This is a genomic window from Proteocatella sp. QWL-06, from assembly GCF_058684135.1.
The window spans coordinates 2,591,065-2,648,735 of the sequence record NZ_CM178755.1 but is presented as its reverse complement, the minus strand read 5'-3'; the positions used below and the strand labels follow the sequence as shown (position 1 = coordinate 2,648,735).

Sequence of the window (57,671 nt, the reverse complement as noted above, 5' to 3'; positions counted from 1 at the left end):
TGTCTCTCTCATGAGGCTCAACGTTAAGCATAAGGATATAGTTGAGGTCGTGATTTTCCTTAAGCTTTTCCAGAAGTGAAACTGCACCCCTCATACCAGCAGAAAGATTCTCTTCATCAGGCAGTCCGAGAAGAAGAAGATTCCCCTTGAAATCCTCCTCCTTTGTGTACTGTTCAAGTAGAGACAGGTGAATCGCAGCCCCACCCTTCATATCGGCAACGCCTCTTCCAAACAGCCACTTTCCGCTATCCAGGTCTTTTTTTACATGCTTATCCAGGTCTATGTTTCCCTCTTTGTATTTTTCAGTGATATCGAAAGGCCTGTATGCCAGCTCCTGATTTGTACTGTAGTCATCCGTATCCACAGTGTCAGTATGATGAATCAGGATTATCGTATCTCTTCCGCTTCCCTTGAAGAGTCCCCATGGAACCTTTCTGTCCAGGTGGTCTCCCTCTATTTCGTGAAATCCACAGTTTTCCGGGTTATTCTTGAAATAATCCACCTTTTCAAACCATCTGGTGAAAAACTCCACATTATTGTTTTCCATAGAGCTTCCAGTGTGAGTTCTTGTACCCACATAATCCCTCAGATTCTCTTCTATAAGTTTTTTAAGATCCATTTCTTCCTCCTTGTTTGATGCGTCTGTCAAATTCAAATTATATCTGACTCCATTATATGCTTTTGATGTTTTTGTTGTGTTTGAACGAAGATGAATAAAAACAATTTTCTGAATTTAATTTGTTTAATTTTGAAGAGTTAAACACATTTTAAAACAGAGGCTTTGAAAATACCTTCCATATCAAACAGAAGGTATTTTCGATTCAGTTATTCAATTTTATTTCAATTCACGCTTTCTTCATATTCAGAATTACCATCACTGTCTTCATAGAATATCCTGAAATTCGGATCCACCTTGCCTATTCCCATGTATCTGGCCTTGTAGTCCTTAAGCAGCTCTATGAATTTCGGAGAAAGTATAACAAGCGCCACGACATTGGCAAATATAGGAAGCGCTGTAGAGGCATCCGAGAACAGCCATACTGCAGTTCCAGGGAACTGATAGTACACCGCGATCAATACAAGCGCAAGGCTTGGGATCGGATACAGCCATTTGTAAAGGCTAAGTATGATATCCTTCCTCTTGTTATCTCCTATGAGATATCTTACTACAACCTCCATCTGAGCATATATCCCTGATGATGTGGTTATCCCGAACAGGAATACCCCTACCGCCATTATTATCCTGGCCGGCTTGCCCATGCCTACTTCAAAGGCTGAGAGCGTAAGCGTTGCTCCGTCAAGACCCGAAGTCCACTGTCCGGTAACTATTATTACAAGCGCAGTCATCGTACATACAATGATTGTATCTACAAAAACCTCGAAAACTCCAAGTATCCCCTGCTTAACTGGATGATCCACCTTCGCCGAAGCATGTATCATCGGAGCAGATCCCCAGCCGGCCTCGTTGCTGAATACAGATCTCGCCATACCCATCTTTATAGCCTGGGAGAATGCCGCTCCTGCAAATCCGCCTGCTGCAGCCGTTCCGGTAAATGCGTTCCCAAATATCAGCGCAAATGCATGAGGAAGCTGATCAGCGTGTTTAAGTATAATGAAGAGTCCTCCGCCCAAATAGAAAAGGATCATGAATGGAACAAGCTTTGCAGCTGTCTTTCCAAGAGAAGGGACTCCACCGGCAATAAGAAGGTAAAGCAATATGGTATATACAACACCTACTGTTATAAGGCTTATGTCAAACGTATTTCCTATAGCCTCAGAAACTGTGTATATCTGGATATTTATGAAAAAACCTACCATGAATCCGAAGGCGAAGATTGCGCTCAGGATCTTGAATATTTTCTTCATCCCTTTCTGCTTGCCAATACCTTTCTGCATGTAGTAGTTAGGCCCACCATATGCAGAGCCGTCTTTGTTTCTCGATCTGTAATGCACTGCCAGAGTTATCTCAGCCATCTTAATAATCTGTCCCAGAAGCCCGGCAACCCACATCCAGAATATCGCACCCGGACCTCCAACTGCTATTGCCGTAGCGACTCCGCCTATATTTCCGACACCGATGGTAGTCCCAAGCGCTATGCTCATCGCTTCCAGAGGCGAGATTACGCCATCGCTTCCGTCATCCGTATTTTTTTCAAACAATTTTTTCCAGGCATTCTTCAGCGAATATCCCAGATATCTGAACTGAAAAAATCCCGATCTTACCGTAAACAGAACCCCTGCAGTCAGTACAACTGCTACAAGAGGCACACCCCAAAGATAATCCCATACAAGTATTTCAAGAAATTCTATAAACATTGGATTTCCTCCTCACAGGCACAATTTCTAAAATCTAAGAGACAGACAGCTCAGTCCTCCGTCAAGTTTTTTGTATTCTGATGTATCTACTTCTATCACCTTGTATCCCAGTTCCTCTACCGATTTCTTAACCTTTGGATAACCCATCGGCACAAGCACATGGTCATTCATCCAGATGCAGTTTGCCGCATATCCTTCATCCTCCGGGATTATTACCTTGTTGAAATCTTTAAAGTATGGGCTTTCTATGAATTCTCCTGCTATTAGAAGATTGTTGTTTTCAAGATAAGCCAGGCCAGTCTTAAGATGAAGCATCTCATTAAGCGGCACTGCCGTTCCATCAAGATCATATTTTCTAAGGAAATCGATGAACTGTCTTGCTCCCTCTTCATTAGTTCTTGCAGAGATACCCACATAGAAATGATCTCCCACCATCATAACATCTCCACCGTCAACTGTTCCAGGGAATTTTATTTCCTCTATGTTGTCATAGAACTTCTTTACCGCTTCATGGATCGAAACCTGCTCCCCGTTTCTTGAAGGCGCCCCCGGATTGCAGATGATTGCACAGTTTCTTGTAAGCACTGCAGTGTCTTCAACAAAGCATGAATCCGGATACTCCTCGAGTGATTCCACATATGTTACATTTACCCCAGTCTTCTTAAGTGCCTCCACGTAGGCATCATGCTGCCTGAGCGCATTTTCATGATCCACTGGCCCATAAGTTCCTGGCCCGATTCCATTCACCATTGATTTTCCCGGTCTTCTTACTATTACATTCTTAAACATGACAGTTCCTCCTGTTTTTATATGATTTGTATTATTTACTTTGTTATTTTATATAGTCCTGATATTCCTGATATCTCTCTACAGTCTTGTTACCGGCAGGGTAAGGCATGTAGGTCCGCCCGTTCCCTTGAACGAGATGTCGTGGCCTTCGTACTCATATACCTTTGCTCCGGCTTTTTCGAGCTTTTCTCTTGTTTTAGGATTTCCGGCAGGCATAACGCATACTCTTGGTGCAAGCGCCAGCACGTTGGATCCAAGGTTCGCATACTCTACGTCGTCCACCTCTATAAGCTCTATTCCTCTTTCAGTAAGCAGGTCCCTGAATGACACAGGCATGAGCTTTGAATATACTACAGCCAGATCATGGTCCACCATGCTTATCACAGACATGAGATGCAGACATTCATCCGGTCCATCCCCGTGAGGAAGCTCCACCACTATGAATTCATCCACTACGTCCTTTGTCAGCTCTCTGAACTGCCTGATTCCTTCATAGTTGGTCCTGTAACCTCTGCCGACAGCCACAGTCTTTTCATCCAGCCAGACCACATCTCCGCCTTCCATGGTTCCTTCGCCGCTTATCTCTCCCAGGATAGGAACCCCTATGCCCTCAAGAAACTTCCTTGTGGCTCCTGTCTCTCCTCTTCTCAGTTCTTTGCCCACGGTAAACATTATCGCGCCCTTGGATGTGATCTTGCATGTATCATGTGCATATGTAGAATCAAGCCCGGTGTTATCATCCTTTGGAAGGTAATGGACATTCTCCACATGCTCCTGGATTATTTCTTCGAATCTGCTGTACTCCTTGAGGCTCTTTTCATAATCAGGACAGGAAACATAATTAAACGGCTTCCATTTCTGATCCAGATTCTCCTGGCTTATAAACGCTTCCTCCGGATGCTTGATTATAATAGTGTCTATCTTTCCCACCATCGACTGACAACCATATCTCATTTCTTTTCCTCCTTGTAATTTTATATAAGTTGATATAAACTATATTTGTATATTGTATACAATATACGTCGTTTTCACTATATTAGCACGATTATTCTGAATATTCAATACCTTTTTTTAAAAAAATTAATGCTTTTTTTATTTCTGTATTTAGTATACAATATTGTTAATATAATAATAATTTAAGGGACGGTGAACAGGATGAACTATATGAGCCTGAAGGATCATGTATATGAATATATTTCAGAAAGTATAAAGGATGGCAGTCTGAGGCCTGGAGACAAGATAAACGAGCAGCACCTTTCAGATAAGCTTAATGTAAGCAGGACCCCTGTAAGAGAGGCCCTTATACAGCTTGCGGCAGAGGGACTTCTGGATGCAGAGCCGCGACGAGGCTTCAGGGTAAAGCCCCTTATCCTCGAAGAGGCAAAGGACCTGTATCAGCTCATAGGACATCTGGATGCCATGGCAGCCACACTGGCTCTTGCTGATATAACCAAAACAGATCTGGATCAGATGAGAAAGCTTCAGTCCGAGATGAAGGATGCCATCGAAGCTCAGGATTTTGAAAGATACTACAGGCTCCAGATAGAGTTTCACAATGTATATCTTAGAAAATGCAGCAACAAACAGCTCATCATAATGCTGGAGCAGCTGAAGCTGAGGTTCATAAAAAGAGGCTACTCTGACAGTGACAGCGACAGGCTGAACGAGATATTCAACGAGACAAATGCCCAGCATACTAAAATAATAGAGCTTTTCGAATACAGGGACGCCAGAGCGCTGGAAACTTTCCTCAAGGAAACGCACTGGAGCATGGATTATGCAGTTTTAGACGTGCTTTAAAAAGAATACGGACACAAAAAAGCACCCGACAGGCCGGATCAGTATAACTGAAATGGTCAATCAGGTGCTTTTTATATTGAATTTGAAAACATGATAAACTGTACTTAACAAACCCTACACACACAAAGATGAATGTGTAGTATTTGTTAATAGAACGGAGGGATAATATGTTTGATTACAATTACCTGAAAAATATCTTTGTTGATAATCAAGGAAAAACAAAAATGGGGCTGTCGGAGAATAACGTTTTTTGGCTCATAAGCTCTAATAATTAAAAATCCCAGATTATTCAACATCTACAAGAATGTAGAGAATCGAATAATCTGGGATTTTTTTGTTCAATTTTAATATTTATTGTATGGCAAAAAAAGCCATGTGATATTTGCTCATGACTTATAAAAATCCGATAGGATTAAGCTATTTTTGCTTCATATGTCTTAATTATTTCTTTTGAGAAGCGATAATACTTATTTAAATTTCTGCCTATAGCATACAAAAAGAACTCTTTATGTACTTTTTCAGATGTCCGGTGATTAAATCTTCTAAAATTATCATTTTCTTTGATGTCTCCAAAATGACCTTCGGTCTGAATGGAACGTATCTGACGATACAAGATACCTTTTTCACTTTGTACATTATTATTGGACTCTGTCTTTAAGGTTTCCCAAAGCAGATTTATCTTCATAACTTTGTTTTTGTGGATATCTTTTTCTTCGTTGTATTTATACAAACAGTGTGGCTTAAACTCGCATCCGCTACAATCTTTGCAAGCGTAGACTTCGAAATTACTTCTGTAACCATTATGGTTTCTGTATTCAGAGCGTTCATATTGAAGTTTCCGTCCATCTTTACATATGAAATGAACACCGTTTTCTGTAATTATTTTTTCCATATTATAAAACTTGCCGGGATCGTTCTTGTACGCCCTGGTTTTCATCTTTTCATGCATTTGAAGTTTTATGTATGAATCTATGTTATTGTTTTTAAGGTAAACTAAGTTAGCTTCACTGGAATAACCACTATCGGCTGTTACTTCCTGCGGAAATTTTTTAAGATACTTTTTATGTTTTTCAAGTACAGGAATAAGTGTATTATAGTCCGTTCTGTCATTGCTGATGTAAGTATGGATAATAAAATAGTTTTCAACTGCAATTTGAACGTTGTATGCTGGTTTCAACTGTCCATTTTGCATATGATCATCTTTCATACGCATAAAGGTTGCTTCTATATCTGTTTTTGAATAACTATTTCTATCAGTTCCCATAAGCTTGAAATGTTCTTTATATTTCAATAGTCTTGTTGAAGCTTCTTCAATTGCCTCATAGAGTTTTTGCAGCTCGCTTTTTTTATTTCTCTTTCCATGAACAAAGAGAATTTTTTCTGCGTCAGCAATGCGACTTAAGTTTGCTTGAAGCTCAATTAATTTCAATGGACATATATTCCCAATTTCAATGATTGAGTTGTTTGAAATCTTTTCCAGATTTAATGATTTTCGCTTTCTATTTCTAGCAATAATATCCTTAACTTTATCAATTCCTTCCACAACAAACATGGTTTCTAAAGGTAAGTTATAGGCTTTGTGATAATTTTGAGATTCCAGAAACTGATTATATCTTAGGTACAGCCTATCAACCGTATCCAGAAGACCTGCTAAATGATAATTTACAGTTCCTCTCCATACAAATGTATATCTATTTGCATTTGCTTCAATTTTAGTGCCGTCTATAAATAGGGTTTTTAAAGTAACGAGTCCCTTCTTTTCTAATATTCGTATGAACTGGTAATGAAGATCTTCGAGTATTTCCTTTGTTAATTTTTCATTTAAGAAAGCATAGAAAGTATCTCTTTGAGGCTTTTCGCCTTTTGTCAGCCAAATAAAGGCTATATCTCTTTCGCAAAGTTCTACAATGCGGTCAACAGCTCTAATTCCTCTCATATTTGCGTAAAGCAATACTGCAAATAACATAATAGGGTTATAGCCTTTTCTTCCCTTGTTTGAGTATCTAGCCAGCAAGCTAGAAAAATCGAAATCCTCCAATATATTTATTAGGGTATAGACTGGATCGTCAGCAGATAAACCTAAATTGTAAAAATTAAAATTAATAACCTGTTGTCCTTTTTCAAAAAATTGGTTATAATATTGTTTCATGAGTAGTTATATTTTATAATATAACGGAAAGAGATGGCAATATTATTTTGTCATCTTTTTTTTTTGCATTAAAAAAAGCGAACTAGTCGCTTTTTTCTTTGGGGGTTATTTCCCGACAGCCCCATTTTTGTTTCTTCTATTAGAGTCCAAGTATCTCTCTTGCCTCTGCAGGTGTTGCCACCTTGTTTCCTGCAATCCTTACTATGTCAGCCGCTCTTGTAACAAGCTGAGCGTTTGACTCAGCAAGCTGTCCTGCTGCAAAGTACACATTGTCTTCCATTCCTACTCTCAGGTGTCCGCCCATGGCTACAGTAGCAAGCATTATCGGCACGTGTCCGTTTCCGATTCCAAGCGCTCCCCATGTAGAGCCTTCAGGGATAAGTCCCTTGAGGTAAACAAGGTTCTCGATTGTAGCTGTAGATCCGCCTGCAGCTCCAAGCACAAGCTGGTAGTGGCACGGCGCCTTAAGGAAGCCTTTTTTAAGATAGTAAAGCGAGTTGTAGATCATTCCTGCATCAAATATCTCTATCTCAGGCTTTACTCCTGATTCCTGCATCGTGGTTCCAAGCTCTTCCAGGAATTTTGGATGGTTTATGAAAAGCCCGCTGTGCATCCAGTTCATTGAGCCGCAGTCGTATGATGCCATTTCCGGTTTCAGCTCCTTCAGGTGAGCCTGTCTTGTCTCATCTGTCGCATTAAGGTCTCCTGAAGTAGTGCAGTTGATTATTATGTCGCAGTCCTCGTAAGCACGGATAAGGTTTACTGTCTCTCTGAATTTTGCAGTATCCATCGTTCCGTTTCCTTCATCGTCTCTCATGTGAAGGTGGCATATTGCCGCTCCTGCCTTCCAGCATGCGTATACATCCTCAGCGATTTCCTTTGGAGTCATCGGTATGTTAGGATTGTTTTCCTTTTTTGGCCATGCACCTGTTGGCGCAACTGTTATTATGGTTTTTTTAATTGACATTTTCAAGCACCTCTCCTGATTTGATTTCTTCCGTATGGAAGTCTTTGTTGTATTTATGCTCATCAACTATCGATATAAGCGCTATGTTGACAAGTATAAGCACTATGTTAACTATATATCCGCCTCTGAGACTTCCTGTGAGCGCAAGTGATGCTCCGCTCAGCGCAAAGTTCATTGCAGTTATAAGCCCCTGGATAGGGAATATTACGCTGTTCACCTTCTCAAATCCATGACGTCCGAATATCGCTGCCGGAAGCGACGTCGTAAAGTTTGCAGAACCTCCGATTGCCATTCCTATCATGAATATCGAAACGTATACAAGCGGCATGAACTCAGTAACGTTGCACGCGAGCGCTACTGCATACCATACCCCGAATATCAGCATGGATTTTTTTGTTCCCCATTTCTGATCGATTGCTCCAAATCCCCACGATCCCACTACTCCGATGCAGGCAAGTATGGTCATAATGCTTACTGCCTGAGCCTGAGTGAATCCAAAGCTCATATTCCTTACGACAAGCTGAGTCATTATTCCTACAGTAACCAGCTGATAAATACCTGTCGTTCCTGCGGCCAGCCACAGTTCCTTTGTCTTAAGCAGCTTTGCTGTAGTCCAGCCTCCATCTGCGTCTGAATCCCCTGTAAAATATTCTTCTTCATACTGTCTTTTGTTTACATCGTCCGGATACTGACCTTTTTCTCTAGGGTCATTTCTTATGAATACAGCTCCGATTCCGCCAAGTATCATTACTCCAATGGCCGGTATCATTACTCCCTGCGCAAGTCCCCATGCTCCTACAGTAGTACTTATAAGCGGTACATAGAACGCAGACGCAAGGTTGTGGCCCATAGTCGTATAACCCATTACGATGCCCTTTTTCTTAGGGAACCATTTTGCAACAAGCGTACCTCCGGCTATGTATCCGCCTGACATGGATGAACCTGTAACAAGGCAAAGACATACAGTATATAATACAAGGCTGTTCGAAAGTCCCACTCCTATGTATGAAAGTCCTGCTATTATCATGCATATCGCCGATGTGTATCTTGATCCTATCTTCTGGTTGATCTTTCCGAATATGATAAAAAATATGAATCCTACAAGCCCTGCAACAGTTCCCATGCTGAGCACGGTTGAATACTCTACCCCTGACTTTGCTGCAAACGCAGGCGCTACAATGTTGCTTCCGTCATTGACCATTCCAACATAAAACCAGAACATCGCCGCACAGTATATTATCACTCCCCAGCTCGACTTGCTGAATTTAACGAGAGACTGCGAATTATCCTTTTTTGGCATAAAATTAGCTCCTTTTCCTTTTAATTTTAAAGTTGGCACTTGCCCTGCGAATATTTTCACAGGGCAAATGCTGTATAAAAAACTGATTTCAATTATAATCTTTTGCTTATATCTTACAGTCCGCCGTAAGTGTAAGTCCTGTCCGGCACGTCATTAAGCTCGTCTTCATCTATCTCAGCAACGCATCTTACCATAGATCCGTCTCCCATGAACCATCTGATCGGGAAGCAGTTGAATCTGAATCTCTTTCCAGAAACCTTGTCAAGATCTCCACCAAGGTTCTCAACTCCTACTATTCCGTGTCCAAGCATCTGCTTGTGGCATGGCTCCCATGTTCCCCAGCATCCTATTTCTTCAAGGTCGCCAAACTTTGCGTCATAAGCTTCCTGGCCGTGGATTCTGATGTACTCGTCCTTGTCAAACTCAGCATATGCCTCTTCGCCAAACTTCTCCTTGTATTCCTCTGTTATAGGTCTTCCTGATGCTCCAAGAAGGTTAAGTCTTGTTGCTCCGTTGTTGCCCATTGCAGTGTGAAGAGGGTGGTCAAGCGCCTGCATGTCCATAGCCACGCATTTTACCTTGTGCTTTACAAACCACTTTCCAGCATCCACGCCTGTTCCGCATGAATAGTGGTAGTAATCCTTAGAGTCATCGAACTTGCGGTGCATTCCTGTGTTAAGGCATACAACCATTCCCTCAAGCTCTTCAGGCTTTATGTTTGCTCTTTTGCAAGCATCATCAAGGTGCTCACCAGTTATAAGTCCCCATTTTTCAACGTTTATCTCAAGACAAACTGCATCACCTGTGTAAGCATCTACAGGCATTTCATGAGTGTAACGAGCACGTCTTCCGTCAAATTCATACTCCATTACGTGACGCGGTGCATCGCAGTGTGTTCCTGTATGCTGAACGCAGTCTATTCTCTGAGTAAGTACTCCACCTTTTGCAAGTGAATGCATTGAATCGATAACCGGCTTTACGAAATATGGCCATCTTGGTATGTCAGCGCTGAACGGATGTGTTAAATCAACAAATACTTTCTTTCCCATTTTAATATCCTCCTGATAATTTAAATTTTAATTTTTACAGTTTACATTTGATTTTCTAATAAAGCATGTCTATCAGATACTCTGTAAGCTCCTGCTTCGATTTCTTTATGCTCTCCGATGTCCACTCCTGAAAACCGCTTCCAGTCTTGAATCCAAGCTTTCCAGCGTCTCTGAGCTCCCTGAGCAGCGGTGAAGGCTCCTTTGATGACTCGAGGTCCTTCAGTATATAGTCATGGATGTTGAATGTAAGGTCTGTTCCTACCATGTCAGCATTTTCCATAGGTCCAAGCTGAGGCAGTCTCAGTCCAAAGCTGTATTTCACAGCCTCATCCACAGTAGCGGCATCCGCTATGCCGTTTTCAACGATGGATATAGCCTCTCTCCATAGAGCATGCTGCATCCTGTTCGCGATAAAGCCTGGAACGTCCTTCTTGCAGAGTACCGGCTTTTTACCAGCCTTTCTGAGGACATCCATGGTAAGTTCAACCACCTCATCGCTCGTATAATCCGACTTTATGACCTCTACAAGAGGAATAAGATGTCCCGGATTCCAGAAGTGTGCTCCGACAACCCTTTCTCTGTTAACACATTTTGCGGCAATTTCTGTAGGACTCATTACAGATGTGTTGGTTGCCAGGATAGCATCTTTTCTGCAGTAATTCTCTATTTCGGCGAACAGATCCTGCTTGGTTTCCATTACCTCAGGTGCGCATTCAATTATAAAGTCAGCGTTCTCTGTAGCCTTTTTTAAATCCGTCTCAAATGTTATCCTCGAAAGAACCTCTTCTTTTTGTACTCCAGTTATTACATCACGGCTTACCATGATGTCCAGATGTGCTATTATAGGGTCATATCTGTCATCTTTAAGAGTTCTTGTCCTCAGCGTAACATTAAGATCCGGAGACATCGCAAATACCATCGCAAGGGCATTTCCCATCATCCCTGCTCCGATTACAGTTACATTTTTTATTATCATATTTCCTCCATCAAGGCCTTAGTTTGCCCAGTATCCGCCGTCAGTCGCAAGATTTGCTCCAGTTATGAAGTTGCTCGCATCAGAGGCAAGGAATATGCAGGCTCCCGCAAAATCACTTGGCTCTCCAAGTCTTCCGATTGGCAGACGAGTAAGGAACTTTGTCTTTGCAGTATCATCATGGAACATCCACTCAGTAAGCTCACTTCTGAAAACTGTAGGGTTTATAGTGTTTACATTGATTCCATATTGTCCCCACTCACATGCAAGCGACTGAGCCATAAGGTCGATTCCAGCCTTTGCTGTGCAGTATCCAGTATAACCCTTCATTCCAGCCTTGCTCCTTGCAGAAGAAACCAGAATTACTTTTCCGCCTTCGCCCTGCTTTACCATCTGCTCTCCAGCATATTTTGCAAAAAGCCATGTGCCCTTTACATTGGCATCCATGATTTTTTCCCACTCCTCAACAGACTGCTCAAGGATAGGCTTTGGCGCATTGAATCCGGCAGCAGTAACAAGTACATCCACTCTTCCAAATTTCTCCACAGTAGCTTCAACTACCTTCTTTACGTCTTCCTCATTCACAGGATCTCCAACTGAGTAAGCACAGTCGATTCCTTGAGCCGTCATTTCCTCATAAAGAGCCTTGAGCTTGCTCTCTCCTCTTCCTGTAAGCATAACCTTTGCTCCCGCAAATCCGTATCCGCCTGCAACCGCGCTTCCAAGCGCTCCTGCAGCTCCGGTAACTATAGCTACCTTTCCGCTTATGTCAAACATGTTCTGTACAAATTCTCTCTCTATTCTCATCTTATTTCTCCTGTTCATATATCGGTAGTGTAAAGTTTTACACCCCTATTTTATTTAATATTGCTGTATATTCAAAGGTTTTCACTGTTTTTTAAATAAAAAAACAATGACCCCCCATTTTCTGATATAATTTGAGTTACCACACAACAAATAAAACAGAAAGGCAAGGGTGCCATTGTTATGTCTCAAATTATAACTCATTTACTACATGTAATTCAATACCAAAATCAACAAATTCGATTTTTAGTACTATTTATTTCAAAATATATTCCATTAGGTCAGTGGGCGCATGACGATACCCACTCACCAAAATATCAAAAATTCAAGACAGACCAACTTCCAATAATCCAGCCATTCATCAAACAGGACTGGCAGTTTCTTCTGTCATACTACGAATCGAAATATCAGAAGAAGATAAAACCAGTTCAGCGCAGGAACGGAAGAACCATACCAGAAGAAATATCATGTCCAGTATGCAATGCTCCGCATCACTATATTTACGATAACAACGGAGACAACGGCCAGTACCAGTGCAAGATATGCAGCCAGACATTTTCCACCGGAAAAAGAGTTACCAAACCATTAAAACTCAAATGCCCTCATTGCAGTCACAGCCTTGTCCCTAAAAGAGACAGGACCTTTTTTAGCATACATAAATGCACCAATCAAAAGTGCAAGTACTATCTCAACAACCTGAAAAAAGTAGATCCGGAAAACCTAGATAAAAAAGAAAAATACAAATACAAACTCCATTACATCTACCGGGAATTCACCGTAGATTTCTTTGAGATGGATTTAAAATCCCTTCCAAAGAACTCATCCTCACTGAAGTTTAGAAAACAAAACGCACATATCATGTCCCTGTGCCTTACATTTCATGTTAATCTTGGACTCTCATTACGAAAAACAGCCCAGGCCCTTGAAGATCTTTACGGAATAAGGATCTCCCACACAATGGTATCCAACTACTGCAGAACAGCTGCGCTTTTAATCAAGCCATTCATAGATAGCTACCCTTACGAAAAATCAGAAACATTTATCGCCGATGAAACCTACATAAAAGTACGAGGCATCAAAGGATACATCTGGTTTATCATGGATGCCGCTTCAAAATCAGTGATAGGCTACCAGGTATCAGCAAGCAGAAGCGTAGGCCCATGCATACTGGCCATGAGAAAAGCCTTCAGAGGAATCCACAAAGTAACAGACAACTTCAAGTTCATAGCAGACGGGTACAGTGCCTATCCACTCGCCGCACAGCAGTTTTCCCTTCAGGAAAACCCCCTGGAATTTGACATCACACAGGTCATTGGGCTTGCAAACGATGATGCAGTATCAAAAGAATACAGACCATACAAGCAAGTAGTAGAGAGATTAAACAGAACCTTCAAAGAAACATACAGATGCACCTGCGGCTACGACAATTTTGAAGGAGCAAATTACTCCGTGTCACTGTGGGTAGCCTACTACAACTTTCTGAGAAGACACTCCAGATTTAACAATCAGGTATTAAATACACACGAAATGCTTGATAAAGCAGAAAACATGCCCGGAAAATGGCAGCTGCTAATCTACCTTGGGCAACAAAGCATACTGAAAATGCAGGAAGAAGCCAAAGAGAATCAAGCCAGTTGACCATCAAAATCAATACATTGATTTTGGCTTGCCCTTGAAATTGAGAAAAATGATGCTAAACTAAAAATCCAATCCCACACAAAAGAGAAACAGCATTATTTTTTGAAAATTCAAGGGTGGTTAAGATCCTTTTGTTGTGCAAAAAAAACCGAATTCAGGTGCTTCGCACATCATTATATTTTAAAGATCGGATACAAAATCTGGCAATCCTTTTAAATCGCTTTTTCATAACGAACTTTACACTACCCATATATCTGAAAATTTACCCCCCGGTCAAATTTCCCCTGCCTGATTCTGCCTATTTCGGATAGTTTATTATAACCAGCATGCTCGCTGCCTTGTTGCTCTCATTTATAAGGTGTCTTCCCTCATTTGGCGGGAATGACATCGAGTCTCCTGCCTGAAGCACATATTTAGCGCCTTCCTTGTCAGTCACGGTCATCTCACCTTCAAGCATGTAGTATACCTTCTCAAGAGGATTGTCCTCATATGCATACTCAGCTCCTCCTCCTGGAAGGAATGTAGAAATACCTACCCAGAAATTCTCAGCTCCAGTCTCTTCCTTTCCATGGATCCTCATTGCCGTCATCTTGAAATGATTCGGCGCATCATAAGGCTTCAGATCTGCCAAAGTTCTCTTAATCATCTTTTCTCCTTTCAAAAATACATCATACTATGTAGATTCTTTAAATTTATGCACAACGTTTTCTTTGTTAAAAATAGTATAAACTCCGCCCAAAAATACCGCAATACGAACAATTTTGTAAGCCAGTAACCTATTGGTAAGCACTAACCTTTTTGTAACTTCGCTGTAATTGCAGTATTTACGATGTTTCAATCATCTTCAATGCCCTAAAGTTATCAAATTAACAATCTGAAAAATTTTAAAAATTTTTTATCCAGAAAAAATATAGACCCTCCGCACAGGTTTCCGGCAGCCACAATCAATTTGAATCCGGGCCCAAAATATGGTATAATAAAAACACTATAATAGAAGAAACAGGAGGCGCTTATTTGAACCAGGAAGATTTCAATAATCCAGTCAATCCATATCATTACATAACGCACTGCATCGGCGGAAAATGGAAAATGACCATACTCCATCACATACATACATACGGCAGCATCAGATTCAACCATACGCTGAGGACCCTTCCCATATCAGAAAAGGTGTTCAGCCATCAGCTGAGAGAGCTGGCAGAAGACGGCCTCGTTGAGCGCATACAGTACAACACGATACCTCTCAAGGTAGAATATGTGCTGACGCCTCTTGGAAAAGAAGTAATCCCGGCACTCGACATCCTGTATATATGGAGCATAAAACAGATGGACAAAAAAAGTATCCCCATAGACCCGGACGCATTCATCGTGCACATGGACGACATATACGTATCCGAGCTTGAGGATATCATGAAAAAGAATAAAGTCGATTTCAGCCTTCGTCCCGATAAAGACGAGGAGTAATAGAAGACAACCCCAATCCAGATTTAAATTCCGGAAAGGGGTTGTTTTTTCCTCCCTGAATCATATGAATCTGCATATTGACACTCCTGTCTAATCGTGTTAGACTGTTTTCAGTCTAATAACATTCGACAGGAGGTTTTTATATGGAAAAATACAAGCTTGGTGAGATGGAGCAGAAATTCGCAGACCTCATATGGGAAAATGAACCCATAAGCTCCCGTGCGCTCACAGAGCTGTGCGAAAAAGCATTCTCATGGAAGCGGACTACAACATATACCATGCTCAAGCGTCTCTGTGAAAGAGAAATATTTCAAAATGACAGCGGCGCGGTAACCTCGCTTATGTCCAAAAGTGAATTCGGAGCCGCTCAGGGCGAGCAGTTTCTGACTGAAACATTTGACGGATCGCTCCCACGGTTTCTGGCAGCCTTTACCCGAAGAAAAAAACTCAGTGAAAAAGAAATAAAAGAAATCCAGAAGCTGATCGATGATCACAGGGAGGTGCACCAATGATGGAAAAGATGTTTCTTCAGGTCCTGAACATGAGCTTTACAGCAAGCCTGGTAATAGTTTTTGTTCTGGCAGCGAGACTGTTTTTGAAAAAAGTCCCCCGGGCATTTACCTGCGCCCTGTGGTCAGTTGTCCTGTTCAGGCTCATCTGCCCGTTTTCATTCGAGAGCATGTACAGCCTTCTGCCTGTGAGGACAAATCCCATATCACCCGATATTGCATATATGCAGGCTCCACAGATAGATACCGGGGTTGCATACATCAACAATTCCGTAAATTCCCTGCTCCCCGCATCTGCCCCATATGCCAGCGTAAATCCTCTTCAGATCTGGATTTATACAGGAAGCCTGCTCTGGATTACCGGCATTGCGATACTGATTGCATACAGCCTCTTCTCACTGGCACGTCTTCAGAAGCGCCTGAGAGATTCGACGCTCCATGAGGAAAATATATTTGTTTCAGACAAAATAGATACCGCCTTCGTCATCGGCGTCTTCCATCCGAAAATATATCTGCCATGCAACCTTGAAGATGAAGAGCTCAGATACATACTCCTCCACGAACAGACTCACATAAGGCGATTTGACCATATAACAAGACTGCTAAGCTTCACAGCTCTGTGCCTGCACTGGTTCAATCCGCTTGTATGGGCCGCATTCTCTTTCAGCAGCAGAGATATCGAGATGTCCTGTGACGAATCAGTCATCCGCCAGCTCGGCAGCGGCATAAAAAAAGACTATTCCGCCTCGCTGCTGTCAATCTCGACAGGAAAAAGACCTTCAGCAGCCTCACCGCTTGCCTTTGGTGAAGGGGACACCAGAGAAAGAATCAGGAATGTGCTGAATTACAAAAAACCCGCATTCTGGGTAATCGGTGTTTCGCTTACAGTAATTCTGATCATCGGAGCCGGACTGCTTGCAGATCCAAAAAGTGAGCCTGTCATGCTTGCGCCTGATGACAGCATATCCAGCATAAATATCCAGCAGATTGACGGGGGAATAAGCTCCCAAGCCATTAATATATCTGATAAGGCTGATATAGAGCTCATTGTCCATGCCCTTAAAAACACCCGCAAAACCCTTCGTGATTCAGTAAACGACTATCCAGATGTAGAAAGCTTTTTGCAGCTAGACATGGTCGGTTCGACTTCGCAAAGGTTCTATTTATACAATGACGGCAAAAACAGCTACATCGAACAGCCTTACATCGGGATTTACAGAATAGATGACAGGAACAGCAGTGCCATTTCAGATCTCTATGCCTCAAAAACAGAAGCTCTGCCGCAATATGATGCTGCAGGCTTGTGGAACGCAAAGACAGAATATGTCGGAAACAGTTCCGCTGTCGGCAGACTTGTGTACCTGCTTCCTGTGCCGGATGGTCTTAAATATGACCATATCAAACTGCAGACGTCTATCCGGCCATATGGAATCAGCATATACTATCGCCTTACAGAAGGATCAATTGACAAATATGACACCCCGGATTCTACGGCTTCAGGCCTTTTCAGGAAAAACGCCCTGCTACTTCTGTCACTCGTTGACAATGCAGGGAAAATCAGCGCCGTGATTACAGACGGAGAACGTGAGCTTGAGTTCATAAGCGACCGCGAATGGGCCGACTCCATAGCTGGCAGGGATATCCGCGAATATGCCGCAAGTACTCAAACGCTCCAGCAGCTGATTGAACTCGACAGAGAGCTTATTGACCGCGGATATATGGATGATCATAAGAAGTAATCTGATAAAAAATCAAACAACCCCAATCCAGATTCAATTCCGGAAAGGGGTTGTTTTTGCATGTGAATATCACATTATATATTTTATTTTTCTGCTTTCAGCTTGCTCTCTCTCCACCTTGTCGCATAGGTCTCCAGCACGTTCAGGAGATTTTCGCCAATCTTTGAATATAATTCATCACGCAGATTCGCAAGAGATATCCTTATAGACCACTCCGGCGCATTGAATCCGCTGCCGTCGAGCAGGACTATCGAAGACTGCTCCGCCAGCTGTATCAGGATGTCCACCGGCTTGTAGTTCTGCTGAAGATACGCTGCAAACTCGTCATTGTAGTTCCTGTTGGCCCATTCGAGAAGGTCAAACTGGGTATAGTAAGCTGCATCATATGGATCTTCCTTTATCTCAATACCCAGACCGTCAAACAGAAGCTTCTTGCGTCTTCGGCATATATCATTCGTCAGCTTCTTGTATCTGTCGTCCTTGTCCACTATCGCAAACAGCGAGAAGAACGCCATCTGTACCTGCTGAGGGGTAGAGAGCCCCGCCGTATGGTTGAGCGCAACCTGGCGGCTGTCCGCAACTATACGGTCTATGAAAAGAATGCTGTCCGGATCAGTCGAAAGCCCTGCGTATCGCTTCCTCGCCCTCTGCTTCCTGTCCTCATCCTGCTCCCTGATCAGCTTGTCGAATACATTGTCCTCATAGAGCGCTATCGTCCCGAGGCGCCATCCAGTAACCCCGAAATACTTTGAATATGAGTAGACACCTATCGTGTTGTATGGCAGATCTGCCATTATCGAAGTAAAATCATCCACAAAGGTGCTGTATACATCATCCGAGATTATCATGAGATCCGGATTGAAATTCTCAACCACATGCTTGAGCTGCCTCACGCTCTCAGGCCTCATCGCAACCGAAGGCGGATTGTTTGGGTTTACCACAAACAGAGCCTTTATGGACTTATCCTTAAGCTTGTCTATCTCGCTCTGCGGATACTGCCAGGTATGCCTTCCCTCCTCGTCCACCTCGTCTGCGCATATATTTATTACCTCGAAGTTGTACCTCGGAAGATGCGGGATCTCTAGATATGGAGTGAATATAGGTGACATAAGAGCTATCTTGTCACCCTTTGACAATATGTTGTTTGCTATGAGGGAATCGAATATGTAGCACATCCCCGCAGTAGCGCCTTCCACCGCAAACGTATTGAACCTGCCTTCAAGAGGCTCATTATAGCACAGCTCCTGAATCAGGTAGTCATTTACGACGAGCTCCACATGACGGAGAATCCTGTCCGGGAAAGGGTAGTTGTCCCCGATTATCCCGTCAACGAGCTCATATATCCAGTCATCCGCATTGAAGCACTTGACCGTCACCCCGTAATTAATCATCTTCCAGAGCAGCTCTATCCCTGGCGCATCAGGATGGTTTTTCACATAATCCCTGAAGCGCACCGCGATGCCTTCCTTCCTTGGCATCCCCGCCAGATCCCCTTCATCCCAGACTCTTCTGCTTTCAGAAACCGCAAACTGCCCGAAGGTGAAAAATGCTTCCCTTGGCGTCGCCGCTATCCAGTTTGGATTTCCTCTGCCCGCATCCAGCAGTGAATGCGCGCTTCCTCTTCTTGAATCCTCCGCAAGATTTATTAACTTGTCCTTGAGTTCAAAAGGGCTTATCCTGCCATATACCCTCTCGATTTCCTCTCGCTGCAAACTTGTGTTATACATATGTCTGTCCTCCAGATTAATTATTTTTTATATTTGATGATTCTTGTATTTCCCCAATATCATTTATAACCGACTGTACTTGCTGAATAAGCTCTTCTTTATTCGGAATATAGTAAACATATTTAGATGCGAAAATTTGATTTTCAAGTCCACCGAGAGCGTACTCAGCTACTACTTCCGACGTGTCCGCACAAAGAATTATACCTATAGGTTTATCGTCACCTTCATCATTTACCTCATTAGCATAATAATTCACATACATATTCATTTGTCCAATATTTTCAGGTTTAAGACTCCCCATCTTTAAATCTATTAAAACATATGCTTTCAGTATTTTATTATAGAACACCATGTCTACATAATAATGTGTATTTCCCAAAGTAATTCTCTGCTGCGAGCCTACGAACATAAAACCTCGCCCCAGCTCAAGAAGAAACTTTTCTATTTTTACAATTAGGGCCTTTTCCAAATCTTTCTCAAGCATTGGTTTGTTTTCTGGAATACCTAAGAACTCAAATACATAGGGATCTTTTAATATATCATTCGGTTTAGCATAAATAGCACCTTGCTTTGCAAGAGATAGTACCTTTTCCTTATTAACATCTCCATTAGAGAGTAAAAGTCTCTCAAATAAAGATGTATTAATCTGTCTTTTCAATTCACGTACAGACCAGTTAGCGTTAATCGATTCTTTTTGATAAAACATTCTTGCATTCCGATCCGATACATTTAAAAGCTCGCAATAATGAGACCAACTCAATTTAACAGACAGTGTCTGTTGATTCTCATATTCGAGATAAAACCTCCTCATGTATTGAAGATTTGAAACCGAGAAACCTTTTCCAAGCTCTCTTGTGAGCTCTTTAGATAATGACTTTAACAACTGCCTTCCATATTCAGCCTTCTCTGAGCCTGCTTGTTCACTTTCTACAATTATTCTTCCTATATTCCAATAAGCTAACAACAACTCATTATTAACAGTTCGCGCAACTTTTTCTCTAGCTTCCGTTAAAATCTCTTTTATTTCTTGTATCACAATTTTGTTTTGAAGTCCCGACATATTAGTTCACTTCCTTTCCATATCAAGAACTTTTGTATTCTAATTCCTGTAGCTTTCCAGTATCTCCCCATAGTAAAGCACATGGAAATCATTGTTATTGCCGTACATATGGCTTCTTATCTCAGGATCAAGCGCAAAGGGCTCCATGGCCTGCTGATACACTACCCTGCACTCATAATGGAGCTCGCAGTCCCCTATGACCGGTGTCGACAAAGACCTCGAATCTGCCAGGCTGAGGCCGCACTCCTCAAACTTGTTTACATCCCTTCCAGACCGGCTTCCGCAGAAGGCAAGCGCCTTTCGAAGATCCTTTTCAAGAGGCATGCTCACTGTGAATTCCCTCGATTTTTCTATAAGACTGTATGTATGCCTCGAATACCTCACCGCTACCATGAATATGGGTTTGTTCCAGATGTAGCTTATGGCTCCCCACCCTATCGTCATCGTGTTTGTCTCATCCCCGCTCTTTACTGTCAGGAATGCTCCCTTTTTAAGCTGCTCAAGTGCCTGCTGCGAATATTCGCTGAAATCTGTTTTTGCTGTATGACTGCTCATAGTTCCTCCTCAAATCAATATATTCTCTTGTCAGGTATGACGCCTCTTACTCCGCCCCTCGGATTTATCAGGTCTCCCTTGTACCTTGGGATGAGGTGTATGTGAAGATGCATCACCGTCTGCCCAGCATCTTCTCCACAGTTTATCCCCACATTGTAGGCATCAGGCTGGTACTTTTCGTCAAGATATTCCTTGCACCTGTCAACAAGCTCCCAGAGCTCCTGCTTTTCCTGCTGGCCGGCCTCAAAATAATCCCTGATGTGCTTCTTTGGTATTATTAGCATGTGTCCCTGACTGACAGGAAAGATGTCAAATACGGCATAGGCCGCTTCGCTCTCAATTATGATCTTCTCTTTCTCCATTTTGCAGAATATGCAGCTCAAATTATCACCAGACCTTTCTAATTACAATTCCTTCTTTGAAGCCAGCACATGCAAATTCAAATAAGTAATATCAGTATGTATTTTTATCTTAAAAATACTATATCATTATGGTATTCTATAAATTCCTTTCCCGGCAAAAATTTTTCCGGAAGATTAATCTTTTCGTCAGAATAAGACATAAACCAAGCTTTAGTTTCAGTATCCATTTTCATAGATTCGGCTTTATGAGATAATACTATATTATAATTCTTATCTAAAGTTATAAGACCTCTATCAAAAGCTTTATCATGCAATGCATTTAGGCAAAGCCCGTTTTTCGGGTTTGTTCTTTCAGTCTTAACATCGCTCACCTTCCATGGCTTTATATGACTAGCAATCAATAATTCAGGCATCATTATCCCTGTAATGCAGCATCGGTTAGAATATGCGCTTAGTACAGATGCTCTAAAGAATTCTTGTCCAATCCTAGTCTTCACTATATTATCTATGTATAGTCCTTCCGGATATTCTAAAACTGCTTCAGATTCGATAAATTTACTTAATTCTGTACTCCTCATATCAGATTTTATTGTTTCTGCTTGAAAAGCCAATTCCTCCCAATTGTTCCAGAACTCATCCCATATCTCTTTATCTAGCTTGCTCCCATTAGCCATGGCCTTTATGTTTCTCTTTTGTAACTCTGGATCATTATGAGCCAGATTGAACATCTTAAGAATTACAGAACCTACTGTACGCCCTAATAGATTAGCAAGTCCTATTATTTCTGTATTGTTATTGGATATCTTATTAAAAGGTGTGATACAGTATAATTCAAGTGCCAAAATCGTCTCTGATCTATTCCATTTGACTCCATTTCTTGAAAGCACATATACCTCCTTATTGAAATAATTAATACACTTCTACAATGATTAAATTCATTATATCAAATTAATGGTAATTATTGTCCATTTAAATAGGGATTATTAAATTTAAAAATTTTCCTATATTATAGATATTTGATCTTTACAGATATGATTCAAAATGTTAAAATATATAAGATAGACTAAACGTATATAATTCGTTACAGTCCATATCCAATTTTATAGAATAATTTATATTCATCAATCATTTATAATCAAGAAAGGAGGCATCTAAATGATAAAAAAGACAGTTTGTGAGCTATTTGCCGGTGTCGGCGGGTTCCGTGTTGGTCTTGAAAAATCATCCCTTGATTGGACAACCGTTTGGGCTAATCAATGGGAGCCCGGGAAAAAAAATCAATTTGCATTCGATTGCTACTGCTCTCACTTTGGAAATACACCAAACCATGTCAATGAGGATATCTCCAAAATATCAAAAGAAACCATACCTAATCACAATCTATTAGTCGGTGGTTTTCCATGTCAAGATTACTCAGTCGCAAGGACAGGAGCATCTGGTATAAATGGAAAAAAGGGCGTCTTATGGTGGGATATAAGAGATATAATAGAAGCAAAAGAGCCTAGATTTGTTCTATTAGAAAACGTGGATAGATTAATAAAATCTCCTACCACACAAAGAGGTCGAGATTTCGGAATCATGCTGTCTTGTTTCAACAAACTAGACTACAGTGTCGAATGGAGAATAATAAATGCAGCCGAATACGGTTTCGCGCAGAGAAGAAGAAGAATATTCATATTCGCCTATAAGAACAGTACTTCCTACTCTGATAATATCGTCAGTTTTACTCCAGAAAATATTATAAACCATTCCGGTTTCTTTGCAAAAACCTTCCCTGTGGAAACGATAGAAAAAATCCACGACACATCTATTCCTTATGAGGACTTGGCCGACATGACAGACAATTTTTCATTTAAGTTCGGTAATTCAGGATTTATGAGTAAAGGAAATATATACACCTGCGATACGACTCCTATATATGTACCCCCTACCCCTTTAAGCGCCATAATTGTTCCTGACGCTGATGAGAAATATTACATCGGAGAGGACCTTAGTAAGTGGGAATATCTTAAAGGATCTAAGAAAATCGAAAGAACTAGCAAGACTGGCCATAATTATATATTCTCGGAAGGACCGATTTCTTTCCCTGACCCTATTGACAAGCCTGCAAGAACCATGTTGACCAGCGAGGCTTCATCAAATAGAAGCACACATGTAATAGAAGACCCATATACAAAACGCTATAGGCATATTACGCCTACAGAAGCTGAGAAGATACAAGGATTTGACCCAGACTGGACAAACACAGGCATGACTGATAGGCAAAGATATTTCTGCATGGGAAATGCTCTTGTAGTAGGTCTCATAACTAAAATGGGGCATACCTTGAATCATATTTTCGAAAAAGAGACAGAATCAATAGATTTTAAGAACGAGCGGAAAGCTATTTAACTTTCCGCTTTATATTTCTTCAAACGTCAATCGGTTATCCAAATACTCATATCTGATTAATCTGACTGAATTCCACATACAAGGAATAGTTGGCCTATGACCTTTCGTAAAATATCTAATACACTCATCATCTCTTTTTTTAATAACATCTCCAGGAAAGCTTTCAGCAATTACAAAAGCCTGAATCATAGAATAGTCACCATGCGCATATTCAGATTGTACCCAATCTACGTACTTCATCACTTGGTCAATCACGTCTAAAATAGCCCCGTCCTTTTTTATTTCAATAACGATATATTTTGAAATAGTGTCGTAACCTTCAATGAATTTATAACCAAATATGTCCATCTTGTCCATATAATCTATAGCCTTAAATGGTGAAGCTATAACTTGATGAGAAATATAGTCCCACTTTCCAAATAAAGAATCATTATCCACGACTAACATCTCGCAAATTGCTGCTTCTATAGCCATCTCGTGGTTTATTTTCTTCCCATTCTTGCACGATTTCAAAAATCTATAAGAATTAAGTTGATAATATTCTAGATTTTTTTTGCCTATATTAGTATGCTCACATTTATCATAATTGAACGTGTTATTTCCACTATAAATATAATCTTCATTCCTTTTTAATATGATATTTAATAGGGCCTTGTCCTCTCGATCATCTACTTTGATAAATGATAGCTTCCATAATGCCCTAAGAATTCTAAAACTATCTGGATCACTACCAAGAACATCATCCATATCAATTCCTAAATTAAAAAAATGCGGTGATGGCTCAAATATGCAAAAACATCTATTTGTATTATTTCCATAAGAAAGCAACGGATCTCTGTTCGATATCTCATGATCTGTGTAATCATAAGGCTCATCCGCTCCAACATAGTTTAGGTATTTGCAATCTTTTCCGATATTTACTAATTTTCCAATCCCATATATTTTTCTCTGTACAAAGAAATATATATGGTCTCCTTCTTTCATGCTTAGATAATCTGCAAAAGTGCCTTCTTGTTGCCTATTCCAAACTCTTTTAGGACTATTTATTTTCGTACTATAAGTACCTGTATGTATGCATTTTTCCAATGATTCTATACTATCTAGAGTCATAATATATCCGGCCAAAATTCCTCCTAATCAAGAAAACCAGCTTCTATTTGAGATAAAATATAATTGTTATTGAGCCAAAAACACTGCTTTGGGTACTTCCTTCCGTCTGGCAAGTCATACGTGTCATTGGCATTTCTAGCATGTGGACGCACATGACATACTGGATTCTCTGACGCTGAAGGAAAATTATTATAGTTCTTACCATTCCTGTTGACTACTTCCAAGCCTTGATTTATTACATAAATAGTCCTTTCCCACACTGTCCTTACCTGCTCAAGATCTTTGTATGGTATATGCCAGAACTGGCATCCCTTAAGGCGTAGATTCTCATCTTCATCAAACTTGTAAACTATGAATAAAAATCTAGTTTCATTGAGATACGAACCAAAAGTTGAAGTTTCCCACGTTTCCTTAATTATATCTTTGAATTTGAAAGTCGGGAAAGACATGCTTTCTTTTATTTTATTGTTCTTACCTAATCTTATAGTCTTAACAACTATATTAGCCTTTACAAACTCTGCTGCTTGATTGCCTCTTATCCCTAAAATCCGATATGCTATCATCGCCTCTAGATTCTTAGGCCTTCTTTCATATTCAACTCCAAACAGTTCACATAACATTTGAACCGTATAACCACTATATTCTTGTATCTTTTCCTTTACATATGTCTCGAATGGCTTGTCTGTCTTTCCTTTCAAGATAGGCTCATAGGTACCTTTTCCAGGAACAATAAAATTATTAAGGATATATGTCATGTATGAATTCTTAAATGCAAATGCTCTTGGCTTTGCTAAAATATCACTAAATGGCTGATGCCTCCTGACTTTTGATGTTGATGCCTTTGGCGCAGCACCTAAATATAATGTATCTCCTTCAGAAAGCTCATGAGCCTCCCCATTCCTTATTTTCTCTACAATCATCTCAAAGTCTTGTTTGATTATCTCAATATCCTCTGCAGGGGGAGTAAATAGCCTCACATAGCTTATCTCATAATCTAACCGATTTTCTATTTCCTGCTGAAATAAATAGTAAACAAGAAGTATCAAATTCGCTTTTTTCCATAGGTGGCTTTCTTCAAAAACCTCATCTATGACTTTGAAATAATCTATCATTGTAATTATGAGTCTTTCTTTTGCAGACAAGCTTCCATTTTTATTAATCCTATACGGCGTGACTTTTAACTCCACTCCTGCTTCATCAAAGTCAGGATTGGAATCATTATTGGCTTTGTAATAAAAAAATTTCTCTTCTACAAGTTCGCCAAGTCCCCCTTTTCGTCTTTTATCTCCATGTTCCACGTTAGATTCAATAGATTCTTTTAATAGGAACTCCTCTAGATTATGATTTTTTTCATAATCCTTACATATCTGACCAAAAGTCTTTCCAATCATGCCCTGAGCATATTCTTCAATACTTATAGGATTTGATCTGTCATATATATCATCTATGTTAAATATCATTATACGCCCCTTTTAACTATACACTCTTCTATTATCTTTATGCACTCTTCAGTTTTATTTATTATGTCTTTCCCCCAAAAGTGAATTACCTTCCATCCATCAGACTCTAGCCGTTTATCTATCTCCATGTCCCTTTTCCTATTAGTTTCTATCTTATTAATCCAATAGTCTGGATTATTTCCCTTTTCAAGCTTGCTTCTCAACATTTCCCAATCTTTTCCATGAAAAAACTCACTGTCACAAAATATAGCTATTTTTTGTTTTAAAAATACTATATCAGGTGTTCCTGGAAGCAGTTTATAATTTTTCCTATATCTATATCCTCTTTTCCATAAAGCTTTCCTTAGGATTAGCTCGATACTGGTGTCTTTGCCTTTGATGTGACTCATTATGATATGACGTTCAATAGAAACATTTTTATAGTCATTCAATATATCCACCCATTCTTGTTTATTATAGAAATTTATTTAATAACATTTGATTAAGTATATTAAGCAATAGACTATTAGTACTGCTTTTAAATCAAACCGCCAAATTTGGCGGCATGGATTAATTTATTTCAATTGTAATCTTAAACTCCTTTGGAATTTCTGAAGACATGGAAGCGGCTTATCCATAAAGCTCAAAGCCTTGTCATATATTTGCTTAGGAATTTCACCAAATAAATATTCGAAAGAGTAACAATGGCTGAGATTATTTGATTTATATGATTCAGCAATACTTCATATTAGAGCACTTGCCTAAGTACCATGGATTATGCAAATTTACTTCCATCTATTTCGACCTACACAAAACAGCCTTGTATCAGCTTCAGTTCCCTTATTGTTAATAGGTAATTTTTATTCGAAAGAAATATTTAAAATATTCATCTTTTTGAAGTAACAATCAAAGTCATGAAAAACTTAAGAACTCGCCGTTGCTTTATTCAAGCCCCAATTAATCTAACAAAATAAAAAGTTTACAAAATTAGATATTTCCGTTTAAATCGTTCTTCTGCTTTAGTATTTGAAAAATCTAACTTTGATGTACTATCTTATTTAATCATATTGTCTTTAATATACTCAGCAGCATTTGCTTCAACATATGTGTTCCAATAATCTAATAAATTACGGTCCATAAAATCCGCTTCTGTTTTATTATCTTTTCTAAGTTGAACTTTGTCTGGAAAATTAATACTCTTTAATGTTGATACCTTCATAGCACATATTGCTTCTCTATTCTTATTCAGATGATTTATAAGTCGATTAATTATTACGACTAAGTGATTATATTTTATGCTATCCAATTTAAAATCATCTTCTTTTTCTATCCCCAGAGAAACTTCACTTTTCCCATTTGTTAGGAAGGTAGGAATATCATTATAATTTAAAGATAAAACTTTAAACTCTCCAATTGAACGTGTTGCCCATGCAGCTCCACCTTCAAAAAGACAGAACGGACTCTTATTGAAATTCTTCGATGTAAGAAATAGGATATCATTATTCTTAGAAATTATTGAATCCCTAATAACTTTCGAAAGTGGTTCTAGATTATCAGTATCCAACCCACTGGAAGAGTAGAATATTTCACAATTATCGCTACTTAAGTCTCCATTAAATCCTAAATATCTCAAATAATTGTATATACAATCAGAAATCATTTTGTCCTTACTTGCATGAGATAAGAATATAGTGTATTTGGCTTTTACTTCAATTTTTGCATCACCTTCTATCTTATTTGTAATAATGGTTTCTAATGCAATCTTTGCGTGTTGATTAAACTCTGATATTGATTCGATTTCATCATGAATTTCTTTAGAAAATATAGCTTTAGCATTAGTAGATATTTGCATATCGTTTTTCATTTTTTCTTCATTAATTCTTTCAGCTAATAACTGCCTTTTTGCAACCAATGAATTCCCAATCTTAACCATCATATCTTTAAGTTTTATAAACCTATCATCTTGATTGTCAAAATCTTGTCTACCTGCTGTTGCAATATCTTCTAAATCGTCGTCGTCTAAAATATCAAACACAATTTCCCCTTCAATGTAGTTAGCAAATGCTCTAGCTATCCCCAGATGCTCTAGCATATTTGACATCCCCATTTTGTTTCTCACATATACTCTTAATTGATTTGGATTATAAAATTGATTTTTTATAAATCTAGAATCATTTTCAGAAGCAGTTTCCTTATCAATAGAGCTGTGTATCCCTACCCAACCTTTCAACTTATATGGCCTATCACTTAATAATCCTTCTACATCATCTCCAAGAATCGTCCTAAATGATTCTACTATCGTTTTTTCTTCATGAATTTTGTCATTTCCAAGCTTGTCCTTATATCTTATTTTAAATGTAGAATCTGATAACTCTTCAAACGGAACAGTATTATCCGTGTAAATAAACGACATATTCTTAAATGCAATTCTTTTCTCGACTAGTTTGAATTCCCCTTTTTCTTCTAAAGATTCAAAAATATTAATCCAAATTTTGGTATTTATTGCATCATATATAAAAAAATTAGACAATTTTCTTTCTAGTGAATTAAATGCATTTGCTCCCATTCTTTCAAAATTCACATTTTGTAAAAAAATAAGGGTTCCTCTTGAAGATTCCATAAATTTTTCGTAGCATGTCAGATCAGAAGGTATATATGTATCCTTTTGAATTAACTGAGGATTTTGGTCTTCTTTCATATTTGAAACATCAAGATTCCAAATTGTAGGAACCTCATTTGATTGTTTTGTAGCTATTGTGAAACAATCAGATAGATAAAGTGCTGCAAGTTTTCCAATGCCTTTCCTACCTAGCATACTATTTTTCCCTGACCCCTGTTTTGAACGTTTGTTATATCCAATTTTTATGTAATAATCTTTTATATCCTTCTTTGACATACCTTTTCCATTATCAAATATCTCAACCATTGCATTTTTCTTATCATTAATATTTATTGATACATATATGTCATTTGCTTCAGCATCTATACCATTTGCAACTAGTTCAGATATTGCCGAGCCAACATTAGAATACAGCTGCTTTCCAAACATTTTTAATGCCGCATACGTTAATTCAAATGATACATTATCCATTTCAATCTCCTTTTATTATAATAAGTTTCGAGGCATAAGCTAATATTTCTTGTAATACATTGACAACAACACTATTTCCAAATTGCTTATAACAGACTGAATCAACTTCACTTATTTTGAATCTGTCCGGGAATCCCATAAGTCGTGCACATTCTCTTGGTGACAGCTTTCTTACTTTACCATTTATGTAGTACATTCCTGTTTTCCCACCCAGTCCCCCACCTTGAGATGAGAGTGTAATTGCTTGCCCCTTTATTGAATATATCCTTTCTCCCTGCCTTCCCTTTCCAATTTTACCAATTCTAAGTAATTGGTTTTTGGGTGGATTATTTGTCTCAACATTCAAGTTGATTTCATACTCCCTTTTTATTATGTATTTGGGATCGCTTGGTTCTATTAAAACATCTTCTAAGGATTTTTCATTGCCTTTTTTCTCCGGGAAAGTAAAATTTGAAATGTTTAAATCGTTTCTAAACGCAACTATGTATATTCGCTTTCTTGCTTGGGGTACCCCGAAATTCGTTGCATTCAATAGTTTACTGAAACTCCTATATCCGATTTTATCCAATTCTTCTATAATTCTATTTAAAGTTTTGCCATCATTATGGGTTTCAAGATTTCTTACATTTTCAAGGATTATCATCTTTGGCTTATGAAATTTAGCTATTCTGATTACTTCAAAAAATAATTTTCCATTAGGATTATTAAATCCATCTTTTTTACCTGATATACTAAATGCTTGGCATGGAAAGCCAGCACATAGAATATCATGTTCTGGAATTTGATTACTCTGTATCTTTCTTATATCTCCTAACGGTCGCATCCCAAAATTTCTTTCATATACATTGCATGCAGCAGTATCTATTTCTGATGAAAAAACACACTTGGCACCATATGAAGATAATGCCAAGTGGAATCCACCTATTCCACAAAATAAATCTATAAATGTCTCTCCCGACAAAATTTTTTCTTTACGCTTTACATTAAACATTTCATTGCCCCATTCTTGTTATTTTTATTTCGTATTTATGTTCACAATCAAAACCGTATACTTAATAGAAATTAAATTCTATTATTGGTTTTTTCAAATTCCAAATTGTCAAATCTTAAATTTAAGTTTTCATGAAATTAACAGAATAATTATGATAATATTGTATCCTTACCTTCAAGCATTGTCAATAAAAGTTGATTTTGAAATCATCCTTAATAATTCAATATAATTCGCAAATGAATAATTTATCTTATGAACATTTAAAATTCAATGCTTGGCATGAATTAACTATCTTAGATATAGAAACAAAGACATTTTTCGTTGACTAATGAATTATATAAATAAAAAATCTATAAATTGTTTTAGTTGATTTTATATTAAGGGAAGGCTTAATAATTAAACTTGATAAACGTACATAATAAGAATTTGAAATAATCCATACAATCTATTTCATCTACTATCAGATAGAACAGTTCATCAAGAGTTGTTTTATCATATGATGCTATTTTTGAAGTTCGAAATATTAATATCATATTTAAAAAATATTTAAACAGTATCCTTCATTTGAGTTTTGTCAATATTGATGCTATACTCACATCATGAGCGTGAGATTGATAATTTCGTGTTTTGTGCATGGAGGGGTGGGGAAATGAAGAGGATAGCTGAAATCATAAGCAGTATTTCTGCGTTTGCATATCTGCTTGTATTTGTTCTGGGAAAGTTTTACAGCATAAGTCCGGCTGCATGGCAGGCGACGCTTGGAATAATGCTTTTATGTCAGGGATACCTTGGATTTTGCCGTTATCGTGAGACCAGAAACAGGATAGAGATTGTAATACCTGTGCTTACGGTTTTTTTCATGGCGGCAACTGTAATTATATATATTTACAGATAAAAAACATATTGACACAGTGTCAATATGGTATATAATAGTACTATAATGACACTGTGTCATTTTGAGTTGAGATAATAGAAATGAGGTCTGCTATGCCAAAAGAAACTTTTCATAATCTTCCTGAATGGAAACAGGAGCTTGTGCTCCAGGCGGTCAAAAAGGAATTTGAAAGGCATCCTGTTCATGAAGCCAGCGTTAAGGATATCGTAACTGAGCTCGGGATTGCCAGAGGCAGTTTTTACACGTATTTTGAAAATCTTGAGGAGAGTTATTTTACTGTACTTGAGAGGGAGACGGTGGAGACGCATGAGCTTTTTCTGAGGCTTCTTCGTGAAAATGACAGGGATTTTTTCAGGTCGCTTGAGCTTTTTGGGGATGCGCTCTCTGTAGAGCTTTTCAGGGAGGACAGGTTTGCACTTTACAGGAACCGCTTTTTGTTCTGGACAGAGGATCTGGATATTCAGTGGAAAAGATTCCGTGATCGAAATGGAACTTCGCAGAGAATTAATGTTGAATCGGGGCTCAATCCGGATGGTGACAGGGATGTCAGAGAGATGATGCATTTTATAAGGGCGGTCATACATGACCTCATAAGAAGGCTGTTCGCAGAAAACTGGAATAAGGATATATTCATTGATAATTACAAATGTCATGCAGGCTATATCGAAAATGGCCTTAAATTGATGACTGAGAAGAAGGGAGAATAGTATTATGGCTCTGTTTGAATCTATTTTTGATTTAAGCTATCTGATCCTCGTGATCGGGCTTGGAATCCGCATGCTGCTGCTTGAGGAAAAGGGTGCAAAGCTCTTTGGACTAATGGGCGTGCTGCTTGGCGCCGGAGATGCGTTTCATCTCATACCGCGCGTCGTATCTCATCTGAGCGAGGGCGGCTTTGCTGCAAATGCTGCGGCGCTTTCCTGGGGCGAGTTTGTAACTTCGATTACCATGACGGTCTTCTACCTGCTGTATTATTTTTACTACAGGATGCAGACTGGAAAAGGCACTGCTTCGAAGAATATTGCAGTATATCTGCTTGTCGGACTTCGCATAGCACTTACGCTTCTTCCGCAGAATGGCTGGGGAGTAATGCCTGGAAATTATACGTTCGCAATTATGAGAAATATTCCTTTTGCCGTGCTTGGCATGCTTCTTATAATATGGTCCTGGAGGGACAGGGAAACTGACGGCCTTAAGCATATGGGAATGCTTATATTCTTCAGCTTCATATTCTATGCCCCTGTGGTTCTCTGGGCTAGATTTATACCTGTTGTGGGTGCGCTTATGATTCCTAAGACTGTTGCTTATCTTCTGCTCGTTGTTGCAGGCTTCAGATACTATATAAGAGAATTCCGCCTCGCGAGCATTCTTGAGCTTTCCTTTGCAAGCCTTGTCCTTGGTCTTGCCGGGGGAGTATTTTACAGGGAATTTACCCGGATGTACGGATTTGTGGGGCCTACCTATCTTGGGAAGGTACATGTGCATACCCTGGTACTCGGATTTATAAGCCTTCTGCTTCTTTATGGAATAATAAGGCTCAGTCAGAATGAGGATTTTGTCCAGAGAATCCGAAGACCTGTATATATTTGGGTAAGTGGTCTGTTCCTGAGCATTGTGATGATGCTTATCCACGGAATGTCAGAGGTGCTCGGCAGCTATTATGGTGCTTTCCCGGAGGCTGCTATCTCAGGCATTGCGGGACTTGGCCATATTCTCCTTGCAGCCGGGCTTGTAATGGCAATGCTGGAGCTCATCAGGGAATGCAGGCTGACTGAAGAGCTTAAACTGTATTGATTGAAAAAATAAACTATGGAAAACTCCTTTAAAAAATGTTACAATAGTCGAAGTTTGTTTTGAAAGGAGTTTTTGTTTTGAAAGAAAAAATACAATTTTCTGTTTACGCTGTCACGGGGACCATGCTTTTTGGGATGTTCTTTGGGGCAGGAAATCTAATTTTTCCAATCCAGATGGGTCAGCTGGCCGGGACTAATTTCTGGCCGGCGCTTATCGGTTTTGTAACAACTGCGATAGGGCTGCCGTTCCTGGGCATACTCGCCATAGGAATGACGGGCAGCAGCGGTCTTCGCCAGCTTGCATCAAGGGTCCATCCGATTTTTGGAAGCCTGTTTTCTGTGGCGCTTTATCTTACGATAGGTCCGCTGTTTGCCATTCCAAGGACTGCGACGGTTCCTTTTGTAGTGGGATTTGAGCCTTATATCGCTCCTGATCAGCTTCGCCTTTATCTTGGAGTGTTCAGCCTTCTGTTCTTCCTTCTGGTATATTATTTTTCGCTGAATCCGGCAAAAATACTCGACTATATAGGAAAGTACCTGACTCCGGCGTTTCTTGCGTTTCTGCTGATTCTTATAGTGACCAGCATAGTGAATCCTATGGGAAGCCTTGGCGCTCCATCTGGCGATTATACTGAGCTGGCTTTCATAACGGGGTTCAAGGAAGGCTATAATACCATGGATGCGCTGGCTTCGCTGGCATTTGGAATAGTGGTGATTCAGGCCATAAAGAGGCAGGGAATCGAAAGTCCTGCGGATATTGCCATGACTACTCTGAAATCCGGAGTATTTGCGATGTCTCTGATGATGCTCCTGTACGGACTTATTACTTATATAGGAGCTTCGAGCATATCTTCTGTGGGGACTCATGAAAACGGAGGACTTATATTTGCAGCTGTTGCCAGTCATTATTTCGGGCCTTACGGGGCGCTGCTCCTGGCTGCTATCATTGTACTTGCCTGTCTCAAGACTAGCATAGGGCTTGTGACTTCGTGCAGCGAGTTTTTTCATGACATGTTCCCGAAAACCGGCTACAGGCAGTTTGTTACGATACTCTGCGCAGTTTCTTTTGTTATCGCCAATTTCGGGCTGAACAACATCATCCAGTTCGCGGTTCCGGTGCTTATGCTGCTTTATCCGCTTGCCATAGTGCTTATAGTACTTGCTCTGGCTTCTCCGCTTTTTGCGGGCAGGTCCTCTGTATTTGCATCTGCAATGATCCTGACTTTCGGGGTGAGCTTTTTTGATGGCTACAGCGCTCTTGTAAGGAGCATTCCCGGCGCGTCCGTATCTGTGCTTGATTCGGTGGTAGGTTTTTATGAAAACAGCCTTCCGCTGTACAGCCTCGGCCTTGGATGGCTGATTCCTGCGCTTGTCGGAGCGGCTGTTGGAATGCTCATTCCAAAAAGCATGGACAGAAACAATATATAGCAACAGCTGCTTTTATCAGCAATAGCTTATTTTCGCAGATATTCGAAAAAGGCTCTCAGTTCAGATTATTACTGAATCGAGAGCCTTTTCTGTATATTATCGCTTCTTAATTATTTTATTATTTGATCTTAATTCTTGAACTTGCTCTTTCTTGCATAGTATACAGGAAGTCCTGTAAGTGTTATCACAAGACCTATTCCTGCATTCATTGGCTGCGTGAATATAGTGTTTATTACTATATATGCTCCTCCGAGTATTCCTACTATTGGCACGAATGGATACAGAGGCACTTTGTAAGGTCTGTGAAGGTCTGGATGTGTCTTTCTCAGTATGAATACTGATACGAATGTCATCGTGTAGAATATCCAGATTACGAACATTACGAGGTCTGTAAGCTGATCGAATTTTCCTGAGAATATCATTATTACTGATATTGCTGCAAGCAGGATTCCTCCGTTTACAGGTGTTCCAAATTTCGGGTGAAGCTTTGAAAAGAACTCGCTGAACGGAAGCTTGTTTTCTGCTGCCATCGCGTATGGGATTCTCATTCCTGTCATGATGTATCCGTTAAGCGCTCCGAATATGGATACGAGTATTCCTATTGTTATTAGCTTTCCGCCGCCTGCTCCAAAGAGTATATTTGCTACATCTGCCGCTGGCGTAGGTGTTGCTCCAAGCTCTGGTGCTGTCATTGCGAATAGATATGCCACGTTTATTAGAAGGTATACTCCCATAACGAGTGAAAGTCCTCCTACGATTGCCTTTGGAAGGTCCTTGCCCGGGTTTTTCATCTCGCCTGCTATGGCTCCTACGTTTATCCAGCCGTCATATGCAAACATTATTCCTATGAGCGCTGAGCCAAGGCTTGTTGCGAATGGGTGATCCATTACGGTTATCGGCACGAGTCTTACTACTCCTCCGCCGTCATGCATAAGTCCTACTGCTATGATTCCAAAAAGCGGTACGAGCTTTCCTATTGTCGCAAGAGTCTGTATGATTCCGCCTGTCTTTGATCCCAGTATATTCATGAATATGAGGAAAAGCATTGCTGCGATTGCTATTGGTGTTATCAGTGAATCTGAGATTGCAAGCAGTGATACTGCCTGAGTAGCAAATATTATTGCCTGTGCTGCTATTGTTGCAGGGAAATAGATTATCGTCTGCGCCCATCCTAAGAGATATGCCCATACCGGTCCATATGTCATTTCAAGATAAGTCAGCATTCCACCTGTCTTTGGTATTGCCGCTGATATTTCTGCTACAGTAAGTCCTCCACAAATAGTTATAATTCCACCTATGATCCATGCTATAAGTCCGAGTCCTGGAGCTCCTGTTGCTGTAAATACCGCTGTTGGCTTGAAAAATACTCCTGATCCTATTACCATTCCGACAACTATTGCCAGCGCAGGTACAAGACCCAGTGTCTTTTTGAGTTCGCCTGAAGCCTGAACTGAAGCTTGTGCGCTTCTTCCTTTCGATACGGTTGCTTCCATAAATAATTCTCCTTCATGATGTCTAATATATTATCTTTTATGTACATTATCATGTACTAATAACGTTGTATATTATAACATGTGTTTGTACACTGTACAACATTTTTTATTCCAGCTTAATTACGGACATTTTTTTGTCAATATCCGTAAAAATCATGTATTGAGCAGTGTTAATATTTGTGATAAAATTATTAAACAGTATCTATATATAATATTTATGGAACAATATATTACATAAAGGAGTGGGGGTTAATTTGGATAATATCAACAGGATAATCGGCAGCAATCTCAACAGATACCGAAGAAGCATGGGGCTGAGTCTGGACAAGGTCGCTGAGATGACCGGTGTCAGCAAGGGTATGATAGGTCAGATTGAGCGTGGGGAGACAAACCCTTCGGTATCTACGCTCTGGAAGATAGCCAATGGGCTCCATATATCTTCTACCTCGCTTTTTGAAGAAAAATCAGAGGAACTCGTGATAATAAAGAAGGAGGATCTGCAGCACATTGCCGATCCAAACGAAGGATACACAATATATCCAACATTCAAGTATGATCCCAGAAAGAATTTTGAGGTTCTTATTGTTGACCTTGAACCAGGCTGCATACACAGGTCTGAGGCTCATGGAAGTGGAGTTGAGGAGTACATCTATGTATGCTGCGGTGAGCTCAATCTGGATATTGAAGGCCAGCTGTACCACCTGAGCGCAGGAGATTCGATAAAGTTCAGTGCCGACAGGGATCATGCATATTTAAATCCCTTTTCTTCGCTGTGCTCCATTCACTCTGTGATTTACTACAGCAGATGATGCTGACAGTGCGATTTAATTAACAAAAACACCTCCGGTATCTTAAGGATACTGGAGGCGTTTTTCTGCTTTGTTAAATATATTATTTTTACACTTCGTATCTATGGTTGTACATAGCTTCTGCGTCTTTTGCCTCCAGAGGTCTGCTGAAATAATATCCCTGTATTATATCGCACTTACCGTCCTTGAGCTTTTTGACCTGATCTATTTCTTCTATTCCTTCTGCAACTACTTCGAGGTTTAGTCCGTGCGATAATGCTATAAGGCTCTCCATTACGCTGATGTCTTCTACTTCAAGGAACTTGAGGCTCAGCATTCGGTCAAACTTGATGCAGTCTATCGGCAGGAAGGTCAGGTAGCTCAGTGATGAGAATCCTGTTCCAAAGTCGTCTATGGCTATCTTTATGCCCTTAGATCTAAGGTCATTCAGAAGATGTACCGTTGTGTCTCTGTGCTCGAGGAATATTCCTTCGGTTATCTCTATCGTTATCATTTCAGGGCTCACCTCGTTCTCCCTGAGAAGGCTCATGAGGAAGTTCCTGTATCCGGTATCATGTATCTGGACTGCTGAAAAGTTTATTGCTACAGGCTTTGGCTCAAGCCCGGTTTTGTTCCACTGACCCATCTGCTCAACGACCATCCTAGTCACGACTCTGCCTATCTGTCCTATGAGTCCGTTCTCTTCGGCTACCGGGATGAATTCTCCCGGGGATATGTTGTGGTCTCTCAGTCTTACGAGGGCCTCAAACCCTGATATAAGGCCTGTGCTCAGATCCACCTGTGGCTGATAGAGTATCTTGAAGGCGTCTTCTTCTATTGCATCATTGAGGATTTTCTTTACTTCCATGTTTCTTTTGAGATGCTCTGCCATGGAGCTGTCGAAGAATGCGTAGTTGTTCTTGCCTCCGCTTTTCACCGAGTACATCGCCAGGTCTGCATACATGATAAGTTCGTCAAGGTCGGTGCTGTCTTTTGGGAATACTGATATTCCGGCGCTTATCTCTATCTTCATCCTGTTGCCGTCGATCTCAAATTCGTTGTCCATTGCAACAAAGATATTCAGTACATAGCTCACAAGCTCGTGCATGTCGTCTTCGAATTCATGGAGTATCAGGAATTCATCTCCTCCGAACCTCGATACGAATACTGACGGCCCTGAAATCTCGCTTATTTTTTCTGCAACTGTCCTGATTACCTTGTCTCCGTATATGTGTCCCATGGAGTCGTTTATTCCCTTGAAGTTGTCTATGTCTATTAGTATTACTCCGCCGCTTGCTCCTGATTCTATTACTTCGGTAAGCTTTTTGTTGAATCTGCTTCTGTTTGGAAGGTTTGTCATCGAGTCATTGTGCGCAAGGAATTCTATGTGCTTTTTCTGAGCCTGTATGCGGTCTACATAGCTGTTTACTCTTTCAAGAAGATCGTTTACCGAGTCTGAGATTCCCGAAAATGGATTTCCCTCTGACATTTTGAGCCGTTCGAGGCGGCCTTCCTGTATGTCCAGGTTCTTGATCTGCAGATCCATGTCATCGATATTGTTTCTTAGTTCTGTGAAGTTCTTCTGCATTGAGCTCATGGCCCTTGATATTTCGCCTATTTCGTCATTCCTTATATTGAACTCCTCAAGGCTGCGCTCTTCATAGTCTTCAAAATCGAATGCAGACATCTTGTTGATCATTCTTGATATGTTAAGTATTGGCCTTGTTATATATCCTGAGATCAGTATTATTATCCATACTATCATGAGGAGCACGGATGTCAGGGTGAGCACGAGGAAGCTGCTCCACCTCATTGATTCTTCCATTATCTCGCTCTTGTCTATCACTGATACGTAATTCCAGCCACTGTATGGAGACTCGTATCTGTTCATTACTTTTGTGACATATCCTCCATCGCCTTTGAAATCGCTCTCAAAGAACTCTCCATCCATATCCTTTATTTCCCCGTATGCCTGAGGCAGCACATCTGATGCTTTTTTCATGAGCCATGAGGGGTTTCCAGGAGAGTTTATGAATACATCGTTCTGGCTGAGTATGCTTATATATCCGGTTTCGCCGTACCTTATCATGCTTATGTTCTTCATGAAGTCCTGTATGTTTATGGTTATGCTAAGTACTCCTACAGTCTTTCCTTCGCTTACTACCTTTTTGTCTATGCTGACTACTGCTTCTTTGCTTACACTGGTTATGTATGGCTCGGAAACAGCGGTTCCTTCTCTCTCCAGGGCGTTTTTGTACCAGTCCCGCTCTCTCGGGTCATATGACTCCTGTGGATTGAACTCCGGGTATTCTACATATCCGCCGTCTGAAGTCCCGTATGAAATGAAGGATATTTTGGTATTATTTTCCTTTATATTCTTAAAGAGTTCATATATCTCTTTTTCCTTCTGTGAAGGTTCCTGAGTGAGTATCTGAGGTGAAAAATCCGTGTAATTCCTGAGGCTTCCCTCTGCAGTCTTCAGCCGGCTGTCTGCCGATACCGTGCTTCCGAGGTCCTCCATATTTTTGAGTATGGCTTCGTCTACATATTCAGCCATCTGCATGAGCATTATCTTGTTGCTTTCTATGTTGTTTTTATACATCCACTGGCGTGAGCTGTATACGATGTACATTCCTCCTATGAGGCTGGGGATTATCCCTCCAAGTATTATTCCGGCTATGAGCTTTTTTCTAATTGAACTGTTCTTGAACATTCCGCACCTGTTTCCATATCGTTTTCGTAAGTTTCAAAATAACTATTTATCATTATATCATTAATATCGACAGCGTTGGCAAATGTTTTAAGGGCTGATCAAAAAAATACGGGATCAATTGATCCCGTATTTCGTATTTCTTACTCCCTGTTCAGAGTGTCTGAGTCTATGATATATTTTCCCTTGCGCTCCTTTATTATCTCAATCACTCCGCTCTCGGTAACTTTGTGGGAGCCGTTTTTTGAGTCTATCGCATAATATTCTATGTTGTAATCGTATGATGCCTTTTCCTCATCTTCATTGCTTCCCTCGCTGAGGCTCACCGAAATTATCACGTTGAGTATCTTCTTTGTGTCATTTTCCCTGAAATACTCGAGCCTTCTCGCAAATACTCCCTCAGTTTCGAATTTTTCAAGGCCTGATTCTGTGAAGTATTTTCCAAATTCATTTTCAAGATACTTCTGAAGCGCCGGCTCTGCCTGATCTCCCTCTCCCGGGAAATCTTCGCCTGACTTTTCAAGGCTCTCGCTTAGTACCCTGCCCAGATATCCCTTTGTAAAGTCCTGCACCGAATCTTTTACAGGAAGCAGGGCGCAACCTGAAATAAATGCTGACGATATAATGATTATCATGAGCAGTGAAATCAATTTATTGTATGATGAATGAAATTCTTTGGATCTAGATACAGCTTTCATAATTGCGGCCTCCCGGATGTTGAGCAAATACGGCTCTTTTTATGGTTATATTATTTAATATACCACATCTGGGAGTATCCCACTCATGTGAGCTATAAAAACTCCGTAGTTCGTGACCGGAACCTGCTGGTCCGTGCATCTTTTTATCCTTGATATTACGTTTTTGCGGTTGAGCATGCAGCCGCCGCAGTGGATGACAAGATCAAAGCCTGAGACGTTTTCCGGTATGTCATTTCCGCTTTTCCACGTGAAGCTTATATTTTCTCCGAATCTCTTTTTCAGCATCCCCGGAATCTTTATCCTTCCTATGTCTCCATCAAGCGGATTGTGGCTGCAGGCCTCGAGTATCAGTATGTGGCTGTCCTCGCTGAGGCTGTCTATGGCAGAGGCTCCTCTTACGAATTCGTCTATGTCGCCCTTGTATCTTGCCATCAGTACTGAGAATGATGTTAGCATAGACTCTTTCGGGCATCGGTCCTTTACATATCTGAATACCTGCGAATCGGTTATTATAAGCTTTGGCGGATTTTTGTAAAGCGCAAGGCTCTCCTCCAGTTTGTCCGTGGTGACCACTGATACCAGAGCCTTGTGGTCGAGCAGGTCTCTGATGGTCTGTATCTGAGGAAGTATGAGCCTTCCCTTTGGGGCCTGTATATCCTGTGGCGCGACAAGCAGCACATGATCTCCGTCTTTTATGAGATGGCCCGTTATGGAATCCAGCTCATATTCTGAAGGGGCTATTTCTATGAGCTTCTGCCTGAAGCCTTCTATATTAATGCCTTCTCTTGCGCTCACCATTACCGCCGGAAGATTGGCAAGCATTTCCGGAAGGTCTGAACTATGGGCGGCTGGATCGGGCGGCGCAGTTACTGTATCCAGCTTGTTTATCGTAAGCAGGACAGGTATCTTTTTTTCTTCGAGATATCCCATCCACTCGATTTCTTCTGAAAAGTCCTTCTGGCCTGCTACTACTGTCATGACTGCAAGGTCTGTCTTTGAGATGACCTCTCTGGTCTTTTCGACTCTCATGAGCCCCAGGTCTCCCTCATCGTCAAAGCCTGCCGTGTCTATGAGCACGCAGGGGCCAAGGGGATGTATCTCTATAGGCCTGTATACGGGGTCTGTGGTGGTCCCGGCCACATCGCTCACGAGCGCGGTCTTCTGATTTGAGATCGCATTTATGAGCGAGGACTTGCCGCTGTTTCTTCGTCCGAATATCGCTATGTGAAGCCTCAGCGCATTCGGGGTATTGTTCAGTTCGTTTACTGCCATGTCTCCTCCTGTAAAAATATATTCAACTTCATATTATACTCTGAAGTCTCTTTCTCCGTTTCTTATCCTCTCGAGCCACTGAGCTGTCTTCTCTTTCATCTCCGGATTTGGTATCTTTGCCGCCTGCTCTCTGATGACTTTTTCTCCAATTTCCTTCGTCTCCGGCGAAGCGTAGTCCATCAGGTATTCCTGAAGCGTCATAAGGGCGTTTGGCTGACAGACATTTCCTATCTGGCCAACTTTGGCCAGGGCCATAAATCTGTCTCCGGTCCTGCCTTCTCTGTAGCATGCGGTGCAGAAGCTCGGGATGTAGCCGTTCTTTGCAAGATCGAGGGTTATCTCATCAAGAGTCCTGTGGTCTTCTACGTCAAACTGTGACGTGTTTACTTTTTCGAGCTTTGCCATCTCGTCATATCCGCCTACGCCTGTGCATGAGCCTCCGCTAAGCTGTGAAACTCCGAGCTTCAGAAGGTCTGCTCTGCTCTCCATGGTCTCTCTTGTGGATATTATTATGCCTGTGTATGGCACCGCAAGCCTGAATATCGCTACCAGGTTGTAGAATTTTTCGTCCGTTATGCCGCTGTACTGGGAAAGCTCCACTTCGCTTGCCGCTCTTATCCTCGGGAAGCTCATAGTGTGAGGGCCAACGCCGAAGGTGTCCTCAAGGTGCTTTACGTGAAGCATCATGCCTACTGCGTCATAATGGTAGTCATCATGGAGTCCAAGCAGTACTCCTATTCCTACGTCATCGAGCCCAGCCTCCATCGCTCTGTCCATAGCTTCTGTATGGTATGCGTAGTTGTGCTTTGGTCCTTTTGGATGCATGTATTCATAGGTGTCCCTGTTGTAGGTCTCCTGGAAAAGGATGTAGGTTCCGATTCCTGCTTCTTTCAGCTTTCTGTAATCTTCTACGCTGGTAGCGGCGATGTTTACGTTTACTCTCCTGATCTCTCCGTTGTCATGCTTTATGGAATATATGGTCTTTATGCTCTCAAGCAGGTACTCGAGCGAGCTGTTTACAGGGTCCTCTCCCAGCTCCAGCGCAAGACGCTTGTGGCCCATGTCCTGAAGGGCTATGACTTCTTTTTCTATTTCCTCCTGAGTTAGTTTTTTTCTTGTCATCTCACAGTTGGAATTGTGGTATCCGCAGTATCTGCACTCATTTACGCAGTAATTCGAAAGATACAGCGGCGCGAACATTACGATCCTGTTGCCATATATATGCTCCTTTATTTTTGCCGCAGTAGCATGTATCTTTGCTACAGTCTCACTGTCCTGAGCCCTGAGGAGAACTGCCACCTCTCTGTAGTCAAGACCTTCGTAATTTGCGGCTTTTTCGAGTATCGAGTCTATGAGCTCTCTGTTTGAGCTGTTCTGCTTTGCATATTCTAATGTGCTGAGTATCTCATCATGGCTGATGAATTCAGTTGCTTTCATTGATCTTGAATTGTACATATTAGTTCTCCTTTTCTAAACGGGAATCCTGTCGAGCGATTCTATATATTGTTCGAGTTCTTTTCTTGCGGTAAGTATGTCTTTTTCTTCTCCGAAATTCGTCGGATATATCTCATATTTGGTCCTCTCGCTCCACGGGGTCACCTTTCGCATTATTACATTGGCCCCATTTGAGAATATGAGGTCGAGCTGAGATCTGTCAATTACTCCAAGCGACGTGGTGGCCGGAAGGTTTGCCGATGGAAGCAGCAGCCTTGCCAGTGCGACGGTCCTTCTCGTAAGAAGCGGATCTCCGTTTTTCTCTCCTGCGAGCGGGGTCTGTTCGTGGGATATGAACGGCCCAATCCCTGCCATCTCGCACCCTATCTCTCTTATGAGAAGCAGGTCTCCTGCTATGGTGTCGAGCGTCTGTCCCGGAAGCCCTATCATGAATCCGCCTCCGGTCTCGTAGCCCAGGGTCTTGAGGTTTTTCTGGCAGCCAGTGCGGTCGCTGAGATGATCTCCTTTGTGGATATGCTCATAAAGCTCTGGATCTGAGGTCTCGTGCTTGAGCAGGAAACGGTCTGCGCCCGCTTCTCTCATCGCGCTGAGCTCGCTGTATGGCCTCTCGCCTATGCTGAGCGTGATTGCTATGTCGGAGCCGGCCTTTATCCTTCTTACTATGTCGCAGATCATTTCCTGTGTGTAGAACGGGTCTTCTCCTGACTGAAGCACTATCGTCCTGTAGCCCGCCTGCGCTGCCTCCAGGGTCGTGTTTACTATGTCATCCGCTGAAAGCCTGTAGCGCTGAGCATTTGTGTTGTCCGCTCTGAGCCCGCAGTATATGCACCTGCATCTGCAGTAGCTCGAGAATTCGAGTATGGCTCTGATATCTACTTTTTTTCCTTTTACTCTCATCGTGAGCTCGTTTGCCTTTTCAAAGAGATATTCATCGGAGCCTCCCTTAAGGAGCTCTGTCAGCTCTTCGCGATCGGGTACATAGCCTTCAGTCATCTGGTCTATAATGTTTCTATTCATCCTGCCTCCTGTCTTGCAGCGCTGTTTTATGGTGTCTTTGATACGGTTACCTTTACGCTTATTCCATCTATCATTCCCAGTTTTCCCGAAAGGCTGCTGATCACATTCTGAGGTGCGTCCACTACTACTGATATTATGCTGATGCCTCTCTGCCTGTATGGAATCCCCATCCTTCCTACTATGTACTGTGAGAATTCGTGAAGCAGCTCGTTTGTAGGGACGCTGCTCTCCATGTCTTCTACTATTATGCTCACCACTGCGATTCTTGTATCCATTTTTCCTCCGATTTTAAGATTTATATGTTTCCTGTTTCTATATTCATATGTTTTCTATTTTGTGAAATAAAAAACACATCATTTCTGATGTGTCGATAAGCAGATATAATTAACAGGCAGACGGATCTCTGCAGCTGTACTCTGTAAAATCAACTTTATCCCAGGCTGTTACCCCTTAGGCTATCAGAAAGATTATAGGTATTGAGTTTTGCCAGAAATCATCTTATGTATTGCCGAAAGCAGTGCTGTTCCATCAGGGTCAGGATTTCCTTTGCCTTCTGGAAGAGCATTTTTTCAGCGTAAAAATAATAATCTGGGTCGATTATTATTATTTTATGTTATTGTCAAAGATTTGTCAATAGGGTCTGATGCCTTATTTTTTGAATTTTCTATGCTTTCCTTACGTGCTTCTCGCTTATGGATGAAAGATCTGCGCAGCCTGTCATCAGCATCGCGTTCTTGAGATCTGAGCCAATCTGTCTGTAGAGAAGCTCCACGCCTTCTTCTGCGCCACCGTATACTGCGGTCACGAATGGTCTCGCCATGAGCACTGCGTCTGCTCCAAGAGCGATTGCCTTGAATACATCCAGGCCTGTCCTCACTCCGCCGTCTATGAATATCTTCATCCTTCCCTTTACTGCGCTTACTATCTCAGGAAGCACGCTGAGAGTTGACATAGTGTCATCGAGCACTCTTCCTCCGTGGTTTGATACGATTATCGCATATGCGCCTGCATCAGCTGCCTTTACCGCTGCCTCTGCCGTCATTATTCCCTTTACTATGAATGGAAGCTCCGTTGAGGATATTATCTGGCGAAGCACTTCTTCTGATACCGGATATACTGGTTTTCCCTGTGCTGCAAGTATTGCAAGGCCGGCTGCGTCAACGTCCATAGCTACGGCCATGGCTCCGGCTGCCTCTGATGTCCTTATCTTTTCGATTACCTCATCTCTGCTCCACGGCTTGATAGTAGGGATTCCGTGTCCGCCGCATTCTCTTATGGAATCGGCTGTGCCGTCAAATACCCTTGGATCTACTCCGTCACCTGTGAATCCTACGCTTCCTGCATTCTTGCTTCCTTTTACTATGATTTCAGAGTATCTGAGGTCATCATACAGGTCGCTGTAGTGAAGCTGAACTGCGCCTACTGGGGCTGCAAATACCGGGAGGTCGAATTTCTTTCCAAAAAGCTCTATTGAAATATCCGGATCTGTTACATCATGCAGTGTATCCATGTTGAGCGCGACATCCTTGAAGGCCTGAAAGTTTCTTATGAATCCTATTCCGCTTGCCTTTCCTCCAGGTCCTGGTATTACGCCCTTGCAGGCTACTCCATTGCACTGTGGACAGACTTTGCAGTGTGGTCCTATGTTCTTTTTTGCGTTTGCGATTACTTCCTGATAGTTCATGTCATCCCTCTTTCTTTTATATTGTATTTTTTGATTTGTGAGCGATACGAGTTTTATGGGTCATTCTTCATCATAATTTCCAGGTAGTTTACCCGATTGAGAAGCAATTTTTTTCTCCTGTGTTCTTACTCGTCTTTCTAATTTTTTTATATCTTCAGATGGCGGGAGCTCTTCTGGTTTAATACCCCTTTCCCCCAGCATATTACGAACAGTTTTATTATTTTGAACATGTTCATCTGTAATAGGGGCCTCTCCCTGCAAATCTTTCTCTTCAACATTATAATTTGTCATCTCAGTGGCAAGATTCTTAGCGGCAATAGTCAGTGTAGGTAAAAAATCAGCCAATGGGCGATGCTCTTTTATATTGAATTTGTTTTTCATTTCCTGAGTGCTGTTTCCACCAAATAATGCACTGTCTCCTTTTGCACGTATTCGCCCGAATCCCGAGTCATCTACGCCTCTTTCATAAATATTCTGTGATAATCTTTTCTCCGATTCTTTTAGCCTACCCCGCGCTTCCATTCGCTCAATATACGTTATTCTTTCTTCAATTATTTCCTGTTTTCTTGACTGTACTGCAAAATAGCTTTGGGCAAATGCAATTTCTTCTTTCTTTGGATCTCCATTCATCGCAATCAGATAACAAGCATATCTTGTCAACATATAATCCTTTATTCTTCTTTTTGATCCGCTTCCCAGCTGAACCATTTTCGTGACCTCACGAAAATGGTCTGTTACTTCAATACCAGAGGTTTCACATGAAACCATTGAGCGAGTGACAGCATTTTCAAAGTTTTCCCATCTACCGTAACCCAACAGAGTCATCAATTCTCTTGCAAACCAGAATTCAACATCAGAATCTTCTTCCTTCCGAACAATTATATCAAACTCTCGTTTTATATTTCCTACTCTGTTCTTGTCCATATACGACCCCACTATTTATTTAAAATTTCAAAAATTATATCACAACGATAATTCTCTACACATTATAATTATGCCTTTCTTCCGCTTAAAAGTCAAAGCGTTTTTGCAAAATGATTGTACGGGTGGTTTTTTCAGGTTATACTGGAAAAAAATAGTAAAGGAAGAAATATATGAGCAGATTTTTTAACTATGAATCAGAAACCTGGAAGCAGAAGACGGCCATTTTTCTCGTAAGCCAGATGTTCTCTATTTTCGGGTCTTCGATAGTAAGCTATGCCATAATCTGGCACATAACGCTTGAGACTTCTTCTGCAAAGGTGATGACGCTTTCGATAATAACGTCATTCCTGCCGCAGATTTTCATATCTCTGTTTGCCGGAGTCTGGGCGGACAGATACAACCGCAAGGTCATAATAATGCTATCCGACACGATGTCTGCGCTGGCCAGCCTTTTTCTCGCGATATTTCTCGCAAGAGGCAGCTACAGCCTGGGCATGATTTTCCTGGTAAATGCCATAAGGTCGATAGGTACGGGAATACAGCTTCCTGCGGTGAGCGCAATCCTTCCGCAGCTGGTTCCAGAGGACAAGCTGACGAGGGTAAACGGCATAAACTCTTCGCTTACGTCCGTGCTTCTCATAGCTTCTCCTGCGGCCGGCGGGGCACTGCTTGGAACCATGGGATTCGCTGCAGCGCTTTATGTAGATGTGTTTACAGCTTTTGCCGCCGTGCTTATAATGGCGCTTCTCAAGTATGAGAACATGCGCGAAAAGGATGACTCAGCTGAAGGTGAAGAGGCTTCGACCCTTGCTTTCATGAGGGAAGGATTTGAATATATAAAGAACAATCCGATGATTCGAGATCTGCTTGTCTTCTACATGCTGTTCTTCTTTCTCGTGACTCCGGCAGCGTTTCTGTCACCTATAATGGTGGAGAGAAGCTTTGGGCCTGAAGTGTGGAAGCTCACGGCAAATGAAATCGTGTGGACTTCGGGCTCTATACTTGGCGGGATAATAATTTCTGTATGGGGAGGATTCAAGAACAAGCTGGCAACCATGACGCTCAGCTCCGTGGGATTTGGGATAACTTTCATGATGATAGGATTTGCAGGAAACATATGGGTTTATCTTGTCATAATGTTCATCTCAGGAATATTCATGCCCCTGTTTGCTACGGCAGAGACTGTGCTTATCCAGGAAAATGTCGAGGAGCATATGCTGGGACGTGTGTTTTCATTCGTGCAGATAATAATATCCGCCGTTATGCCTCTTGGAATGCTGCTGTTCGGGCCGCTCGGGGATGCGGTAAAGATTGAGTATATAATAACAGGAACGGGTATATGTATTCTGATGCTTTCACCGTTTATAATGAGGATCAGAAAAGTAGATTAGGAGGTATTCTTTTAATGCGCTTGTCCTGGAAATCGAAGATAAGTATGAAAAATCTAAGTCTGCGTCAGCTTATTATTATTAGTTTTGTGAGTGTATCATTGTATATGTTCTTTCTGTCAATATACATTAAAGATGAAATGGCGCCAATATCAAAAGTTGCTCCGTTATATATCCTGAGTTTCACATTACTGATTTTTACACATATGTCTGTGAAAAATGTTCAAAACAGGAATAATCAAATTATACTAAGCCTGATAATTTTTGTAATTCAGTTTGGGCTGGGTTTGTTCCTGATGAGTGTGTGGTTCAGGCCAAGAAGTGATTATGTTCTTGCTCATCAGGCATGGCTTACACACCTTAAATTCCTTGCCAGCCAACATTATATCGGAGGTTTTATTATGCCCTTTGGGGTTTTAACCAAGCGTTTGTAGTCAGTACAGTTATTTTGTATAATTGAAAGGAGTTTGTGTCATGAACAAGGCCAATGATCTGATAATGCTTTCCGCAGTGCTGTTTCTGCTAATACTTAACCCTCTATTTTCTATTCTGAGCGACAAGATTGCCATACCGATTGCACTGGCTGCAGTCGCAGCTTTGTATGCTATGAAACCGCTGGTGAATCGGAATGAATCAAGATGGAAGAATGCCAGACTTGAATATTTTTTCAGGCAGCTTGAACATCCTGGAAAATTCGATATGTACACTGGCATAATCGCAGTGCTTGCAGGAAGGTACATAGCTCAGCTATCAGGATTTTCAAACAGGGAAATATTTACGGTCATTTTCTTTTCTTATTATATACTCAGCTGCATTTTTAAAAGCCTGAGATATAAAGAAACGGTTAATCAGGCTTAGACTGCATGGAGGACAGATTAATGAGAAAATCATATCTTATAATTGATTTCTCTGTTTACATGCTTTTATTTTTCTATCTATATGATTTATAAAACCACATTGGTGGACGTACTTATCTATTGCAGATAGACGACTTTTTTTGATAAATACTCAATGTGGGGAACTTGATTGTATGTGATATACTTCATGGCGACTTTGACCTCCAACAAACCGCCATTTGGAAGTAAGATACAATATTTTAACAGCATAAATAGCACTACCATATAACGGTTTTTTTTATTGGCGTTTAGTAGTGCTTTTTATTAAATATGAACCTATAAACTATATAACATGTTTTTCTATACCTGTTTCTAATTCAATAGGAACAGTAAAATGTATAGAGGTGGTCTACTATGCGTAAAAAAGAAGATAAATATGATTTTAGAGCCTTTGGTTTAGCCATTAAAGAAGCTCGATTGAAACGAGGTTTAACTCGTGAACAAGTGGGAGCATTGATTGAAATTGACCCACGTTACTTAACTAATATTGAAAATAAGGGGCAACACCCCAGCATACAAGTTCTTTATGACCTTGTATCGTTACTTCATGTTTCCGTTGATGAATTTTTCTTACCTGCTAATAACTTGGTAAAAAGCACCCGACGATTACAGATAGAGAAATACATGGATAGCTTTACAGACAAAGAACTATCCTTAATGGAATCTTTAGCCAGCGGTATCAACGAAGCAAGAAACATCGAAGACTAATTAAAAGAATCCATACATAACGGAAAGAGCCGATAAAATGAGATTGTATTAATCTCATTTTATCGGCTCTGCGTCTTTGCGTCTGGCTCTGTAATCACAGTTACTTTGAACTGCTTTATTTCAATTAAATTTTCTTGTCTGCATTTCGGACAATAGAGGGGGAATTTTTTTAATTCAGTATCTTCCCTTATCTTTAATCGTGTTTTATTTCCACATACAGGACACAATATCCACTTGTAGTTTATAATAACTATCTCCTCCTTTACACTTTAATTCAAATCTTTATTAAAGAATATTTCATCTTATTTAACAAGAAACCATATTTATATAACAACATAAAATACACTAAGTTATTTTATTGAACATATATCGTACTTTATCTATCCGACTATTTGGACGACGGGGCTGGCAAACAGGTTCACCGGTAGTAACATGGTACCCTTTTAACTCTGTTAAACAAACACTACGTCCATTTGTAAAGAAAGTTAAATCACTACGATATTCTTGAATACACCGAGCAGGGATTTCTCCACTAAGAATGACCTCATTATTTTTCAATTGAGTGTCTACGATGTTCGCACAATATTTAGGAGCATCGTTGTATGCTCGTGAAAGATATTCCTGTGGCGCATAAATTTTAAAACTAAGATATGGCTCTAACAATTCTGTTCCAGCTTTTTTTAAGACTTGTTCCAATACAATAGGAGCAAGCATCCGAAAATCTGCTGGGGTACTAACAGGGCTATAGTATAAGCCATACTTAAAACAGATTTTACAGTCCGTCACATTCCAACCATACAATCCTTGTTCACAGCCATAGCGTATCCCCTCCATAACTGCATTTTGAAACGATTGATTTAAGTATCCAAGAGAAACCGAGCTCTCATACTGTACTCCGCTCCCTAATGGAAGCTGTGCTACAGATAGACCAATGGAAGCCCAGAAAGGATTCGGTGGAACTTCGATGTGAATGGTATACTCTGCTTTTTTTAACGGTCTTTCCATATAAATGACTGTAGGCTCTTTTATTTCTATCTCCACATGATACTTTTCTTGCAGCAGAGCACAAGTCACTTCCATTTGTACTTTCCCTAAGAAAGAAAGTATGATTTCATGTGTCGCAGAATCCACATAATATCGCAGAAGCGGGTCACTGTCGGAGATTTCTAAAAGTGCATCAAGTAACATTTCCCTTTGTTGAGGTTTGCTCGGTTCAACAGTCGTTTGCAGCAGAGGGAGGGGATTTTCAATTCTCTCTCTCTGTGGCAATAGCTTTGTATCTCCAAGAACACTATTTAACTTCAAAAACTCATTCTGCAAAATAACAATTTCCCCGGAATAAGCCTTATCAATTTTACATAATTCACCATTTATTGAAGTATACATTTCTGTAATTTTTATTTTTTCCTTTTCCGATATTCTAACCGAATCTCGCAAATGCAGTACGCCACTATAAAGACGTATATATGCAAGACGCTGTCTTTTTTCCGAATACTCAATTTTGAAAACTTTTCCGCAAAGTTCAGACTGACCTCGATGTGTTGATGAATAAAATTTATTCGTAATCACTTCTATAAGGTTATCAATCCCTATATTGTTTTTTGCACTTCCGTGATAAACAGGGAACAGGGAACAATTATGAAATCTTATGCTTTCCTCTTGTTCGAGTTCTAATGCTTCCAATAATTTCCCAGACGTATATTTCTCCAAAAGGTAATCATTTCCTTCTATTACCATATCCCATTGTTCAGATTCGGTAAAGTTCATTACACGCATATTAGGATGCAGTTCTACCTTCTGTTTGATTACAATTTCCGCAGAAAGTTTCTCTTTAATATCCTGATAAACCGTTGATAAATCAATTCCATTTTGGTCAATCTTATTGATAAAAAAGATTGTGGGAATACCTATTTTCCTAAGTGCATGAAACAATATACGAGTTTGTGCTTGTACGCCATCTTTTGCAGAAATCAGTAGAATTGCCCCATCTAATACTGATAATGAACGATATACTTCTGCTAAAAAATCCATATGTCCTGGCGTGTCTATGATGTTCATCTTAGTATTTTTCCACTGAAAAGAGGTTATCGCCGTCTGAATTGTAATTCCTCTCTGACGTTCTAAAAGCGTATTATCCGTTTTCGTTGTACCTCTGTCCACGCTTCCTAATTCTGTAATCGCTCCACTGTTATATAATAAGCTTTCTGTTAAGGTAGTTTTTCCCGCATCAACATGAGCTAAAACTCCAATATTAATAATTTTCATGTGATTTTCCTCCATTCAAAAGCCCAAAAGGGCATAAAAATCCCAGTGATAAATACTCTTATCACTGGGATTTTTATGCATAACCATAGGCATACAAAGCATACAGATATTCTCCGGATACTTTAGAATCACATGATAAAGGTATTCTTAAACTGGGTACAAAAAACTAAGCCCTCCTAAAAAAGGACATCCAATTATTTGTTCCCACTATCAAATTGACAGTTTATTTAAGAATACCTTGCCGCATATTTATTAACTCCTTTTAAATAGATACTTACCTAAATTCCACGTGCATTTTTTATTAGCTTAAAAGAACACTATTTCACGAAGAATTTAAACTGATACTCCCACATTGTAACATTATTTACCACCACCTTTCAATCTTTTTCAATAAATTATTGATTGCAACTTTTGAGTAAAGATACTTATTAAACCCTGCAAGTTATCCACAGAGCAACACTCGATTTTCAAGATGATATATTTATTATACCAGACATTTTTCATACACTTCCTTGTACGGATAGTTTTCTGACAAATTCATAATTACAGTTCTTGCGGTTTTAATGATTTTGGCTGCAAGAAATACATACTTCAAACGAAAGGTCTTTATTTGCTGTCTGTATTCTGAAGGCTCTAAGGAATCAATCTTGAACAACAAAAACAGGTTATATGAAAGCATCATCATTTGAAACACCGCTTCATTTGCCCAAAATGATTTAAGTAAAAGATGACCCACCGCCATGTCGTATTTGGCTTCTTTAATATAGTTCTCAGCATTGCCACGTTTTTCATAGGATATAACTACTTTTTCAGAAAGCAATGTAGTGTTTGTCACAAAGAAAAAGTATTCGTACTCAGAGACTTCTAAAAGTGATATTTGTGCTCTTTCTTTTTCTGGTTTCAGTACCCGAGACACAACAAACCTTCTGTCTTTCTCCCAGTTATCTAATTTTGTAAACAGTTCTGTAGTTTCTCTGCCTTCTTCACCTTTAACGAATACAACCGATGAATTCGTTGCTTGGGATGCAAGCGTAGAATAACTTTTGGCTTTAATTAAATATTTGCAACCAAGAGATTCTATCGTTTCAATAATTTTTTCATCAAAGTAGCCACTATCCATTCGAAATAAAATCTCTAAATCATCTGTTTTGATGTTGGCTACTATTTCTTTGATCATTTCAGATGCACCGTTAGCTGTGTAAGTATTGCCACTTCTTACAAATCCGGTGACGTAGGCTTTTAATTCGTCGCAAAATGCAAACTGGATATTGTAGCATCGGTTTCCTAGTTTCTTGGGATTATATCCTTTTGATGCACCTTCTTGATGACCTTCTACGTTGATTACACTACTATCAATATCAATCGTAATGGATGTCAATTTACTTTTAGTGAGCAGTTTTTTAAAGACTTTAAAATTAATGTCTCTAAACATTTGTGTTGTCTTAAAGGTGAAGTTTCCTAAAAATCGTGACACTGTTTCAGGTTCTTTTACGGAAATATCAAATTCATTAACGAGTGGATCATTTTGAAGGAGCTTTAGACGTTCTAGCTTGTCTATACCAATAAAGTGACCACAGATCATCGTCTTTATATGATTCATCTTGATTTTATTTGTGGAGTCATTATCAAATACGAGGTCATCTTCAACTAGATCAAAAATCTCATTACTTTTTGCGTTCTCAAGGAGAAGAAAAAGACCTGCATTTGATGTTAGATTCTTAGCTGTGAAATCAATTTTATTAATCATAATTTAAACCCCTTTTTCTGCTTTTGTTACTATTATTGTACCATATATCGACTCATAAAAGCTGATAATTCAACACATTTTTGAGCATTTTTCTTTCACCCAATGGGTGAAAGCTGAATTTTGAAGGAACGTATATTTATCAATGCTTTGAGGGTGGTTTATAAAGTACTGACGTAGAATCTCAGTTATAATCGTTTTTACGTCTTTTTTGATTGTGCTGTCTTCATGTGCGTCAAGTCCGTATGCCGGTCTGTCTGAAATGTCCTCAGAATATCTGGAGAAGCTCCTTCATATAGATATCGGCGCCATAGATATAAGCGGCTCTGGCGAACAGGCGCTTGAAGAAAAAGCAGCTGAAATGTACCTTTATCTGGATGAAAACTATAAGCAGTATTTCACCGAAAGCGGCTATGAGAGTTTTTTGAATAATAATATCTACAGCGCCCGCCTCAGATTCTTTAGAAACAATAATATCGTTTCTGTTGAAAATCTGAAAATAGAACTTAAATCAGCTAAAACCGAGGATGACACTGTTGCTTATGATTATATTATGACCTATACTGCTAAGTCTGGAGACGGCAGTAGCTTTGAATTTTCAGACAAGGGACAGCTTCTGTTCAGGAAAACTGCGGATAATGATTTCAAAATAGAAGAGGACTATATAAGATATTATGATAAAAAATTCAGTACGCTTCGGGTAGATTAACATCTGTATAATATAAAAAATGCTCCCATGCTGGAGAAACAGTTGGATCTAAAATCCTGTTTCCTGCAGAGGGAGCATTTTTATTGTCTATATCTTTTTTCCGCACTTCTTGCAGAAAGTCGCATCCTCGTCATTGAGCGCTGAGCAGGCTGTGCATCTTATCTTTATAACTTCTTTTTCCTTTTCTGAAACTAAATCCGTCTCATCGAGCGCATCCTTTATGATTCCGCCTGCCATAGAACTCCAGGGACTGAGGTCCTCTCTTGCCTTTTTGGGATCAAGCACCATTCCAGAGCCCGCAACTCCACGCACGGCAACGGTCCGCATGAATCCGCCGGCCGCTATCATTATGATCCCTATGAAAGGCCTCATAATGAATGAGCCCGGAGAGCTTCCCATAAGCATTGAAGCCGGATTCATGAAGCTTAAAAAGGCGGACAGAAACAGTAACAGTCCAATACCCGAAACAACCATCCCACCGTAATAGAGTGCTTTTCTTTCTTCCGATATTTCTTTTTTCGACATTTTTGACCTCCTTTGTTTATACCATTATAACAAAAAAACAGCCGCAGGTCACTTATGGATGACTGCGGCTTTATCATATGAGGATACTTGTGACTATTCAAGTATTGTGGATCTCTTTTTCAGATATTTATCTATCACAAATGCTGCTATCAGGCAGCTGAGTATCTTGTCAACGAGGTTGGATGCGATCCTTGTGATGAAGGATGCTGCAAATATTTTTTCTCCACTCGCCAGAAGCGCCGCTACCATTAGGTCTGTTCCGCCTCCTGTGAGTCCTCCGAAAAGAAGCACGCTTATAGGTGTTCCTATCAGTGGAGCTACTACTGAGATTATGAGTCCTGTTATCAGTGCGATCTTGTAGTCGAATTTTTTGTATTTCTTTGCGATAAGTCCCACTATGAGTGCAATCGCTATACTTACGAGTGCGAACGGAAGGCTTGAGAAGCTTCCTCCTATTACTGATGTCATGAAGTTTGTAACAAAACCCACCATCATTCCGTATGCCGGTCCAAAAATTGCAGCGATTACTATCGTTCCAAGTGTATCAAGGAAAAGCAGCGGAATCTTGAGTCCTGAGACTGTCATTCCAAGCACGATGTTTATAACTACTGCGAGTGCGCTCAGGGTGAGCATCTGCGTCTTTGTCGTTTTCATTTTTTCTCTCCTTTATAATTGCTGTATCCTCTGTAATATTAACATGTACAGACTGCACAGTCTAATTGAATTATCAAATCACGATTATAGATAAATCAAATGAACCAGTACATGACGAAGCCCTTCATATATGCTAATATCTTATTAACTGATTTATACAGATTACAGATATATATTTATTGTAAAAGAGAGGTATTTCATGGATATAAGAAACAAGAAGATGGTGCTGATCTCGCACTGTCTGTGCAACACAAATTCAAAGGTTTCCGGTTTCAGCCCGAGGCCCGCATGTGAGCAGGACCTCCTGAATGTAATCTTCGAAAACGGCTATGGCATAATCCAGCTTCCATGCCCTGAGAACAGGGTCTATGGAAACAGGCGCTGGGGCCAGTCGAGGGAGCAGTTTGACAATCCTCATTTCAGGTCTCAGTGCAGGAAGATGCTGATTCCACTCATTCAGGAAGTAGAAGACTATCTCAAAAACGGATACAGGATCGCTGCGGTGATATCTGTCTACGGAAGCCCCAGCTGCGGCTATTCAGGGTCTTTTTCAAACTCCAGCTACGGCGGAGAGCTCTGCATAGATACTGTGCAGCTTCAGCTTGACTCTTCACGCCTTGAGCCCTCTCCCGGCGTATTCATGAATGAGTTTTCAAATCTCATGAAGGAACACGATCTCGCAATCCCTTTCGTAGATTTCATGGAGGAAGATCCGGCGGGGTCGATCGAGAAAATACTGAGCCTGATTGGTAATAAGTAGCCCCTTCAGATTATTGTAATCCTACCAGCAGTCCAGGCAGTCGAGGCTGTACTTGCTCTTTATCTCCTTTTCTTCAGGGCTCTGGTTAGGATCTGCCACCATATCCCTTACTGCATCATAAATCATCATCTGCTGCTCTGGCGTCATCTGGTCGATCATTTCTACGATATTTCTTGCTATAGTGTTCATATGTTTTCTCCTTTTTAATTGGTTTTTCAGCTTACTTTTCTGATTATGCGGTTTGCCTTGCCTTCGCTCCTTGCTATCGTTCCTGATTCCATGAGGCTCACGAAGACTGATATCCCAAGCGAGCTCTCGAGCTTTTTGCGTATGTGGTTCGAAAGCGAGGAAAGGCTGTTTGCATCTCCTGATGAAATCCTCTGTGAGACTTCAACCTGTACCTCCAGGGTATCAAGCACTCCCTGCTTGCTGACAACGAGCTGATAATGGGGCTCTATGCCTTCTACGGAAAGAAGTTCATGCTCTATCTGGGATGGATATACGTTGACTCCTCTTATTATGAGCATGTCATCGCTTCTTCCTTCTATCCTTGCGAGCCTGTAATGGGTCCTTCCGCATGCGCATTTTTCGGTATATATGCGGCTGATGTCGCCTGTCCTGTATCTTATTATCGGGAAGGCTTCTTTTGTGAGGGATGTGAATACTATCTCGCCCTCTTCACCGTATGGAAGGACTTCACCGGTATTTGGGTCTATAGTCTCTATTATAAAATGGTCCTCAGCTACGTGCAGGCCGTTTTTCTCTGTACATTCCATTGCTACTCCCGGTCCCATGAGCTCGCTCATTCCGTATATGTCAAGCGCTGTGATTCCAAGCTTATGCTCTATCTCGCTCCTCATATTCTCTGACCATGGCTCTGCTCCGAATATTCCATATTTCAGCTTTGAGCTTTCTGCGGTGAGGCCTTCTTTGCTCATCTCTTCTGCGAGATAGAGGGCATAGGAAGGTGTGCATGCGAGCACCGAGCACTGATAGTCGTTCATCAGCATCACCTGGCGCTTTGTATTTCCTCCTGATACAGGGACTATGGATGCGCCGAGTTTTTCTGCTCCATAGTGTATCCCCATCCCTCCCGTGAAGAGCCCGTAGCCGTATGAGTTGTGGATTATGTCATGCTTTTTTACGCCTGCCATGGTGAAACTCCTTGCTACCATCTCTGACCAGTTGTTTATGTCGTTTCTCGTGTATCCCACTACTGTAGGCTTTCCTGAGGTTCCTGAGGATGAATGGATCCTCACTACTTCTTCCATTGGAGTCGCAAAAAGCCCGTATGGATAGTTATCTCTGAGAAACTGTTTTTTCATAAAGGGCAGCTTTTTGAGATCCTCCAGTGTATTGATGTCTTCGGGTCTCAGGTTTTCCTTCTGCATCAGCTCTCTGTATGGCTTTACATTGTAATACACTCTCTCGAGAGTGGCCTTGAGCCTCTCGAGCTGTATCTTTTCTAGCTCGCTGTGATCCATACATTCGTAATATTCATTCCAGTACATTTTTGTTTCCTCCTTATTTTTGAGTATAAAAAAACCTCCATCCCACAAAGGGACGAAGGTATTAATTTCGCGGTACCACCCTAATTAGTTATATACTAACTCAGCTCTTTCGGACACGAGGCATGGCCTGA

At 40.6% G+C, this 57,671-nt stretch carries 54 protein-coding genes and 1 other annotated feature (2 of these 55 only partly in view); of the genes, 16 read left to right on the top strand and 38 right to left on the bottom strand.

Annotated elements, in window-relative coordinates; all coding sequences use genetic code 11:
* The 4 genes from AC4PGZ_RS12575 to AC4PGZ_RS12560 all read right to left on the bottom strand — a co-directional run.
* Nucleotides 1-619 carry the 5' end (the start) of a M20/M25/M40 family metallo-hydrolase gene (locus AC4PGZ_RS12575; RefSeq protein ID WP_492158962.1) on the bottom strand. It extends 1,025 nt beyond the left edge of the window, so the window shows 619 of its 1,644 coding nt (coding positions 1-619); the start codon lies at nucleotides 617-619; its stop codon lies off the left edge, out of view.
* Nucleotides 620-840: 221 nt separating this feature from the next.
* Nucleotides 841-2,316, bottom strand: a complete 1,476-nt coding sequence (locus tag AC4PGZ_RS12570) for an alanine/glycine:cation symporter family protein (protein ID WP_492158961.1) — start codon at nucleotides 2,314-2,316, stop codon at nucleotides 841-843.
* A gap of 27 nt (nucleotides 2,317-2,343) precedes the next feature.
* Nucleotides 2,344-3,105 (bottom strand): dimethylarginine dimethylaminohydrolase family protein, encoded by a 762-nt coding sequence (locus tag AC4PGZ_RS12565; RefSeq protein WP_492158960.1) that lies wholly within the window; start codon nucleotides 3,103-3,105, stop codon nucleotides 2,344-2,346.
* A gap of 78 nt (nucleotides 3,106-3,183) precedes the next feature.
* Nucleotides 3,184-4,059, bottom strand: coding sequence for a dimethylarginine dimethylaminohydrolase family protein (locus AC4PGZ_RS12560; protein WP_492158958.1), 876 nt, complete (start codon nucleotides 4,057-4,059; stop codon nucleotides 3,184-3,186).
* Between the two features lie 201 nt (nucleotides 4,060-4,260).
* Here AC4PGZ_RS12560 and AC4PGZ_RS12555 point away from each other — a divergent pair, with 201 nt between their 5' ends.
* Nucleotides 4,261-4,905, top strand: a complete 645-nt coding sequence (locus AC4PGZ_RS12555) for a GntR family transcriptional regulator (protein WP_492158957.1) — start codon at nucleotides 4,261-4,263, stop codon at nucleotides 4,903-4,905.
* Nucleotides 4,906-5,317: 412 nt separating this feature from the next.
* On the opposite strand, the gene AC4PGZ_RS12550 is transcribed toward AC4PGZ_RS12555, so the two are convergent.
* The 6 genes from AC4PGZ_RS12550 to AC4PGZ_RS12525 all read right to left on the bottom strand — a co-directional run bounded on the left by AC4PGZ_RS12550 (nucleotide 5,318) and on the right by AC4PGZ_RS12525 (nucleotide 12,150).
* A complete protein-coding gene (locus AC4PGZ_RS12550) occupies nucleotides 5,318-7,054 on the bottom strand; it encodes an IS1182 family transposase (protein ID WP_492157822.1) in 1,737 nt (578 codons plus the stop codon).
* A 139-nt stretch (nucleotides 7,055-7,193) separates the two neighbouring features.
* A complete protein-coding gene (locus tag AC4PGZ_RS12545) occupies nucleotides 7,194-8,021 on the bottom strand; it encodes a beta-keto acid cleavage family enzyme (protein WP_492158956.1) in 828 nt (275 codons plus the stop codon).
* Nucleotides 8,011-9,321: an MFS transporter gene (locus tag AC4PGZ_RS12540; protein WP_492158954.1), complete on the bottom strand. Its 1,311-nt coding sequence runs from the start codon at nucleotides 9,319-9,321 to the stop codon at nucleotides 8,011-8,013. Before AC4PGZ_RS12540 ends, AC4PGZ_RS12545 begins: the two co-directional genes overlap by 11 nt.
* A 113-nt stretch (nucleotides 9,322-9,434) precedes the next feature.
* Nucleotides 9,435-10,370, bottom strand: a complete 936-nt coding sequence (locus tag AC4PGZ_RS12535) for a cyclase family protein (RefSeq protein WP_492158952.1) — start codon at nucleotides 10,368-10,370, stop codon at nucleotides 9,435-9,437.
* Between the two features lie 55 nt (nucleotides 10,371-10,425).
* A complete protein-coding gene (locus AC4PGZ_RS12530) occupies nucleotides 10,426-11,346 on the bottom strand; it encodes a 3-hydroxyacyl-CoA dehydrogenase family protein (RefSeq protein WP_492158951.1) in 921 nt (306 codons plus the stop codon).
* 18 nt (nucleotides 11,347-11,364) lie between these two features.
* Nucleotides 11,365-12,150 (bottom strand): SDR family NAD(P)-dependent oxidoreductase, encoded by a 786-nt coding sequence (locus AC4PGZ_RS12525; RefSeq protein ID WP_492158949.1) that lies wholly within the window; start codon nucleotides 12,148-12,150, stop codon nucleotides 11,365-11,367.
* Between the two features lie 180 nt (nucleotides 12,151-12,330).
* On the opposite strand from AC4PGZ_RS12525, the gene AC4PGZ_RS12520 reads away from it, so the two are divergent.
* Entirely contained in the window at nucleotides 12,331-13,785 is a 1,455-nt protein-coding gene (locus tag AC4PGZ_RS12520; RefSeq protein ID WP_492157960.1) for an IS6 family transposase, read from the top strand.
* A gap of 298 nt (nucleotides 13,786-14,083) precedes the next feature.
* Here the strand turns inward: AC4PGZ_RS12520 and AC4PGZ_RS12515 are convergent, their stop codons facing one another.
* Nucleotides 14,084-14,431, bottom strand: a complete 348-nt coding sequence (locus AC4PGZ_RS12515; RefSeq protein ID WP_492158948.1) for a cupin domain-containing protein — start codon at nucleotides 14,429-14,431, stop codon at nucleotides 14,084-14,086.
* 368 nt (nucleotides 14,432-14,799) lie between these two features.
* Between AC4PGZ_RS12515 and AC4PGZ_RS12510 the strand changes: the two genes are divergently transcribed.
* From AC4PGZ_RS12510 to AC4PGZ_RS12500, 3 genes are all read left to right on the top strand, one after another.
* On the top strand, nucleotides 14,800-15,249 hold the full coding sequence (locus AC4PGZ_RS12510) for a winged helix-turn-helix transcriptional regulator (protein WP_492158947.1): 450 nt from the start codon (nucleotides 14,800-14,802) through the stop codon (nucleotides 15,247-15,249).
* A gap of 143 nt (nucleotides 15,250-15,392) precedes the next feature.
* Nucleotides 15,393-15,761, top strand: coding sequence for a BlaI/MecI/CopY family transcriptional regulator (locus tag AC4PGZ_RS12505; protein ID WP_492158945.1), 369 nt, complete (start codon nucleotides 15,393-15,395; stop codon nucleotides 15,759-15,761).
* The gene (locus AC4PGZ_RS12500) at nucleotides 15,758-17,497 is read left to right on the top strand and encodes a DUF5301 domain-containing protein (protein WP_492158944.1); all 1,740 of its coding nucleotides are present in this window, start codon (nucleotides 15,758-15,760) and stop codon (nucleotides 17,495-17,497) included. Before AC4PGZ_RS12505 ends, AC4PGZ_RS12500 begins: the two co-directional genes overlap by 4 nt.
* An 83-nt stretch (nucleotides 17,498-17,580) precedes the next feature.
* Here AC4PGZ_RS12500 and aspD read toward each other — a convergent pair whose 3' ends face one another.
* From aspD to AC4PGZ_RS12475, 5 genes are all read right to left on the bottom strand, one after another.
* On the bottom strand, nucleotides 17,581-19,224 hold the full coding sequence (aspD, locus tag AC4PGZ_RS12495; RefSeq protein ID WP_492158943.1) for an aspartate 4-decarboxylase: 1,644 nt from the start codon (nucleotides 19,222-19,224) through the stop codon (nucleotides 17,581-17,583).
* Nucleotides 19,225-19,240: 16 nt separating this feature from the next.
* On the bottom strand, nucleotides 19,241-20,284 hold the full coding sequence (locus AC4PGZ_RS12490; protein WP_492158942.1) for a PDDEXK nuclease domain-containing protein: 1,044 nt from the start codon (nucleotides 20,282-20,284) through the stop codon (nucleotides 19,241-19,243).
* A 39-nt stretch (nucleotides 20,285-20,323) separates the two neighbouring features.
* The gene (locus tag AC4PGZ_RS12485) at nucleotides 20,324-20,839 is read right to left on the bottom strand and encodes a flavin reductase family protein (protein WP_492158941.1); all 516 of its coding nucleotides are present in this window, start codon (nucleotides 20,837-20,839) and stop codon (nucleotides 20,324-20,326) included.
* Between the two features lie 14 nt (nucleotides 20,840-20,853).
* The gene (locus tag AC4PGZ_RS12480) at nucleotides 20,854-21,222 is read right to left on the bottom strand and encodes an HIT family protein (RefSeq protein WP_492158940.1); all 369 of its coding nucleotides are present in this window, start codon (nucleotides 21,220-21,222) and stop codon (nucleotides 20,854-20,856) included.
* An 83-nt stretch (nucleotides 21,223-21,305) separates the two neighbouring features.
* Complete coding sequence (locus tag AC4PGZ_RS12475) at nucleotides 21,306-22,088, bottom strand: HNH endonuclease (RefSeq protein WP_492158939.1); 783 nt, start codon at nucleotides 22,086-22,088, stop codon at nucleotides 21,306-21,308.
* 268 nt (nucleotides 22,089-22,356) lie between these two features.
* Here AC4PGZ_RS12475 and dcm point away from each other — a divergent pair, with 268 nt between their 5' ends.
* Nucleotides 22,357-23,592, top strand: coding sequence for a DNA (cytosine-5-)-methyltransferase (gene dcm, locus AC4PGZ_RS12470; protein WP_492158937.1), 1,236 nt, complete (start codon nucleotides 22,357-22,359; stop codon nucleotides 23,590-23,592).
* A 9-nt stretch (nucleotides 23,593-23,601) separates the two neighbouring features.
* On the opposite strand, the gene AC4PGZ_RS12465 is transcribed toward dcm, so the two are convergent.
* The 5 genes from AC4PGZ_RS12465 to AC4PGZ_RS12445 form a co-directional block, all read right to left on the bottom strand.
* Entirely contained in the window at nucleotides 23,602-24,717 is a 1,116-nt protein-coding gene (locus AC4PGZ_RS12465) for a hypothetical protein (RefSeq protein WP_492158936.1), read from the bottom strand.
* An 8-nt stretch (nucleotides 24,718-24,725) separates the two neighbouring features.
* Nucleotides 24,726-26,162: a Sau3AI family type II restriction endonuclease gene (locus tag AC4PGZ_RS12460; RefSeq protein WP_492158935.1), complete on the bottom strand. Its 1,437-nt coding sequence runs from the start codon at nucleotides 26,160-26,162 to the stop codon at nucleotides 24,726-24,728.
* Nucleotides 26,162-26,593 carry a very short patch repair endonuclease gene (locus tag AC4PGZ_RS12455; RefSeq protein ID WP_492158933.1) on the bottom strand — a complete coding sequence of 144 codons (432 nt, stop codon included), beginning with the start codon at nucleotides 26,591-26,593 and terminating at the stop codon, nucleotides 26,162-26,164. The genes AC4PGZ_RS12460 and AC4PGZ_RS12455 overlap by 1 nt, the downstream gene beginning before the upstream one ends.
* A gap of 602 nt (nucleotides 26,594-27,195) precedes the next feature.
* On the bottom strand, nucleotides 27,196-29,232 hold the full coding sequence (locus AC4PGZ_RS12450; protein ID WP_492158932.1) for an ATP-binding protein: 2,037 nt from the start codon (nucleotides 29,230-29,232) through the stop codon (nucleotides 27,196-27,198).
* 1 nt (nucleotide 29,233) lies between these two features.
* Nucleotides 29,234-30,223 (bottom strand): DNA cytosine methyltransferase, encoded by a 990-nt coding sequence (locus AC4PGZ_RS12445; protein WP_492158930.1) that lies wholly within the window; start codon nucleotides 30,221-30,223, stop codon nucleotides 29,234-29,236.
* Nucleotides 30,224-30,872: 649 nt separating this feature from the next.
* On the opposite strand from AC4PGZ_RS12445, the gene AC4PGZ_RS12440 reads away from it, so the two are divergent.
* The 4 genes from AC4PGZ_RS12440 (at nucleotide 30,873) to brnQ (ending at nucleotide 34,339) form a co-directional block, all read left to right on the top strand.
* Nucleotides 30,873-31,118, top strand: a complete 246-nt coding sequence (locus tag AC4PGZ_RS12440) for a hypothetical protein (protein ID WP_492158928.1) — start codon at nucleotides 30,873-30,875, stop codon at nucleotides 31,116-31,118.
* Nucleotides 31,119-31,210: 92 nt separating this feature from the next.
* Nucleotides 31,211-31,825 (top strand): TetR/AcrR family transcriptional regulator, encoded by a 615-nt coding sequence (locus AC4PGZ_RS12435; protein ID WP_492158927.1) that lies wholly within the window; start codon nucleotides 31,211-31,213, stop codon nucleotides 31,823-31,825.
* A gap of 4 nt (nucleotides 31,826-31,829) precedes the next feature.
* Nucleotides 31,830-32,912, top strand: coding sequence for a DUF2871 domain-containing protein (locus AC4PGZ_RS12430; RefSeq protein WP_492158926.1), 1,083 nt, complete (start codon nucleotides 31,830-31,832; stop codon nucleotides 32,910-32,912).
* Nucleotides 32,913-32,989: 77 nt separating this feature from the next.
* Nucleotides 32,990-34,339 carry a branched-chain amino acid transport system II carrier protein gene (brnQ, locus tag AC4PGZ_RS12425; protein ID WP_492158925.1) on the top strand — a complete coding sequence of 450 codons (1,350 nt, stop codon included), beginning with the start codon at nucleotides 32,990-32,992 and terminating at the stop codon, nucleotides 34,337-34,339.
* Nucleotides 34,340-34,467: 128 nt separating this feature from the next.
* On the opposite strand, the gene AC4PGZ_RS12420 is transcribed toward brnQ, so the two are convergent.
* Nucleotides 34,468-35,832, bottom strand: coding sequence for an APC family permease (locus AC4PGZ_RS12420; protein WP_492158923.1), 1,365 nt, complete (start codon nucleotides 35,830-35,832; stop codon nucleotides 34,468-34,470).
* A 254-nt stretch (nucleotides 35,833-36,086) separates the two neighbouring features.
* On the opposite strand from AC4PGZ_RS12420, the gene AC4PGZ_RS12415 reads away from it, so the two are divergent.
* On the top strand, nucleotides 36,087-36,641 hold the full coding sequence (locus AC4PGZ_RS12415) for a helix-turn-helix domain-containing protein (RefSeq protein ID WP_492158922.1): 555 nt from the start codon (nucleotides 36,087-36,089) through the stop codon (nucleotides 36,639-36,641).
* Between the two features lie 88 nt (nucleotides 36,642-36,729).
* Here the strand turns inward: AC4PGZ_RS12415 and AC4PGZ_RS12410 are convergent, their stop codons facing one another.
* From AC4PGZ_RS12410 to dinD, 8 genes are all read right to left on the bottom strand, one after another.
* Nucleotides 36,730-39,333: a bifunctional diguanylate cyclase/phosphodiesterase gene (locus tag AC4PGZ_RS12410; protein WP_492158920.1), complete on the bottom strand. Its 2,604-nt coding sequence runs from the start codon at nucleotides 39,331-39,333 to the stop codon at nucleotides 36,730-36,732.
* 140 nt (nucleotides 39,334-39,473) lie between these two features.
* Entirely contained in the window at nucleotides 39,474-40,028 is a 555-nt protein-coding gene (locus tag AC4PGZ_RS12405) for a hypothetical protein (protein WP_492158919.1), read from the bottom strand.
* Between the two features lie 54 nt (nucleotides 40,029-40,082).
* Complete coding sequence (gene hydF, locus AC4PGZ_RS12400) at nucleotides 40,083-41,300, bottom strand: [FeFe] hydrogenase H-cluster maturation GTPase HydF (protein WP_492158917.1); 1,218 nt, start codon at nucleotides 41,298-41,300, stop codon at nucleotides 40,083-40,085.
* Nucleotides 41,301-41,333: 33 nt separating this feature from the next.
* Entirely contained in the window at nucleotides 41,334-42,755 is a 1,422-nt protein-coding gene (gene hydG / locus AC4PGZ_RS12395) for a [FeFe] hydrogenase H-cluster radical SAM maturase HydG (RefSeq protein WP_492158916.1), read from the bottom strand.
* A gap of 15 nt (nucleotides 42,756-42,770) precedes the next feature.
* On the bottom strand, nucleotides 42,771-43,772 hold the full coding sequence (hydE, locus tag AC4PGZ_RS12390; protein WP_492158915.1) for a [FeFe] hydrogenase H-cluster radical SAM maturase HydE: 1,002 nt from the start codon (nucleotides 43,770-43,772) through the stop codon (nucleotides 42,771-42,773).
* A 26-nt stretch (nucleotides 43,773-43,798) separates the two neighbouring features.
* Nucleotides 43,799-44,047: a TM1266 family iron-only hydrogenase system putative regulator gene (locus AC4PGZ_RS12385; RefSeq protein ID WP_492158914.1), complete on the bottom strand. Its 249-nt coding sequence runs from the start codon at nucleotides 44,045-44,047 to the stop codon at nucleotides 43,799-43,801.
* Between the two features lie 389 nt (nucleotides 44,048-44,436).
* A complete protein-coding gene (locus tag AC4PGZ_RS12380) occupies nucleotides 44,437-45,456 on the bottom strand; it encodes an alpha-hydroxy-acid oxidizing protein (RefSeq protein ID WP_492158913.1) in 1,020 nt (339 codons plus the stop codon).
* Between the two features lie 60 nt (nucleotides 45,457-45,516).
* Nucleotides 45,517-46,380, bottom strand: a complete 864-nt coding sequence (gene dinD / locus AC4PGZ_RS12375; RefSeq protein ID WP_492158912.1) for a DNA damage-inducible protein D — start codon at nucleotides 46,378-46,380, stop codon at nucleotides 45,517-45,519.
* A 170-nt stretch (nucleotides 46,381-46,550) separates the two neighbouring features.
* Here dinD and AC4PGZ_RS12370 point away from each other — a divergent pair, with 170 nt between their 5' ends.
* The 3 genes from AC4PGZ_RS12370 (at nucleotide 46,551) to AC4PGZ_RS12360 (ending at nucleotide 49,372) form a co-directional block, all read left to right on the top strand.
* A complete protein-coding gene (locus AC4PGZ_RS12370; RefSeq protein ID WP_492158910.1) occupies nucleotides 46,551-47,771 on the top strand; it encodes an MFS transporter in 1,221 nt (406 codons plus the stop codon).
* A gap of 471 nt (nucleotides 47,772-48,242) precedes the next feature.
* Nucleotides 48,243-48,626, top strand: a complete 384-nt coding sequence (locus tag AC4PGZ_RS12365) for a hypothetical protein (protein ID WP_492158908.1) — start codon at nucleotides 48,243-48,245, stop codon at nucleotides 48,624-48,626.
* A 392-nt stretch (nucleotides 48,627-49,018) separates the two neighbouring features.
* Nucleotides 49,019-49,372 carry a helix-turn-helix transcriptional regulator gene (locus AC4PGZ_RS12360; protein WP_001227347.1) on the top strand — a complete coding sequence of 118 codons (354 nt, stop codon included), beginning with the start codon at nucleotides 49,019-49,021 and terminating at the stop codon, nucleotides 49,370-49,372.
* Between the two features lie 59 nt (nucleotides 49,373-49,431).
* Here the strand turns inward: AC4PGZ_RS12360 and AC4PGZ_RS12355 are convergent, their stop codons facing one another.
* The 4 genes from AC4PGZ_RS12355 to AC4PGZ_RS12340 form a co-directional block, all read right to left on the bottom strand.
* Nucleotides 49,432-49,599 (bottom strand): cysteine-rich KTR domain-containing protein, encoded by a 168-nt coding sequence (locus AC4PGZ_RS12355; protein WP_000336323.1) that lies wholly within the window; start codon nucleotides 49,597-49,599, stop codon nucleotides 49,432-49,434.
* 118 nt (nucleotides 49,600-49,717) lie between these two features.
* Entirely contained in the window at nucleotides 49,718-51,637 is a 1,920-nt protein-coding gene (tet(M), locus tag AC4PGZ_RS12350) for a tetracycline resistance ribosomal protection protein Tet(M) (protein WP_026389858.1), read from the bottom strand.
* Between the two features lie 15 nt (nucleotides 51,638-51,652).
* The gene (locus AC4PGZ_RS12345; protein WP_078372222.1) at nucleotides 51,653-51,730 is read right to left on the bottom strand and encodes a tetracycline resistance determinant leader peptide; all 78 of its coding nucleotides are present in this window, start codon (nucleotides 51,728-51,730) and stop codon (nucleotides 51,653-51,655) included.
* Nucleotides 51,731-52,121: 391 nt separating this feature from the next.
* The gene (locus AC4PGZ_RS12340) at nucleotides 52,122-53,384 is read right to left on the bottom strand and encodes an IS1380-like element ISEnca1 family transposase (RefSeq protein ID WP_492157829.1); all 1,263 of its coding nucleotides are present in this window, start codon (nucleotides 53,382-53,384) and stop codon (nucleotides 52,122-52,124) included.
* A gap of 259 nt (nucleotides 53,385-53,643) precedes the next feature.
* Here AC4PGZ_RS12340 and AC4PGZ_RS12335 point away from each other — a divergent pair, with 259 nt between their 5' ends.
* Nucleotides 53,644-54,090, top strand: a complete 447-nt coding sequence (locus AC4PGZ_RS12335; protein WP_492158907.1) for a hypothetical protein — start codon at nucleotides 53,644-53,646, stop codon at nucleotides 54,088-54,090.
* A gap of 87 nt (nucleotides 54,091-54,177) precedes the next feature.
* On the opposite strand, the gene AC4PGZ_RS12330 is transcribed toward AC4PGZ_RS12335, so the two are convergent.
* A complete protein-coding gene (locus AC4PGZ_RS12330; protein WP_492158906.1) occupies nucleotides 54,178-54,615 on the bottom strand; it encodes a hypothetical protein in 438 nt (145 codons plus the stop codon).
* Nucleotides 54,616-54,708: 93 nt separating this feature from the next.
* Nucleotides 54,709-55,269, bottom strand: a complete 561-nt coding sequence (locus AC4PGZ_RS12325) for a CD3073 family putative ECF transporter S component (RefSeq protein ID WP_492158905.1) — start codon at nucleotides 55,267-55,269, stop codon at nucleotides 54,709-54,711.
* Nucleotides 55,270-55,468: 199 nt separating this feature from the next.
* Between AC4PGZ_RS12325 and AC4PGZ_RS12320 the strand changes: the two genes are divergently transcribed.
* Nucleotides 55,469-56,029 carry a CD3072 family TudS-related putative desulfidase gene (locus AC4PGZ_RS12320; protein ID WP_492158904.1) on the top strand — a complete coding sequence of 187 codons (561 nt, stop codon included), beginning with the start codon at nucleotides 55,469-55,471 and terminating at the stop codon, nucleotides 56,027-56,029.
* A gap of 21 nt (nucleotides 56,030-56,050) precedes the next feature.
* Here AC4PGZ_RS12320 and AC4PGZ_RS12315 read toward each other — a convergent pair whose 3' ends face one another.
* Together AC4PGZ_RS12315 and AC4PGZ_RS12310 are read right to left on the bottom strand one after the other, a co-directional pair.
* Entirely contained in the window at nucleotides 56,051-56,218 is a 168-nt protein-coding gene (locus AC4PGZ_RS12315) for a hypothetical protein (RefSeq protein WP_492158903.1), read from the bottom strand.
* A gap of 26 nt (nucleotides 56,219-56,244) precedes the next feature.
* Entirely contained in the window at nucleotides 56,245-57,540 is a 1,296-nt protein-coding gene (locus tag AC4PGZ_RS12310) for a phenylacetate--CoA ligase family protein (protein WP_492158902.1), read from the bottom strand.
* A 45-nt stretch (nucleotides 57,541-57,585) separates the two neighbouring features.
* Nucleotides 57,586-57,671, bottom strand: a binding site (T-box leader); it runs 167 nt beyond the window's last position.

Coding starts and splice junctions, on each gene's coding strand:
- AC4PGZ_RS12325 (WP_492158905.1), bottom strand. CDS start 55,269: ATGAAAACGACAAAGACGCAGATGCTCACCCTGAGCGCACTCGCAGTA.
- AC4PGZ_RS12340 (WP_492157829.1), bottom strand. CDS start 53,384: ATGATTAATAAAATTGATTTCACAGCTAAGAATCTAACATCAAATGCA.
- AC4PGZ_RS12440 (WP_492158928.1), top strand. CDS start 30,873: ATGAAGAGGATAGCTGAAATCATAAGCAGTATTTCTGCGTTTGCATAT.
- hydE (WP_492158915.1), bottom strand. CDS start 43,772: ATGAATAGAAACATTATAGACCAGATGACTGAAGGCTATGTACCCGAT.
- AC4PGZ_RS12555 (WP_492158957.1), top strand. CDS start 4,261: ATGAACTATATGAGCCTGAAGGATCATGTATATGAATATATTTCAGAA.
- AC4PGZ_RS12330 (WP_492158906.1), bottom strand. CDS start 54,615: ATGTCGAAAAAAGAAATATCGGAAGAAAGAAAAGCACTCTATTACGGT.
- AC4PGZ_RS12535 (WP_492158952.1), bottom strand. CDS start 10,370: ATGGGAAAGAAAGTATTTGTTGATTTAACACATCCGTTCAGCGCTGAC.
- dcm (WP_492158937.1), top strand. CDS start 22,357: ATGATAAAAAAGACAGTTTGTGAGCTATTTGCCGGTGTCGGCGGGTTC.
- AC4PGZ_RS12505 (WP_492158945.1), top strand. CDS start 15,393: ATGGAAAAATACAAGCTTGGTGAGATGGAGCAGAAATTCGCAGACCTC.
- AC4PGZ_RS12430 (WP_492158926.1), top strand. CDS start 31,830: ATGGCTCTGTTTGAATCTATTTTTGATTTAAGCTATCTGATCCTCGTG.
- AC4PGZ_RS12445 (WP_492158930.1), bottom strand. CDS start 30,223: ATGTTTAATGTAAAGCGTAAAGAAAAAATTTTGTCGGGAGAGACATTT.
- AC4PGZ_RS12420 (WP_492158923.1), bottom strand. CDS start 35,832: ATGGAAGCAACCGTATCGAAAGGAAGAAGCGCACAAGCTTCAGTTCAG.
- AC4PGZ_RS12565 (WP_492158960.1), bottom strand. CDS start 3,105: ATGTTTAAGAATGTAATAGTAAGAAGACCGGGAAAATCAATGGTGAAT.
- AC4PGZ_RS12550 (WP_492157822.1), bottom strand. CDS start 7,054: ATGAAACAATATTATAACCAATTTTTTGAAAAAGGACAACAGGTTATT.
- aspD (WP_492158943.1), bottom strand. CDS start 19,224: ATGTATAACACAAGTTTGCAGCGAGAGGAAATCGAGAGGGTATATGGC.
- AC4PGZ_RS12370 (WP_492158910.1), top strand. CDS start 46,551: ATGAGCAGATTTTTTAACTATGAATCAGAAACCTGGAAGCAGAAGACG.
- AC4PGZ_RS12385 (WP_492158914.1), bottom strand. CDS start 44,047: ATGGATACAAGAATCGCAGTGGTGAGCATAATAGTAGAAGACATGGAG.
- AC4PGZ_RS12365 (WP_492158908.1), top strand. CDS start 48,243: ATGAACAAGGCCAATGATCTGATAATGCTTTCCGCAGTGCTGTTTCTG.
- hydG (WP_492158916.1), bottom strand. CDS start 42,755: ATGTACAATTCAAGATCAATGAAAGCAACTGAATTCATCAGCCATGAT.
- AC4PGZ_RS12345 (WP_078372222.1), bottom strand. CDS start 51,730: ATGCCTATGGTTATGCATAAAAATCCCAGTGATAAGAGTATTTATCAC.
- AC4PGZ_RS12500 (WP_492158944.1), top strand. CDS start 15,758: ATGATGGAAAAGATGTTTCTTCAGGTCCTGAACATGAGCTTTACAGCA.
- AC4PGZ_RS12460 (WP_492158935.1), bottom strand. CDS start 26,162: ATGATATTTAACATAGATGATATATATGACAGATCAAATCCTATAAGT.
- AC4PGZ_RS12320 (WP_492158904.1), top strand. CDS start 55,469: ATGGATATAAGAAACAAGAAGATGGTGCTGATCTCGCACTGTCTGTGC.
- AC4PGZ_RS12380 (WP_492158913.1), bottom strand. CDS start 45,456: ATGAACTATCAGGAAGTAATCGCAAACGCAAAAAAGAACATAGGACCA.
- AC4PGZ_RS12540 (WP_492158954.1), bottom strand. CDS start 9,321: ATGCCAAAAAAGGATAATTCGCAGTCTCTCGTTAAATTCAGCAAGTCG.
- dinD (WP_492158912.1), bottom strand. CDS start 46,380: ATGGACAAGAACAGAGTAGGAAATATAAAACGAGAGTTTGATATAATT.
- AC4PGZ_RS12450 (WP_492158932.1), bottom strand. CDS start 29,232: ATGGATAATGTATCATTTGAATTAACGTATGCGGCATTAAAAATGTTT.
- AC4PGZ_RS12310 (WP_492158902.1), bottom strand. CDS start 57,540: ATGTACTGGAATGAATATTACGAATGTATGGATCACAGCGAGCTAGAA.
- AC4PGZ_RS12360 (WP_001227347.1), top strand. CDS start 49,019: ATGCGTAAAAAAGAAGATAAATATGATTTTAGAGCCTTTGGTTTAGCC.
- AC4PGZ_RS12410 (WP_492158920.1), bottom strand. CDS start 39,333: ATGTTCAAGAACAGTTCAATTAGAAAAAAGCTCATAGCCGGAATAATA.
- AC4PGZ_RS12315 (WP_492158903.1), bottom strand. CDS start 56,218: ATGAACACTATAGCAAGAAATATCGTAGAAATGATCGACCAGATGACG.
- AC4PGZ_RS12490 (WP_492158942.1), bottom strand. CDS start 20,284: ATGTCGGGACTTCAAAACAAAATTGTGATACAAGAAATAAAAGAGATT.
- AC4PGZ_RS12515 (WP_492158948.1), bottom strand. CDS start 14,431: ATGATTAAGAGAACTTTGGCAGATCTGAAGCCTTATGATGCGCCGAAT.
- hydF (WP_492158917.1), bottom strand. CDS start 41,300: ATGGCAGTAAACGAACTGAACAATACCCCGAATGCGCTGAGGCTTCAC.
- AC4PGZ_RS12545 (WP_492158956.1), bottom strand. CDS start 8,021: ATGTCAATTAAAAAAACCATAATAACAGTTGCGCCAACAGGTGCATGG.
- AC4PGZ_RS12520 (WP_492157960.1), top strand. CDS start 12,331: ATGTCTCAAATTATAACTCATTTACTACATGTAATTCAATACCAAAAT.
- AC4PGZ_RS12560 (WP_492158958.1), bottom strand. CDS start 4,059: ATGAGATATGGTTGTCAGTCGATGGTGGGAAAGATAGACACTATTATA.
- AC4PGZ_RS12570 (WP_492158961.1), bottom strand. CDS start 2,316: ATGTTTATAGAATTTCTTGAAATACTTGTATGGGATTATCTTTGGGGT.
- AC4PGZ_RS12405 (WP_492158919.1), bottom strand. CDS start 40,028: ATGAAAGCTGTATCTAGATCCAAAGAATTTCATTCATCATACAATAAA.
- AC4PGZ_RS12530 (WP_492158951.1), bottom strand. CDS start 11,346: ATGATAATAAAAAATGTAACTGTAATCGGAGCAGGGATGATGGGAAAT.
- AC4PGZ_RS12485 (WP_492158941.1), bottom strand. CDS start 20,839: ATGAGCAGTCATACAGCAAAAACAGATTTCAGCGAATATTCGCAGCAG.
- AC4PGZ_RS12525 (WP_492158949.1), bottom strand. CDS start 12,150: ATGAGAATAGAGAGAGAATTTGTACAGAACATGTTTGACATAAGCGGA.
- AC4PGZ_RS12335 (WP_492158907.1), top strand. CDS start 53,644: ATGTCCTCAGAATATCTGGAGAAGCTCCTTCATATAGATATCGGCGCC.
- AC4PGZ_RS12435 (WP_492158927.1), top strand. CDS start 31,211: ATGCCAAAAGAAACTTTTCATAATCTTCCTGAATGGAAACAGGAGCTT.